Source organism: Streptomyces sp. A2-16 (assembly GCF_018128905.1).
Taxonomy (GTDB): domain Bacteria; phylum Actinomycetota; class Actinomycetes; order Streptomycetales; family Streptomycetaceae; genus Streptomyces.
In genome coordinates this window covers 1,593,437-1,648,707 of record NZ_CP063808.1, presented here as the reverse complement: position 1 = coordinate 1,648,707, position 55,271 = coordinate 1,593,437, and the positions used below count along the sequence as shown (strand labels likewise).

58 protein-coding genes, 1 tRNA gene and 2 pseudogenes (2 of these 61 running past the window's edge) are annotated in these 55,271 nt (G+C 70.2%); 22 read left to right on the top strand and 39 right to left on the bottom strand.

Annotated features, from left to right (window positions below; genetic code table 11):
• Window positions 1–77, top strand: partial view of an LLM class flavin-dependent oxidoreductase gene (locus tag IOD14_RS07735; RefSeq protein WP_123991677.1) — the final stretch only. 952 nt of this gene lie to the left of the window's left edge; 77 of the gene's 1,029 nt are visible here — the last part of the coding sequence; its start codon lies off the left edge, out of view; its stop codon occupies window positions 75–77.
• 115 nt (window positions 78–192) lie between these two features.
• Here the strand turns inward: IOD14_RS07735 and IOD14_RS07730 are convergent, their stop codons facing one another.
• Window positions 193–585, bottom strand: a complete 393-nt coding sequence (locus IOD14_RS07730) for an SCO5389 family protein (protein ID WP_123991676.1) — start codon at window positions 583–585, stop codon at window positions 193–195.
• A gap of 255 nt (window positions 586–840) precedes the next feature.
• On the opposite strand from IOD14_RS07730, the gene nucS reads away from it, so the two are divergent.
• Window positions 841–1,512 carry an endonuclease NucS gene (nucS, locus tag IOD14_RS07725; RefSeq protein ID WP_123991675.1) on the top strand — a complete coding sequence of 224 codons (672 nt, stop codon included), beginning with the start codon at window positions 841–843 and terminating at the stop codon, window positions 1,510–1,512.
• Between the two features lie 75 nt (window positions 1,513–1,587).
• Here nucS and IOD14_RS07720 read toward each other — a convergent pair whose 3' ends face one another.
• The 4 genes and pseudogenes from IOD14_RS07720 to IOD14_RS07705 form a co-directional block, all read right to left on the bottom strand.
• On the bottom strand, window positions 1,588–4,122 hold the full coding sequence (locus tag IOD14_RS07720; protein ID WP_123991674.1) for an ATP-binding protein: 2,535 nt from the start codon (window positions 4,120–4,122) through the stop codon (window positions 1,588–1,590).
• Between the two features lie 230 nt (window positions 4,123–4,352).
• A complete protein-coding gene (locus tag IOD14_RS07715; RefSeq protein WP_020136551.1) occupies window positions 4,353–4,676 on the bottom strand; it encodes an STAS domain-containing protein in 324 nt (107 codons plus the stop codon).
• A 151-nt stretch (window positions 4,677–4,827) separates the two neighbouring features.
• Window positions 4,828–5,676 carry a 3-hydroxyacyl-CoA dehydrogenase family protein gene (locus IOD14_RS07710; RefSeq protein WP_123991672.1) on the bottom strand — a complete coding sequence of 283 codons (849 nt, stop codon included), beginning with the start codon at window positions 5,674–5,676 and terminating at the stop codon, window positions 4,828–4,830.
• A 137-nt stretch (window positions 5,677–5,813) separates the two neighbouring features.
• Window positions 5,814–5,942: pseudogene (locus IOD14_RS07705) on the bottom strand (TetR/AcrR family transcriptional regulator); the annotation flags it as partial.
• Between IOD14_RS07705 and IOD14_RS44205 the strand changes: the two are divergent.
• Window positions 5,938–6,104: pseudogene (locus tag IOD14_RS44205) on the top strand (ABC transporter permease); the annotation flags it as partial. The pseudogenes IOD14_RS07705 and IOD14_RS44205 sit on opposite strands and share 5 nt — an antisense overlap.
• Before the next feature lie 13 nt (window positions 6,105–6,117).
• A complete protein-coding gene (locus tag IOD14_RS07700) occupies window positions 6,118–6,690 on the top strand; it encodes a cob(I)yrinic acid a,c-diamide adenosyltransferase (RefSeq protein WP_123991671.1) in 573 nt (190 codons plus the stop codon).
• Here the strand turns inward: IOD14_RS07700 and IOD14_RS07695 are convergent.
• Window positions 6,687–7,217, bottom strand: a complete 531-nt coding sequence (locus IOD14_RS07695; protein WP_123991670.1) for a hypothetical protein — start codon at window positions 7,215–7,217, stop codon at window positions 6,687–6,689. The two genes, IOD14_RS07700 and IOD14_RS07695, sit on opposite strands and share 4 nt — an antisense overlap.
• A 153-nt stretch (window positions 7,218–7,370) precedes the next feature.
• Between IOD14_RS07695 and IOD14_RS07690 the strand changes: the two genes are divergently transcribed.
• The 3 genes from IOD14_RS07690 (at window position 7,371) to IOD14_RS07680 (ending at window position 11,122) form a co-directional block, all read left to right on the top strand.
• Window positions 7,371–8,534, top strand: a complete 1,164-nt coding sequence (locus IOD14_RS07690) for a histidine kinase (protein WP_123991669.1) — start codon at window positions 7,371–7,373, stop codon at window positions 8,532–8,534.
• The gene (locus IOD14_RS07685) at window positions 8,531–9,181 is read left to right on the top strand and encodes a response regulator transcription factor (protein WP_123991668.1); all 651 of its coding nucleotides are present in this window, start codon (window positions 8,531–8,533) and stop codon (window positions 9,179–9,181) included. The genes IOD14_RS07690 and IOD14_RS07685 overlap by 4 nt, the downstream gene beginning before the upstream one ends.
• A gap of 117 nt (window positions 9,182–9,298) precedes the next feature.
• Window positions 9,299–11,122: a glycoside hydrolase family 18 chitinase gene (locus IOD14_RS07680; protein WP_212669927.1), complete on the top strand. Its 1,824-nt coding sequence runs from the start codon at window positions 9,299–9,301 to the stop codon at window positions 11,120–11,122.
• A 308-nt stretch (window positions 11,123–11,430) separates the two neighbouring features.
• On the opposite strand, the gene IOD14_RS07675 is transcribed toward IOD14_RS07680, so the two are convergent.
• The 26 genes from IOD14_RS07675 to IOD14_RS07550 form a co-directional block, all read right to left on the bottom strand.
• Window positions 11,431–11,877: a DUF2550 domain-containing protein gene (locus IOD14_RS07675; protein ID WP_123991666.1), complete on the bottom strand. Its 447-nt coding sequence runs from the start codon at window positions 11,875–11,877 to the stop codon at window positions 11,431–11,433.
• Between the two features lie 142 nt (window positions 11,878–12,019).
• Window positions 12,020–12,394: a F0F1 ATP synthase subunit epsilon gene (locus IOD14_RS07670; RefSeq protein WP_037721615.1), complete on the bottom strand. Its 375-nt coding sequence runs from the start codon at window positions 12,392–12,394 to the stop codon at window positions 12,020–12,022.
• Between the two features lie 110 nt (window positions 12,395–12,504).
• On the bottom strand, window positions 12,505–13,941 hold the full coding sequence (gene atpD, locus IOD14_RS07665; RefSeq protein ID WP_053850768.1) for a F0F1 ATP synthase subunit beta: 1,437 nt from the start codon (window positions 13,939–13,941) through the stop codon (window positions 12,505–12,507).
• Window positions 13,941–14,858 (bottom strand): F0F1 ATP synthase subunit gamma, encoded by a 918-nt coding sequence (locus tag IOD14_RS07660; RefSeq protein ID WP_123991665.1) that lies wholly within the window; start codon window positions 14,856–14,858, stop codon window positions 13,941–13,943. The genes atpD and IOD14_RS07660 overlap by 1 nt, the downstream gene beginning before the upstream one ends.
• Before the next feature lie 21 nt (window positions 14,859–14,879).
• Window positions 14,880–16,469: a F0F1 ATP synthase subunit alpha gene (gene atpA, locus IOD14_RS07655; protein ID WP_123991664.1), complete on the bottom strand. Its 1,590-nt coding sequence runs from the start codon at window positions 16,467–16,469 to the stop codon at window positions 14,880–14,882.
• A 125-nt stretch (window positions 16,470–16,594) separates the two neighbouring features.
• The gene (locus tag IOD14_RS07650; RefSeq protein WP_123991663.1) at window positions 16,595–17,410 is read right to left on the bottom strand and encodes a F0F1 ATP synthase subunit delta; all 816 of its coding nucleotides are present in this window, start codon (window positions 17,408–17,410) and stop codon (window positions 16,595–16,597) included.
• Entirely contained in the window at window positions 17,407–17,958 is a 552-nt protein-coding gene (locus IOD14_RS07645; RefSeq protein ID WP_174269236.1) for a F0F1 ATP synthase subunit B, read from the bottom strand. Before IOD14_RS07645 ends, IOD14_RS07650 begins: the two co-directional genes overlap by 4 nt.
• Before the next feature lie 42 nt (window positions 17,959–18,000).
• The gene (locus IOD14_RS07640) at window positions 18,001–18,231 is read right to left on the bottom strand and encodes an ATP synthase subunit C (RefSeq protein ID WP_031040683.1); all 231 of its coding nucleotides are present in this window, start codon (window positions 18,229–18,231) and stop codon (window positions 18,001–18,003) included.
• A 76-nt stretch (window positions 18,232–18,307) separates the two neighbouring features.
• The gene (gene atpB / locus IOD14_RS07635; protein ID WP_123991662.1) at window positions 18,308–19,132 is read right to left on the bottom strand and encodes a F0F1 ATP synthase subunit A; all 825 of its coding nucleotides are present in this window, start codon (window positions 19,130–19,132) and stop codon (window positions 18,308–18,310) included.
• Window positions 19,133–19,357: 225 nt separating this feature from the next.
• Window positions 19,358–19,789, bottom strand: coding sequence for a hypothetical protein (locus IOD14_RS07630; protein WP_212669926.1), 432 nt, complete (start codon window positions 19,787–19,789; stop codon window positions 19,358–19,360).
• A gap of 307 nt (window positions 19,790–20,096) precedes the next feature.
• Complete coding sequence (locus IOD14_RS07625; protein ID WP_123991660.1) at window positions 20,097–21,401, bottom strand: MraY family glycosyltransferase; 1,305 nt, start codon at window positions 21,399–21,401, stop codon at window positions 20,097–20,099.
• A gap of 129 nt (window positions 21,402–21,530) precedes the next feature.
• Window positions 21,531–22,772 (bottom strand): serine hydroxymethyltransferase, encoded by a 1,242-nt coding sequence (gene glyA, locus IOD14_RS07620; protein ID WP_212669925.1) that lies wholly within the window; start codon window positions 22,770–22,772, stop codon window positions 21,531–21,533.
• A 69-nt stretch (window positions 22,773–22,841) separates the two neighbouring features.
• The gene (locus IOD14_RS07615; RefSeq protein ID WP_123991659.1) at window positions 22,842–23,513 is read right to left on the bottom strand and encodes a protein-tyrosine-phosphatase; all 672 of its coding nucleotides are present in this window, start codon (window positions 23,511–23,513) and stop codon (window positions 22,842–22,844) included.
• Window positions 23,510–24,157: an L-threonylcarbamoyladenylate synthase gene (locus IOD14_RS07610; RefSeq protein ID WP_123991658.1), complete on the bottom strand. Its 648-nt coding sequence runs from the start codon at window positions 24,155–24,157 to the stop codon at window positions 23,510–23,512. The genes IOD14_RS07615 and IOD14_RS07610 overlap by 4 nt, the downstream gene beginning before the upstream one ends.
• A 52-nt stretch (window positions 24,158–24,209) precedes the next feature.
• Window positions 24,210–25,049, bottom strand: a complete 840-nt coding sequence (gene prmC, locus IOD14_RS07605) for a peptide chain release factor N(5)-glutamine methyltransferase (RefSeq protein ID WP_123992879.1) — start codon at window positions 25,047–25,049, stop codon at window positions 24,210–24,212.
• 94 nt (window positions 25,050–25,143) lie between these two features.
• Entirely contained in the window at window positions 25,144–26,220 is a 1,077-nt protein-coding gene (gene prfA / locus IOD14_RS07600) for a peptide chain release factor 1 (RefSeq protein ID WP_123991657.1), read from the bottom strand.
• Window positions 26,221–26,323: 103 nt separating this feature from the next.
• Window positions 26,324–26,542 (bottom strand): 50S ribosomal protein L31, encoded by a 219-nt coding sequence (gene rpmE / locus IOD14_RS07595; protein WP_007384712.1) that lies wholly within the window; start codon window positions 26,540–26,542, stop codon window positions 26,324–26,326.
• Window positions 26,543–26,692: 150 nt separating this feature from the next.
• On the bottom strand, window positions 26,693–27,799 hold the full coding sequence (locus IOD14_RS07590) for an LCP family protein (protein WP_212669924.1): 1,107 nt from the start codon (window positions 27,797–27,799) through the stop codon (window positions 26,693–26,695).
• A 206-nt stretch (window positions 27,800–28,005) separates the two neighbouring features.
• Complete coding sequence (locus IOD14_RS07585; RefSeq protein WP_212673224.1) at window positions 28,006–29,805, bottom strand: trypsin-like serine protease; 1,800 nt, start codon at window positions 29,803–29,805, stop codon at window positions 28,006–28,008.
• Between the two features lie 144 nt (window positions 29,806–29,949).
• Window positions 29,950–31,983 carry a transcription termination factor Rho gene (rho, locus tag IOD14_RS07580; protein ID WP_123991655.1) on the bottom strand — a complete coding sequence of 678 codons (2,034 nt, stop codon included), beginning with the start codon at window positions 31,981–31,983 and terminating at the stop codon, window positions 29,950–29,952.
• A gap of 409 nt (window positions 31,984–32,392) precedes the next feature.
• A complete protein-coding gene (gene thrB / locus IOD14_RS07575; protein WP_123991654.1) occupies window positions 32,393–33,322 on the bottom strand; it encodes a homoserine kinase in 930 nt (309 codons plus the stop codon).
• Window positions 33,323–33,581: 259 nt separating this feature from the next.
• Window positions 33,582–34,640 carry a threonine synthase gene (thrC, locus tag IOD14_RS07570; protein WP_212669923.1) on the bottom strand — a complete coding sequence of 353 codons (1,059 nt, stop codon included), beginning with the start codon at window positions 34,638–34,640 and terminating at the stop codon, window positions 33,582–33,584.
• Window positions 34,641–34,646: 6 nt separating this feature from the next.
• On the bottom strand, window positions 34,647–35,939 hold the full coding sequence (locus tag IOD14_RS07565; protein WP_123991652.1) for a homoserine dehydrogenase: 1,293 nt from the start codon (window positions 35,937–35,939) through the stop codon (window positions 34,647–34,649).
• A gap of 147 nt (window positions 35,940–36,086) precedes the next feature.
• Window positions 36,087–37,478: a diaminopimelate decarboxylase gene (gene lysA / locus IOD14_RS07560; RefSeq protein ID WP_123991651.1), complete on the bottom strand. Its 1,392-nt coding sequence runs from the start codon at window positions 37,476–37,478 to the stop codon at window positions 36,087–36,089.
• Between the two features lie 22 nt (window positions 37,479–37,500).
• On the bottom strand, window positions 37,501–38,676 hold the full coding sequence (nrtL, locus tag IOD14_RS07555) for an ArgS-related anticodon-binding protein NrtL (RefSeq protein ID WP_212669922.1): 1,176 nt from the start codon (window positions 38,674–38,676) through the stop codon (window positions 37,501–37,503).
• Between the two features lie 110 nt (window positions 38,677–38,786).
• Window positions 38,787–39,305 carry a response regulator gene (locus tag IOD14_RS07550; RefSeq protein ID WP_212669921.1) on the bottom strand — a complete coding sequence of 173 codons (519 nt, stop codon included), beginning with the start codon at window positions 39,303–39,305 and terminating at the stop codon, window positions 38,787–38,789.
• A 121-nt stretch (window positions 39,306–39,426) separates the two neighbouring features.
• Here IOD14_RS07550 and IOD14_RS07545 point away from each other — a divergent pair.
• Window positions 39,427–39,498: transfer RNA gene (locus IOD14_RS07545), tRNA-Arg, on the top strand.
• 114 nt (window positions 39,499–39,612) lie between these two features.
• Here the strand turns inward: IOD14_RS07545 and IOD14_RS44725 are convergent.
• Window positions 39,613–39,735 carry a hypothetical protein gene (locus IOD14_RS44725; protein WP_282959515.1) on the bottom strand — a complete coding sequence of 41 codons (123 nt, stop codon included), beginning with the start codon at window positions 39,733–39,735 and terminating at the stop codon, window positions 39,613–39,615.
• Window positions 39,736–39,797: 62 nt separating this feature from the next.
• On the opposite strand from IOD14_RS44725, the gene IOD14_RS07540 reads away from it, so the two are divergent.
• Window positions 39,798–40,076 carry a hypothetical protein gene (locus IOD14_RS07540; protein ID WP_123991648.1) on the top strand — a complete coding sequence of 93 codons (279 nt, stop codon included), beginning with the start codon at window positions 39,798–39,800 and terminating at the stop codon, window positions 40,074–40,076.
• 146 nt (window positions 40,077–40,222) lie between these two features.
• Here the strand turns inward: IOD14_RS07540 and IOD14_RS07535 are convergent, their stop codons facing one another.
• From IOD14_RS07535 to IOD14_RS07525, 3 genes are all read right to left on the bottom strand, one after another.
• A complete protein-coding gene (locus IOD14_RS07535) occupies window positions 40,223–40,489 on the bottom strand; it encodes a hypothetical protein (protein ID WP_123991647.1) in 267 nt (88 codons plus the stop codon).
• An 86-nt stretch (window positions 40,490–40,575) separates the two neighbouring features.
• Window positions 40,576–41,037 (bottom strand): PH domain-containing protein, encoded by a 462-nt coding sequence (locus tag IOD14_RS07530; protein ID WP_249125862.1) that lies wholly within the window; start codon window positions 41,035–41,037, stop codon window positions 40,576–40,578.
• A 123-nt stretch (window positions 41,038–41,160) separates the two neighbouring features.
• Entirely contained in the window at window positions 41,161–41,583 is a 423-nt protein-coding gene (locus IOD14_RS07525; protein ID WP_123991646.1) for a hypothetical protein, read from the bottom strand.
• 166 nt (window positions 41,584–41,749) lie between these two features.
• Between IOD14_RS07525 and IOD14_RS07520 the strand changes: the two genes are divergently transcribed.
• The 5 genes from IOD14_RS07520 (at window position 41,750) to IOD14_RS07500 (ending at window position 45,169) form a co-directional block, all read left to right on the top strand.
• The gene (locus tag IOD14_RS07520; protein WP_123991645.1) at window positions 41,750–42,823 is read left to right on the top strand and encodes an acyltransferase family protein; all 1,074 of its coding nucleotides are present in this window, start codon (window positions 41,750–41,752) and stop codon (window positions 42,821–42,823) included.
• Between the two features lie 153 nt (window positions 42,824–42,976).
• Window positions 42,977–43,393: a hypothetical protein gene (locus tag IOD14_RS07515; RefSeq protein WP_212669920.1), complete on the top strand. Its 417-nt coding sequence runs from the start codon at window positions 42,977–42,979 to the stop codon at window positions 43,391–43,393.
• Window positions 43,394–43,575: 182 nt separating this feature from the next.
• Entirely contained in the window at window positions 43,576–44,088 is a 513-nt protein-coding gene (locus IOD14_RS07510; RefSeq protein ID WP_123991643.1) for a SigE family RNA polymerase sigma factor, read from the top strand.
• An 8-nt stretch (window positions 44,089–44,096) separates the two neighbouring features.
• A complete protein-coding gene (locus tag IOD14_RS44200) occupies window positions 44,097–44,558 on the top strand; it encodes a hypothetical protein (protein WP_249125861.1) in 462 nt (153 codons plus the stop codon).
• Window positions 44,559–44,662: 104 nt separating this feature from the next.
• Window positions 44,663–45,169, top strand: a complete 507-nt coding sequence (locus tag IOD14_RS07500; RefSeq protein WP_348540900.1) for a peptidylprolyl isomerase — start codon at window positions 44,663–44,665, stop codon at window positions 45,167–45,169.
• Between the two features lie 51 nt (window positions 45,170–45,220).
• Here the strand turns inward: IOD14_RS07500 and IOD14_RS07495 are convergent, their stop codons facing one another.
• A complete protein-coding gene (locus tag IOD14_RS07495; protein WP_249125860.1) occupies window positions 45,221–46,240 on the bottom strand; it encodes a Ku protein in 1,020 nt (339 codons plus the stop codon).
• 60 nt (window positions 46,241–46,300) lie between these two features.
• Here IOD14_RS07495 and ligD point away from each other — a divergent pair, with 60 nt between their 5' ends.
• On the top strand, window positions 46,301–47,182 hold the full coding sequence (ligD, locus tag IOD14_RS07490; RefSeq protein WP_212669919.1) for a non-homologous end-joining DNA ligase: 882 nt from the start codon (window positions 46,301–46,303) through the stop codon (window positions 47,180–47,182).
• A gap of 492 nt (window positions 47,183–47,674) precedes the next feature.
• Here the strand turns inward: ligD and IOD14_RS07485 are convergent, their stop codons facing one another.
• A complete protein-coding gene (locus tag IOD14_RS07485) occupies window positions 47,675–48,478 on the bottom strand; it encodes a nuclease-related domain-containing protein (RefSeq protein ID WP_123991639.1) in 804 nt (267 codons plus the stop codon).
• A gap of 130 nt (window positions 48,479–48,608) precedes the next feature.
• On the opposite strand from IOD14_RS07485, the gene IOD14_RS07480 reads away from it, so the two are divergent.
• From IOD14_RS07480 to IOD14_RS07450, 7 genes are all read left to right on the top strand, one after another.
• The gene (locus IOD14_RS07480) at window positions 48,609–49,115 is read left to right on the top strand and encodes a dual specificity protein phosphatase family protein (RefSeq protein ID WP_123991638.1); all 507 of its coding nucleotides are present in this window, start codon (window positions 48,609–48,611) and stop codon (window positions 49,113–49,115) included.
• Between the two features lie 95 nt (window positions 49,116–49,210).
• Window positions 49,211–49,942: a hypothetical protein gene (locus tag IOD14_RS07475; protein WP_212669918.1), complete on the top strand. Its 732-nt coding sequence runs from the start codon at window positions 49,211–49,213 to the stop codon at window positions 49,940–49,942.
• The gene (locus IOD14_RS07470) at window positions 49,939–51,174 is read left to right on the top strand and encodes a HAMP domain-containing sensor histidine kinase (protein ID WP_123991636.1); all 1,236 of its coding nucleotides are present in this window, start codon (window positions 49,939–49,941) and stop codon (window positions 51,172–51,174) included. Before IOD14_RS07475 ends, IOD14_RS07470 begins: the two co-directional genes overlap by 4 nt.
• A 104-nt stretch (window positions 51,175–51,278) precedes the next feature.
• On the top strand, window positions 51,279–51,650 hold the full coding sequence (locus IOD14_RS07465; protein ID WP_212669917.1) for an SH3 domain-containing protein: 372 nt from the start codon (window positions 51,279–51,281) through the stop codon (window positions 51,648–51,650).
• Between the two features lie 52 nt (window positions 51,651–51,702).
• Complete coding sequence (locus IOD14_RS07460) at window positions 51,703–53,064, top strand: FtsW/RodA/SpoVE family cell cycle protein (protein ID WP_212669916.1); 1,362 nt, start codon at window positions 51,703–51,705, stop codon at window positions 53,062–53,064.
• A gap of 17 nt (window positions 53,065–53,081) precedes the next feature.
• Window positions 53,082–54,545, top strand: coding sequence for a penicillin-binding protein 2 (locus IOD14_RS07455; RefSeq protein ID WP_123992875.1), 1,464 nt, complete (start codon window positions 53,082–53,084; stop codon window positions 54,543–54,545).
• A 45-nt stretch (window positions 54,546–54,590) separates the two neighbouring features.
• Entirely contained in the window at window positions 54,591–55,100 is a 510-nt protein-coding gene (locus IOD14_RS07450; protein ID WP_123991633.1) for a DUF3291 domain-containing protein, read from the top strand.
• Between the two features lie 55 nt (window positions 55,101–55,155).
• Here the strand turns inward: IOD14_RS07450 and IOD14_RS07445 are convergent, their stop codons facing one another.
• Window positions 55,156–55,271, bottom strand: the final stretch of a protein-coding gene (locus tag IOD14_RS07445) for a ferritin-like domain-containing protein (RefSeq protein WP_212669915.1). The gene runs 1,012 nt beyond the window's last position; only the last 116 of its 1,128 coding nucleotides appear in the window; the start codon falls outside the window, past its right edge; the stop codon is at window positions 55,156–55,158.

Here is a 55,271-nt window from a genome sequence, read left to right as displayed (position 1 = left end):
AGGGCTCGGGAGATCTGGCGGCCACCGAGGAGAACGTACGGCGGCTGGGCTCGGAAGTGCTGCCGCACCTCACCTGAAGAGGTGCCGGCACATCTGACCTGAAGTGGAGCAGGAACCCTTGTCCGGCTGGAGCTTGCCGCCCCGGTACTGATGCACCTCCCGCGTACGGAGCGGCAAGCAAGCGGCTACCGCTCAGCAGTCCCTGAACTCGGGGGACTGGTTGAGCAGTTGACTGCGCACCGAGGTGAAGCGGGCCAGCGTCTCGTCGACCGAGACGTCCAGCGGGAACACCGCCACCCGGTGGCAGTTCTGGAAGGCCAGCCGCACTCCGAAGTGCCGCTGCAGCGCGCCGCGTATCGCGTCACTCGCAAGCGCACGCAGCAGCTGACCGCGTGCCTGCTCGTCCGGCGGGGGCGTCTGGTTGTCGGCGAAGTTGCCGCCGTCGACCTTCAGCTGGGCCACCAGGGAGCTGATCATCTCCCATGCGTAGGGCAGGGAGGTCCGGACGCAGTCGACGAATTCGGCTTCGTCGACCTCGCCTCGCTCGGCCTTCTCGAGTAGGGCCGGTGAGACGTCGAGCGACATGGGTTCTCCTCTCGCACCCCCGATTCCTCAGGGGTTGCCGGACAGAAAAGGGAGTTCGCGCAGTCGAACACGCTCAGTACACGCCTCGCGACCTCCCGTTTACTACGGTAGGCAACGGACCGTGACGGCACCAGGAGAATGCGAACAAAGGCCACTCCCAACAGGCCCACAATCGGCCACAAGTGAACAGGGTTTCTCCACAGCCTTACGGGCCGAATCGCGTGGACATGCGCCAGTCGAGTAGCGTTGCCGACCATGCGTCTCGTCATTGCCCGGTGTTCCGTCGACTACGCGGGCCGGCTCACCGCCCACCTGCCCTCGGCCCCCCGTCTGATCCTGGTGAAGGCCGACGGCAGCGTCTCCATCCACGCCGACGACCGGGCCTACAAGCCCCTGAACTGGATGTCGCCGCCCTGCACGTTGAAGGAGGGTTCCGGCGACGACGAAGGCGTCTGGACCGTCATCAACAAGGCGGGCGAGAAGCTCATCATCACGATGGAGGAAGTCCTCCACGACTCCTCGCACGAACTGGGCGTCGATCCGGGCCTGATCAAGGACGGCGTGGAAGCACACCTTCAGGAACTGCTCGCCGACCGCATCGAAACGCTCGGAGACGGTTACACCCTGATCCGCCGCGAGTACATGACGGCCATCGGCCCGGTCGACATCCTGTGCCGGGACGCCGAAGGACAGACCGTCGCGGTGGAGATCAAGCGGCGCGGCGAGATCGACGGCGTCGAGCAACTCACCCGCTACCTCGACCTGTTGAACCGGGACCCCCATCTCGCCCCGGTGCGCGGCATCTTCGCCGCCCAGGAGATCAAGCCCCAGGCCCGCGTCCTGGCCACCGACCGCGGCATCGGCTGCGCGGTCCTGGACTACGACGCGCTGCGGGGCATCGAGGACGACAAGCTGCGGCTGTTCTGACAGCGCGACTTCTTCCACGCCGACGAGGGCCGGGTCCGTGTGACGGACCCGGCCCTCTTGTGTCGCGCGCTGTCTCTAGATGACCGACCCGCTCGGTGAGCTCACGGTGCTGCTCTCCGGGGCGGCGGCCGAACTGCTGGTCTCCACCGGGGCGGTGGAGGCCGGCCCGCTCGCCGAGTTGGAGTTGGTGGGGGTCGTGTCGGTCGGGGAGGACGTGGGCGTCTCCGTCGGCGTGCTCGACGGCCCGGTCGGCGTCGACGACGGCGTACCGGAGTTGCTGGGCCTGCCGGTGGGCGAGGTCGGCGGGTTGGACGGGCTGGACGGCCTCGGTGACGTGGGCCTCGTCGAACTCGGCGAACTGCCACCGCGCGTCCCACTCGGATCGTCGGACGGCCGCGCCGTACCCGTCGGCGTCGGATCGTCCGAAGTCCCGTACGTCCCGTCGGGCCCCGGATCGGTCGGCCGGGACGTGGCCGTGCCCGTGTCGCCCTTGCCGTCGTCGTTCTTCGGGACGTCCGCGCCGAGGTTGCCGTCGTCGATGCCGACGCTGGCCGACGGGTTGACGCCGACCTGGTCGGACGGTGCGTTCGGGTCGTTGTCGGAGGTGGCGCCCAGCGTCACGACCGTGCCGAGCACCGCGACCAGGAGCGCACCCGCGCCGGCCGCGACGAGGTTGCGCTTGGCGAGGCCCTTGAGTCCGCCCCTGGCCTTGCGCGAGGGCGCGGGTGTGGAGGGCGAGCGGTGGACGACGATCGTCTGCGAGTCGGCCGGCGGCTGGAGCGGCGGGAAGGCCGCGGGGACTCCCCCGGGCGGTGAGGCCGACTCGTCGTAGCGGGCGTCGGGCACCTCCTCGCCCGCCATCGCGCCGAGGCCCACCAACCCGGGCGCGGGTGTGGTGCCGTCCCGGTCGGAGACCAGCGCGAGCGCGCGGCGGCCCGCGACCGTGCCCCGCTTGTCGGCGAGGGCGCCGCGCAGGCCGATGGAGGCTTCCAGCTCGGCGCGGGCCCGGTCGAGCTGTCCGCCGCAGAGCGCGAGGATGCCGAGTTCGTGGTGGAAGTAGGCCTGTTCGGACACCTCACCGGCCAGCCGGGAGGCCTCGGAACCGGCCCGCAACGCACGCTCCCAGGCACCCCAGTGGCCGCCGGCGGCGAATGCGGGCGCCGCTGTCCGGGCCAGCTGCACGGTGGTGGTCTCCTCGCCGTCCAGGGGCGCGGTGGTCCCCGGGACCAGGACGGTGAGGGCGGCGAGCAGGGCGTCCGCCTCGGCGCACACCCGCTCGGGGGTGACCGAGGGGTGTCCGGCCCACCAGCCGTAGTGCTGGGCGGCGGTGCGGGCGCGGGTCTCGGTGTCGTCGCCGTATCCGGCGGCCTCCAGCTGGGTGAGGACCCCGGCGGCGAGCCGGTAGCGGGAGCCGACCGGGGAGACCAGGCCCGAGTCCGCGAGCTCGCCGAGGGCGGCGTCCGCGTGGGTGTCCCCGACCAGGGCGGGCAGATGCGCCTGGTGGGGCACCTCGCCGCCGAGGGCGACGGCGAAGCGCAGGGTGGCGCGCGCGGACTCGCTCAGCCGGGACGCGAGCAGCGGGGCCGGTGCCGCGGCCTCACCGAGCGCGGGCAGGGGTATCTCCTCGCCCTCGTCGGGGGTGAGGGGGGCGTCGACCGGGGGCGCGTCCGCGAACACACCGAACTCGTCGACGGCGTTCGCCCCGGCCCGCATCCGGTCGCGCTGCCTGAGCAGGGCGCCGGCCTGGACGAAGCGCAGGGGAAGGCCCTCGGACTCGAACCAGAGGTCGCCCGCCCAGTTCGACTCGTCCTCCGTCAGCACCCGGCCGACGGAACGCTCCAGGAGCTCCAGGCCGTCGGCGCGCTCCAGGCCGCTGAGGAAGACCTCCTCGACTGCGGAGTCGGCCGAGGGCGCGGGCACGTCGGGTGTCGCGCCGATCACGAACGCGCACTCGGGGGTGGCGTCCAGCAGTTCGTCGAGGGCCGCGCCGCCGAACTCGATGTCGTCGAGGACGACGACCGCGCCGATCTCCCGGACGCAGGAGAGCAGCTCGTCCCGGTCGGGGCGGTGCAGGGGCGCGTTGAAGACGGCGTAGAAGAGGTCGTGGAGCAGCTCGCTCGCCGTGCGGTTGAAGCCGCTGAGGCGGACCACGCCGTCGGGGGCGAGGTCCGAGCAGTCCTCGGCGACGATGTCGAGGAGGCTGGTGCGGCCCGAGCCGGCGGGACCGGTCAGGCGTACCGAGCGGCCGCGGGCGAGCAGCCGTACGAGCCGTTCGCGTTCGTCCTGGCGGGCCAGGAGGTGGAGCGCGGTGCGGGTCGGTCCGGGCGGGACGGGCGGGCGGGCCGCGCGGTCCACCTCGGCGCGTTCGGCGGCGCTGTACTTCTCGGGTCGTCCGGGCCGTTCGCCGGGCGGGCAGGCCTCTATCTCGCTGCCGTCGACGGGGTTGACGGTGAGCAGGAAGTCGCCGGTGACGAGCTGCACGGTGCGGGCGAGCGCGGGCGTGTGCTGGCCGAAGTCGGATGTGAGGGAGTCCCTGGGAGGCCTCTGACGCGGCGCTGCGCCGTCGTCGTCATGGCCGTACTCCTCGGGTCCCCGGTTGTTCGGGTCCATAGGTTCAAGCCCCCCAAAAGCGTCTTGTGTGCCGTTTGCGGCCCCTCCCGGCCTGCTGCACACAGCGCTGTCGCTTCTGGTCCGGGCCCGCTCGAAGGGATTGTGGCAGCGGGCGACCGAACCCTAAACCTTCGCACAGTATCTACGACAGCCCGGGGTACCGCGCCGTCCGAGACGTCACAGTCTCGTGAGGATTGCGCGTGACACGCGTCTCGTCGCCGCGGTCCGGGTCAGACGCGGGGCAGGGACTCCACCCCGATGCCGCCCTCGATCGCCAGGATCCGGTGCAGCCGGGTGGCAACCAGGAGGCGCTGCATCTGCGGCGGCACGTCACGCAGCACCAGCCGGCGGCCGCAACGGCCGGCCCTGCGGTGGGCTCCCATGATCACCCCGAGTCCGGTGGCGTCCCAGGAGTCCAGCTCGGACAGGTCGAGCACCAGGTCGCCGGCTCCGTCGTCGACGGCCGAGTGCAGGACCGTACGGGCGTCCGCCGCGCTGCGGACGTCGAGGCGGCCCCCGACGACCAGCTCGGCGTGGTCGCCCCTGATGTACATATGCGCTCCCCGTGAGTGCGTGTAGTACTCCACGAATCTGATGTCCAGTGATGACACCTCTGACTGCGTTGAGCGGTCGGAGGTTGCCGTCTGTAAGCGAACCGATACCGAATTCACCCTCGGGTGTGAAACCTGAGGGGCTTGTGCGGATTCAGTGCTTGTAGAAGCCCTGCCCGCTCTTGCGTCCGATGTCACCGGCGTCCACCATCCGGCGCATCAGCTCCGGCGGCGCGAACTTCTCGTCCTGGGACTCGGTGTAGATGTTGCTCGTGGCGTGCAGCAGGATGTCGACGCCGGTCAGGTCCGCCGTCGCCAGCGGGCCCATGGCGTGGCCGAAGCCCAGCTTGCAGGCGAGGTCGATGTCCTCGGCGGTCGCGACGCCCGACTCGTAGAGCTTGGTCGCCTCGACGACGAGGGCGGAGATGAGACGGGTCGTCACGAACCCGGCCACGTCCCGGTTGACGACGATGCACGTCTTGCCGACGGACTCGGCGAACTCCCGCGCGGTGGCGAGGGTTTCGTCGCTCGTCTTGTAGCCGCGGACCAGCTCGACGAGTTGCATCATCGGCACCGGCGAGAAGAAGTGGACGCCGACGACCCGCTCGGGGCGCTCGGTGGCCGCCGCGATCTTGGTGATCGGGATCGCGGAGGTGTTGGAGGCGAGCACGGTGTCCGGGCGCACGATCCCGTCAAGCGTGCGGAAGATCTCGTGCTTGACTTCCAGCTTCTCGAAGACGGCCTCGACGACGATGTCGGCGTCGGCGGCCGCGTCCAGGTCGGTGGTCGCGGTGATCCGGGCGAGGGCGGCGTCGGCGTCGTGCGCCTCCAGTTTGCCCTTGCTCACGAACTTGTCGTACGAAGCCTTGATGCCATCGGTGCCGCGCTTCAGCGCCTCGTCGGTGACGTCCCGCAGGACCACGTCCCAGCCCGCCTGGGCGGAGACCTGGGCGATGCCGGAACCCATCAAGCCGGCGCCGATGACGGCAAGCTTCCGTGCCACTGTTGCGACTCCCCTTTGAAACGCCTTACGCCCTGTTTACGTTGCCTCTGCGGCGGACACTAGCGCTCGTGAGGGGCTGTGTGACCGGTTAGTAATGCGCGTCACGTCTCATCTGACGGACATCACACCGGTAGCTGTCACGAGTGGTCTCGTACGGCGTAGTTGAGCACCTTATCGCTCAACAACTCCTCCATGTCGTCGAGAAGCGTCGGTGTCTCTCGTGATACTTCGTCCGGTTCGCGCCCCGCGCCCGTCTCGCGTCCGATGCCGCTGGTGCCGGCCTGGCTGGACGTGCTGTCGCACCTCATGCCGCCGCGCTGTCCGGTGGACGCCCGCACATGCCGTACGGCGGCGCCTTGGTCGCCGTCGCTCTCACGGTGCGCGCCGTGACGGTCGGCACACGAGTGTTCCGGACAGCCGGGGCGTAACTACGCTGGACGCATGGTCAATCTGACGCGTATCTACACCAGGACCGGCGACCAGGGCAGCACCGCCCTCGGTGACATGAGCCGGGTCGCCAAGACCGATCTGCGGATCTCCGCGTACGCGGACGCCAACGAGGCGAACGCGGTGATCGGTACGGCGATCGCCCTCGGCCACCTGGAGGAGGAGGTCGTCGAGGTCCTCACCCGGGTGCAGAACGACCTGTTCGACGTCGGCGCCGACCTGTCCACGCCCGTGGTCGAGAACCCCGAGTTCCCGCCCCTGCGTGTCGAGCAGTTCTACGTCGACAAGCTGGAGGCGGACTGCGACCGCTTCAACGAGCGGCTGGAGAAGCTGCGGTCCTTCATCCTGCCGGGCGGCACCCCGGGCGCGGCCCTGCTCCACCAGGCCTGCACGGTCGTACGGCGTGCCGAGCGTTCCACGTGGGCGGCCCTGGAGGTCCACGGCGACCACATGAACCCGCTCACGGCGACCTACCTCAACCGCCTGTCCGACCTGCTGTTCATCCTGGCGCGGACGGCCAACAAGGACGTCGGGGACGTGCTGTGGGTGCCGGGCGGGGAGCGCTAGCGCTGCTGTTTCGGGAACAGCGTGTAGCTGCCGGCGATGACCAGGTTGATGCCGATCACCCACAGCATCCGCTGCTGCCAGGCCCGCAGCGACTCGGTCTGTCCGTCGCCGACGTACCAGACCGCGGCCTGCAGCAGGGCCACCGCGACGACCGCGGCGAGGATCCAGCGGCCCGCGACCTTCCACTCGTGGACGGCGCGGGCCGTGCCGTACTTCGGTGGCTTCACCGGCGCCGGCCCGCCCGCGAACCGGTGCGCGACCCGGGCGTCCGCCCACTTGATCGTCGAGTGGCCGAGACCCACGGTGAAGCCGATGTAGACGGCCGCCAGGCCGTGCTTCCAGTCGGGCTCGGCCCCGTTCTTGAGGTCGATCGCGGTGACCGTGAACAGCACGAGCTCGAGGAGCGGCTCGCACAGCAGCAGGGCCAGCCCCACGCGCGGCATGCGCAGCCCGTAGCGGAAGGCCAGTCCGGCCGCGAGCAGCACCCAGAAGGCCACCTCACAGGCGATGATCAGTCCGACGACCACGACACGCTCCCTTCGCTCACCCTTCCAGGCTCCCGGTGGCCCCGGCCCGTTTCGTCGTCGGCGGTGACGAGACCGCCGTACATCGAAAGATGCAGTCCAGGACCGTTCCCGGGGATCAGGCGCGGGGTGCGGACACCGTGTTGGATGGGGGTCATGGCCCTCCCCCGCCCGCACCGCTTCGACGTGTACATCGCGGCCGGCGGCCTGCTCGGCGGTCTGCTGCTGGTGGGCATCGGCCTCGGGACGCGTCCGTCCAGCGACCCGATGACGCTCTTCGACGGCCCCTGGCCGGTCCTCGTGCCGCTCACCGTGCTGGCCGGCTGCGAGCTGCTGCGCCGCACGGCCCCCCGGGCGGCCCTGCTCACCGGCACCGCCGCGATCTGCGCCGACCTGGTGACCCAGGGCAACCTCGCCACGGTCCTGATGTTCACCGACGTCGTCTACGCGGCCGTCCTCTACGGCCCGCTCGCCTCGGCCCGTCGCATCCAGTGGATCACCGGGCTGCTGACCGTGGCCGCGACGCTGGTGCCGTTCGCGGTCTGGCGGGTGCCGGAGGCGCTGCTGATCGGCGTGGTCGTCGGAGTCGTGGCGTACGCGCCCGCCTCGACCGGCTGGATCGTGCGCAACCACCGTGACGCCGCCGAGGCGGCGAGGCTGCGCGCCGAACAGACCGCGCTGCTCGCGGAGATGGACCGCACCCAGGCCGTCACCGCCGAACGCGCCCGGATGGCACGGGAGTTGCACGACATGGTGGCCAACCACCTCTCCGCGATCGCCATCCACTCCACGGCCGCGCTGTCCATCGACGACCCGGCGACCTCCCGGGAGGCCCTCTCGGTGATCCGGGAGAACAGCGTCGACGGGCTCGCCGAGATGCGCCGTCTGATCGGCATCCTGCGCGACGGCGACCACGAACCCGCTGCCGTCCCCACCCTCGACGGCCTCACCGCCCTCGTCGACGGAGCCCGCGCCAACGGCCTGGACGTCACCCTGGACGCCTGCCACCACGGCACGGTGCCCGCGCCGGTCGAACTCGCCGCCTACCGCATCGTCCAGGAGTCGCTGACCAACGCCCTCAAGCACGCGTGCCCCGGCCCGGTCACGGTGACGCTCGGCCGACGGGACGGTGCGCTGACCGTCGCCGTGCGCAGTCCGTACGGCGACCGGGACGGGCCGCGCGCCCCGGGATCCGGCGCCGGACTGGTCGGGATGGGCGAGCGGGCCGCGCTGCTCGGCGGGACGTTCGACGCCGGTCCCGACGGCCGGTTCTGGACCGTGCGCGCCACCCTGCCCCTGGATGAAGGAGCCCCCGAATGAGCCGCGCAGTCAGGGTTCTCGTCGCCGAGGACCAGTCCGCCGTCCGCGCCGGGCTGGTCCTCATCCTGCGCAGCGCCCCCGGCATCGAGGTGGTCGGTGAGGCGGCGGACGGTGAGCAGGCGGTGGCGCTGGCCCGCGAGCTTCGGCCGGACCTGGTGCTGATGGACATTCAGATGCCGCGTCTGGACGGGGTGTCGGCGACCCGGGAGGTCGTCGGGGAAGGGCTCGCGGACGTCCTCGTGCTGACCACCTTCGACCTGGACGAGTACGTCTTCGGGGCGCTGCGGGCCGGTGCCGCCGGTTTCCTGCTGAAGAACACGGAGGCCAAGGACCTCATCACGGCCGTGCGCACGGTGGCGCGGGGTGAGGGGATCGTCGCCCCGGCCGTCACCCGGCGCCTGATCGCCGAGTTCGCCGCCAGGCCGGTGCGCGGGACGAGCGTCGATCCGGCCGTGCTCGACACCCTCACCCGACGGGAACGCGAGGTGTTCTCCTGTCTCGGGGAGGGCCTGTCCAACGCCGACATCGCCGGCCGCCTCGACATGGCGGAGGCCACGGTGAAGACGCACGTCAGCCGTCTGCTGGGGAAGCTGGAGCTGCGCAGCCGGGTGCAAGCGGCGGTGCTGGCGCAGGAGTTGGGGGTCTAGGAGCCGTATACGAGAGTGGTCCAGACCTATTGACCCGTGGTCCAGACCTTTCTATTCTCGCGGCACCGTGGGCGTGAGGCTCAGTCACGCCCCAACTCCTCCCCTAGGAGGCGCACGATGCGCTTCAGACACAGAGCCGCGGCAGGGTTCGCGACGCTGTTGCTCCCCTTCGCCGGCCTGGTCGGCCTCGCGAGCCCCGCCCAGGCCGCGACCTCCGCCACGGCGACCTACGCCAAGACCCAGGACTGGGGCACCGGCTTCGAAGGCAAGTGGACGGTGAAGAACACCGGCACCACCAGCCTCAGCTCCTGGACCGTCGAGTGGGACTTCCCCTCCGGCACCTCCGTCACCTCCGCCTGGGACGCCGACGTCACCTCCTCCGGCACCCACTGGACCGCCAAGAACAAGTCCTGGAACGGCACCCTCGCCCCCGGCGCCTCCGTCTCCTTCGGCTTCAACGGCGCCGGTGCCGGAGCTCCGGCCAACTGCAAGCTCAACGGCGGCAGTTGCGACGGCGGCTCCACCCCGGGTGACGCGGCCCCGTCCGCCCCCGGCACCCCCACCGCCTCCGACGTCACCAACACCTCGGTGAAGCTGGCCTGGAGCGCCGCCACCGACGACAAGGGCGTCAAGAACTACGACGTGCTGCGCGACGGTGCCAAGGTGGCGACCGTGACGACGACGTCGTACACGGACACCGGTCTGACCGCCGGCACCGACTACTCGTACACCGTGCAGGCCCGTGACACCGCCGACCAGACCGGTCCGGCCAGCGGCGCGGTCGCCGTGCGCACCACCGGCGGCACCACCGACCCGCCGCCCACCGGCTCCAAGGTCAAGCTCGGCTACTTCACCGAGTGGGGCGTCTACGGCCGCAACTACCACGTCAAGAACCTGGTGACCTCGGGCTCCGCCTCGAAGATCACCCACATCAACTACGCGTTCGGCAACGTCAAGAACGGTCAGTGCACCGTCGACGACACCTACGCCGCCTACGACAAGGCCTACGCCGCCGACCAGTCCGTCAGCGGCACCGCCGACACCTGGGACCAGCCGCTGCGCGGCAACTTCAACCAGCTGCGCCAGCTGAAGGCCAAGTACCCGAACATCAAGGTGCTCTACTCCTTCGGCGGCTGGACCTACTCCGGCGGCTTCGGCCAGGCCGCGCAGAACCCGGCCGCCTTCGCCAAGTCCTGCAAGGCGGTCGTGGAGGACCCCCGCTGGGCCGATGTCTTCGACGGCATCGACATCGACTGGGAGTACCCGAACGCCTGCGGTCTGACCTGTGACACCTCCGGCGCGGCCGCCTTCAAGAACCTGATGTCCGCGCTGCGCACCGAGTTCGGCTCGAACTACCTGGTCACCGCGGCCATCACCGCCGACGGCTCCTCCGGCGGCAAGATCGACGCGGCGGACTACGGCGGCGCCTCCCAGTACATCAACTGGTACAACGTGATGACGTACGACTACTTCGGCGCCTTCAACGCACAGGGCCCGACCGCCCCGCACTCGCCGCTGACCTCGTACGCCGGCATCCCGCAGGCGGGCTTCAACTCCGCCGACGCGATCGCCAAGCTGAAGTCGAAGGGCGTGGCCTCGAACAAGCTGCTGCTCGGCATCGGCTTCTACGGGCGCGGCTGGACCGGCGTCACCCAGGCCGCCCCCGGCGGCTCGGCGACCGGCGCGGCACCCGGCACCTACGAGGCGGGCATCGAGGACTACAAGGTCCTCAAGAACTCCTGCCCCGCCACCGGCACCGTCGCGGGCACGGCGTACGCCTACTGCGGCAACAACTGGTGGTCCTACGACACCCCCGCGACGATCGCCGGGAAGATGACCTGGGCCAAGAACCAGGGCCTGGGCGGCGCGTTCTTCTGGGAGTTCAGCGGTGACACCAGCAACGGCGAACTGGTCAGCGCCATCAACAGCGGGCTGAGCTGACATCTGATCCGGACTGAGGGCGCGTGGCCTGTGCCGCGCGCCCTCGGCGTGCTCCCCCCAGGGCCGTTCGGCCCCCACCGAAGGACCATCAGCGGCCGACAGCCTGCCGCCGAGCGGGAACAATCGATATCTCGACCACAAGCGGAATGGTTCATTCGGGGGGAAGAATGAAGCGCAGGCCCAGCAACAGGCGAAACACCGGCACCCCGTCGGCCCGGCTCGGGAGGGGACTGTGGGGGATGTTCACGGGGACGACGATGGCGGCTCTCCTGGCCGTCCTCCCCGTCACCGTCACCGTGACCCTCGACTCAGGCCACGTTGACACGCTGACCGGGGGGAGCTGCCTCCAGCCACGCCAGGAAACCGGTCAGGGCGTCCTCGCTCATGGCTAGTTCGAGACGCGTACCGCGGTGCAGGCAGGTCAGGATCACGGCGTCGGAGAGAAGCGCCAGCTCCTCCTCCCCCTCGGGGTGACGGCGGCCGGCCACCTCGATCGCGGCCCGCTCCAGCACCCGGCGCGGGCGGTAGGCGTAGGAGAAGACGCGGTACCACTCGACGCGGTCGCCGTTGTAGCGGGCGACGCCGTAGCTCCAGCCCTTGCCGCTGGTGTCCGTCTTCTCCGGGACGTCCCAGCGCAGCGAACAGTCGAAGGTGCCGCCGGAGCGCTGGATGAGTCTGCGGCGCAGACCGAAGACGAAAAGCCCCAGTACCACCAGGGCCACGACGATTCCGCACACAGTCAGAGCGAGGACCATCGACACCGACCTCCTCGTCTCCTAGGTACCGTCAATAGGTAACGGAACGGAAAAAACATCCAGATCTGCCTCAGCCGCGACCGGCTCCGGATCGCTCCGGTGCCGGCCGCGGCTGAGTGACGTCATACGGCTCCGCGCTGGTTCAGCGCGACGTCGCCGCGCGCAGTCGTACGTCCGCGCGACGCTCGGCGGCGGCATCGCCCTCCGCCTTCGCGCGCTCCAGCTCCCGCTCCGCGCGCTGGACGTCGATCTCGTCCGACAGCTCGGCGATCTCGGCCAGCAGGGACAGCTTGTTGTCCGCGAACGAGATGAAACCGCCGTGCACCGCGGCGACGACCGTTCCACCGTCACTCGTACGGATGGTCACCGGGCCCGACTCCAGCACACCGAGCAGCGGCTGGTGACCGGGCATGACGCCGATGTCGCCGGACGTGGTGCGCGCGACGACCAGGGTGGCCTCGCCGGACCAGACCTCTCGGTCGGCCGCGACCAGCGCGACGTGCAGCTCAGCAGCCAAGGTGGCTCCTCGGGTCACCACCCGGCGGTTCTGCCGGGTGTTGGTTACAAGTCTAGTAGGCACAAAAGAGGGGGCGGGACGTGCCCCGCCCCCTCAGACGAGCACGATGCTCAGGAGACGCCCAGCTCCTTGGCGTTGGCCTTGAGGTCCTCCAGGCCACCGCACATGAAGAACGCCTGCTCCGGGAAGTGGTCGAACTCGCCGTCACAGATCGCGTTGAACGCGGTGATCGACTCGTCCAGCGGCACGTCCGAACCGTCGACGCCGGTGAACTGCTTGGCGACGTGGGTGTTCTGCGACAGGAAGCGCTCGACGCGGCGGGCACGCTGGACGACCAGCTTGTCCTCCTCGCTGAGCTCGTCGATGCCGAGGATCGCGATGATGTCCTGGAGGTCCTTGTACTTCTGGAGGATCCCCTTGACGCGCATGGCGGTCTCGTAGTGGTCCTGCGCGATGTAGCGCGGGTCCAGGATGCGGGACGTGGAGTCCAGCGGGTCCACGGCCGGGTAGATGCCCTTCTCGGAGATCGGACGGGACAGAACCGTCGTCGCGTCGAGGTGGGCGAAGGTGGTGGCCGGGGCCGGGTCGGTCAGGTCGTCCGCGGGGACGTAGATCGCCTGCATCGAGGTGATCGAGTGACCACGGGTCGAGGTGATGCGCTCCTGGAGGAGACCCATCTCGTCGGCCAGGTTCGGCTGGTAGCCCACCGCGGAGGGCATACGGCCGAGCAGGGTCGAGACCTCGGAACCGGCCTGCGTGAAGCGGAAGATGTTGTCGATGAAGAACAGCACGTCCTGCTTCTGCACATCGCGGAAGTACTCCGCCATGGTCAGACCGGCGAGGGCCACGCGCAGACGGGTGCCCGGGGGCTCGTCCATCTGGCCGAAGACCAGCGCGGTCTTGTCGATGACGCCGGAGTCCGACATCTCCTCGATGAGGTCGTTGCCCTCACGGGTGCGCTCGCCGACACCGGCGAACACGGAGACACCGTCGTGGTTGTTGGCGACGCGGTAGATCATCTCCTGGATGAGCACCGTCTTGCCGACGCCGGCACCACCGAACAGACCGATCTTTCCACCCTTGACGTACGGGGTGAGAAGGTCGATGACCTTGACGCCGGTCTCGAACATCTCGGTCTTCGACTCGAGCTCGTCGAAGTTCGGGGCCTTGCGGTGGATGGACCAGCGCTCGCCCTCGTACTGCTCGTCGACGTTCAGCACCTCACCGAGGGTGTTGAACACCTTGCCCTTGGTGAAGTCGCCGACCGGGACGGTGATGCCCGTGCCGGTGTCGGTGACCGGGGCCTGGCGGACCAGACCGTCGGTGGGCTGCATCGAGATGGTGCGGACCAGACCGTCACCCAGGTGCTGGGCGACCTCCAGGGTCAGCGTCTTCTTGGCGCCGTCCTGGGCCGGGTCGGCCACCTCTACGTGCAGAGCGTTGTAGATCTCCGGCATCGCGTCGACGGGGAACTCCACGTCGACGACCGGGCCGATGACCCGGGCGACGCGGCCCGTGGCAACGGCCGTCTCAACTGTCGTCGTCATTACCTGTCACTCCCCGCGGTCGCGTCGGCCAGGGCTGCGGAGCCACCGACGATCTCGCTGATTTCCTGGGTGATTTCGGCCTGGCGGGCCGCGTTGGCAAGTCGGGAGAGCGTGGTGATGAGCTCTCCCGCGTTGTCGGTGGCCGACTTCATCGCGCGCCGCGTGGCGGCGTGCTTGGAGGCGGCCGACTGGAGCAGCGCGTTGTAGATACGGCTCTCCACGTAGCGCGGCAGCAGGGCGTCGAGGACGTCCTCCGCCGAGGGCTCGAAGTCGTAGAGCGGAAGGATCTCGCCCTGCGGCTTCGCCTCCTTGGCCACCTCTTCGAGGCTGAGCGGCAGCAGACGGTCGTCGAGCGCCGTCTGCGTCATCATCGAGACGAACTCGGTGAAGACGATGTGGAGCTCGTCCACGCCGCCCTCGGCCGTGTCCTTCTCGATGGCCTCGATCAGCGGGCCCGCGACCTTCTTGGCGTCCGCGTACGTCGGCTCGTCGGTGAAGCCGCTCCACGACTCCGCGATCTTGCGCTCACGGAAGTTGTAGTGGGCGACACCACGGCGGCCAACGATGTAGATCTCGACCTCCTGGCCCTCCCGCTCCAGCCGCTCGGTGAGCCGCTCCGCCTGCTTGATGGCGTTGGAGTTGAAGGCGCCCGCGAGACCGCGGTCGCTCGTCAGGAGCAGCACCGCGGACCGCGTGACCGTCTCGGCCTGCGTGGTCAGCGGGTGCTTGGTGTTCGAGCCGGTGCCGACCGCCGTGACCGCGCGGGTGAGCTCGGTCGCGTACGGCGTGGAGGCCGCCACCTTGCGCTGCGCCTTGATGACGCGCGAGGCGGCGATCATCTCCATCGCCTTGGTGATCTTCTTGGTCGCGGTGACGGATCGGATGCGACGCTTGTAGACCCGGAGCTGGGCTCCCATGAGTCAGGTCCCTTCCTTACGTCACTTGGCCGCGGCCGGGGCGTCCTCGCCGAGAAGCTTGCCGTCCGAGGTCTCGAACTGCTTCTTGAAGTCGGCGATCGCGTCGGCAACAGCGGTGAGGGTGTCGTCCGACATCTTGCCGCCCTCCTTGATGGAGGTCATGAGGCCCTGCTCCTTGCGGTGCAGGTACTCGAGCAGCTCCTTCTCGAAGCGGCGGATGTCGTTGACCGGGACGTCGTCCATCTTGCCGGTGGTGCCGGCCCAGACGGAGACGACCTGGTCCTCGGTCGCCATCGGCTGGTACTGGGCCTGCTTCAGCAGCTCGACCATGCGCTGGCCGCGCTCCAGCTGCGCCTTCGACGCGGCGTCCAGGTCGGAACCGAAGGCGGCGAACGCCTCCAGCTCACGGAACTGGGCGAGGTCCACGCGCAGACGACCCGAGACCTGCTTCATCGCCTTGTGCTGCGCGGAACCACCGACTCGGGAGACGGAGATACCGACGTTCAGCGCGGGGCGCTGACCGGCGTTGAACAGGTCCGACTCCAGGAAGCACTGGCCGTCGGTGATGGAGATGACGTTGGTCGGGATGAACGCCGAGACGTCGTTGGCCTTGGTCTCGACGATCGGCAGACCGGTCATCGAGCCGGCGCCCATGTCGTCGGAGAGCTTGGCGCAGCGCTCCAGCAGACGGGAGTGCAGGTAGAAGACGTCACCCGGGTAGGCCTCGCGCCCCGGCGGGCGGCGCAGCAGCAGGGACACGGCGCGGTAGGCGTCGGCCTGCTTCGAGAGGTCGTCGAAGATGATGAGGACGTGCTTGCCCTCGTACATCCACTGCTGGCCGATGGCCGAACCGGTGTACGGCGCCAGGTACTTGAAGCCGGCCGGGTCGGACGCCGGGGCGGCGACGATGGTCGTGTACTCCAGCGCGCCGGCCTCTTCGAGGGCGCCACGCACGGAGGCGATGGTCGAGCCCTTCTGGCCGATGGCGACGTAGACGCAGCGGACCTGCTTCTTCGGGTCGCCGGAACGCCAGTTGTCACGCTGGTTGATGATCGTGTCGACGGCCAGGGCGGTCTTGCCGGTCTGACGGTCACCGATGATCAGCTGACGCTGGCCACGGCCGATCGGGGTCATCGCGTCGACGGCCTTGTAGCCGGTCTCCATCGGCTCGTGCACCGACTTACGGGCCATGACGCCCGGAGCCTGCAGCTCGAGGGCACGACGGCCGCTGGTCTCGATCTCGCCGAGGCCGTCGATCGGGTTGCCGAGCGGGTCGACGACGCGGCCGAGGTAGCCCTCGCCGACGGCCACGGAGAGGACCTCACCGGTACGGGAGACCGGCTGACCCTCCTCGATGCCGCTGAACTCACCGAGGACGATGGCGCCGATCTCGCGCTCTTCCAGGTTGAGCGCGAGGCCGAGGGTGCCGTCCTCGAACTTCAGCAGTTCGTTGGCCATGGCCGAGGGCAGACCCTCGACCTTCGCGATGCCGTCGCCGGCAAGGGTGACCGTACCGACCTCCTCGCGCGAGGCCGCGTCCGGCTTGTACGACTGGACGAAGTTCTCCAGCGCGTCCCGGATCTCCTCCGGCCGGATCGTGAGCTCCGCCATCTGGGTTCCCTGCTCTCCTTGTTGGGCCCGAAGTTTCACTTTGGGGGTCTGGGGGCGACCCCCAGGATTCTTCATGTACGGCCCAACCAGGGCCGTCGTAAGTACGTACTGCTATGAAGTTGCTGCTAGCCCGCCACGCGGCGGCCGGCGTCCTCGATGCGGTCCGCGATCGAGCCGTTGATGACCTCGTCGCCGACCTGCACCCGGATCCCGCCGAGGACCTCGGGGTCCACGTCGAGGTTGAGGTGCATCTGACGGCCGTAGAGCTTCGCCAGGGCATCGCCCAGACGCTGCTTCTGCCGGTCGCTCAGCGGAACCGCCGAGGTGACGACGGCCACCATGCGGTCACGGCGCTCGGCGGCGAGCTTGGACAGGGACTCCAGTCCCGACTCCAGGCTACGTCCCCGGGGCGCGGCCACAAGGCGCGTCACCAGACGCTCGGTCACGGCGTCGGCGCGGCCGCCGAGCAGGCTGCGAAGCAGCTCGCCCTTGGCCGAGGCCGACGCGGCCCGGTTGGTCAGCGCGGCGCGCAGCTCGGTGCTCGAGGCGACGATCCGGCCGAACCGGAACAGCTCGTCCTCGACGTTGTCGAGCTTGCCCCGCCGCTGCGCGGCGGTGAGGTCGGCGAGGTCGGCCAGCTGCTCCAGGGCGTCCACCAGGTCGCGCGACTGCGACCAGCGGGAGCGCACCATGCCGGACACCAGGTCCGCGGCGGCGCCGCCGACCTGCGTGCCGATCAGGCGCTGGGCCAGTTCGGCCTTTGCCTCGCCGGGCTGCGCCGGGTCGGTGAGGACCCGACGCAGCGACACCTCGCGGTCGAGCAGCGCGGTGACGGCGGCCAGCTCGTCGGCGAGCGAGCCGGCGTCCACGGACGTGTTGTCCGTCAGCGCGTCGAGACGCTCACGTGCGGCTGCCAGGGCCTCGCGGCTCGCTCCGTTCATCGAGCCGCCTCGGCCTTCTCCTCGAGGTCCTCGAGGAAGCGGTCGATCACGCGGCTCTGCCGGGCGTGGTCCTCGAGGGACTCGCCGACGAGCTTGCCTGCCAGGTCGGTGGCGAGCTTGCCGACGTCCTGGCGCAGCGCGGACGCGGCGGCCTTGCGGTCGGCCTCGATCTGCGCGTGACCGGCGGCGACGATCTCCTCGCGCTGCCGCTGGCCTTCCGCGCGCATCTCGGCGATGAGCGTGGCGCCCTGCTCCTGCGCCTCCTGGCGCAGACGCGCGGCCTCGTGGCGGGCCTCGGCGAGCTGTGCCTTGTACTGCTCAAGGACGCTCTGGGCCTCGGTCTGCGCGGCCTCGGCCTTCTCGATACCGCCCTCGATGGCCTCGCGACGCTCTTCCAGAACCTTGTTGATGGTCGGGAGGAGCTTCTTGGCGAGGAAGCCGAAGACGATGACGAAGGCGATCAGGCCGATGACGAGCTCCGGCCACGGCGGAATGAGGGGATTCTCCTTCTCCGCCTCGGCCGCCAGCTGAACCAGTGCGTGGTTCACATCAGTGCCTTTCGTCGAATGGGGCTGTCGTCGTGGTTCGTCTTAGTAGACGAACGGCATGACGAGGCCGATGAGGGCCAGCGCCTCACAGAACGCGAAGCCGAGGATCTGGTTACCGCGGATGAGGCCGGCCGCCTCGGGCTGGCGGGCGAGGGCCTGGGTGCCGTTGCCGAAGATGATGCCGACGCCGACGCCCGGGCCGATCGCGGCGAGGCCGTAACCGATGGAGCCGAGGTTGCCTTCGACCGCAGCGAGGGTCTGGAGAGCGGACATGCCGGTTCTTCCTTCTCTTTCAGTGACCGGTGGGGGTTGGCCACCGGATGTCTCTTGGGGTGTGGCGGGGCGGTGCTCAGTGGTGCTCGGCGAGCGCGCCCTGGATGAAGGTGCAGGTCAGGAGGACGAACACATACGCCTGAACCGCCTGGATGAAGAGCTCGAAGGCCGTCATCACGATGACCATCACGAACGAGACGGCGGAGTAGGCGATGCCGATGCCGTTCAGCATGTACCAGCTGGCGATCGTGAAGAGCAGCAGCAGGGTGTGACCGGCGAACATGTTCGCGAACAGTCGCACCGCGTGCGTGAACGGACGCACCAGCAGGTTCGAGGCGAGCTCGATCGTCATCGACAGCGGGAGCACCGCGCCCAGCGACTTGTCGTAGCCGGTGAAGTTCTTGAAGGCGCCGACGAAACCGTGCCGCTTGAAGGTCAGCGAGACCCAGGTGACGTACACGATCGCGGCCAGGATCGCCGGGTAGGCGATGATCGACGTCACCGGGAAGGAGGCGACCGGGACGATCGACCACAGGTTCAGCATCCAGATGAAGAAGAACAGCGAGACGGCGAGCGGTACGTACTTCTCGCCCTCCTTCTTGCCGATCGTCTCGTAGACGACGCCGCGGCGGACGAAGTCGTAGCCGGCCTCGGCGATCATCTGGAGCTTGCCGGGGACGACCTTCGGGCGAGCGAAGGCGGCCCAGAAGAAGCCCACGATGATGACGGAGCCGAGCAGGGCGAGCAGCATCGGCTTGTTGAAGTAGAGGCCGTTGCCGTCCGCGTCGCCCCACAGGGGCTCGAACATGAACGAGTGCAGGCCCGGAGCCGGGAAGCCACACCCGTCGAACAGGTGACAGCTCGTGTCGAAAGCGAGCGTCTGCGTCGGGTCAGCACTCACCGCGGGCTCCTTCGTCGTGGCGCATAGGTACGGCAACCTCGTTGTGTCGGCGCGGCGGTAGGCCGCAGTTCGGCACGGGACTGGTGTAACGGATGTGGGGGCGGCCGGGGGGCATCGAGCCTCGCGTTCGAGCAGGCGTCAGCTCGGATGCCCGCGCCCGCGATGCCGCAGTTGGCACCGGACGATAGCAGGGTCTCTCAGTCGCATTTATCCCGGCCCTACCTCTCACGACGAGTGCCCCGTTTTTTCGGGCTTGGTGCCCGAATCGGGTTCGACGTAGAGGATCTTGGACTTCATGTGGGCGCGTGTCTGTGCGGCGATCCAGGTGAGGGTGCCGACGACGAGCGTGAGAGCGAAAGCCTTGGGGTGGAACAGCGTGGTGTTCTTGAACACCGCGACGAAGACGAACAGCAGCAGGATCTGAGCCGTGTAGAGCATCAGGCCCATCGCCTGGAAGAGGTGCGGAAGCGATTTGGCAGTGCGCTGCAGGACGTAGAGGCCGATTCCCATGAACAGGATCACGACCAGCGTCGCCACCCCCGCGCCGACCGCACCCTTGCCACCGGCGACCACACCACTGACGACGGCTGCGACAGCGCCGACGGCGGCCGTGGGCACGGCGGCCTGAGCCAGGATCCGGACGTCGTTGGACGGCATGGCGGCAACTCCGCTTTCAAAGGGGGGGTGTGTCGTCATGGACGAGCGTAGTCCCGGGCTGAGAGTGACCCTCACGCCAAGGGACCGTCGCACTACGGTCCTTCGGCTCTGTCCCGGGTTCTCGTGAACCGTATCACAAACTATTTGATGCGGTCTTTACCTAGATAGTGTGCCAGCTGTCACACATGAGAGTGAAGGTGCGCGTCTGTGCGGAAACACGGTCGAGTTGTCTGGTATAAGGGCGGTTTGTCGCCCCGGTGAACTCCCACGCGTTGGCAATGCTTTAGTCAGATTCTTACCTTGGGCGTCAGCGCGAGGTCTCCGCCTTACGCCTCTCCGGGACGTGCGAACGGGCGCTCAGCGCGGTCGCGCCGTTGACACCCGCCACCCCCACGCCGACCGGGGTGCGCTGTTCCACCTCCACGGGCTCCGCGGCCACGGGACGGCGACGGCGGTAGCGCGGCGGCACGATGTGCTGGGCCCACATGGGGGCACGCGGGGTGAAGCGCGGCAGGAGCAGCAGGACGAGCCCGATCGCGCTGAGGAACACCACACCGAGCACGATCCACATGGACGCGGAGTTCACCGAGTAGGCGAGCGAGCCGAACGCGATCAGCGCCGACCAGAAGTACATGATCCACACGGCCCGGCTGTGCGAGTGCCCGATCTCCAGGAGCCGGTGGTGCAGATGCCCGCGGTCGGCGGCGAACGGCGACTGACCGCGCCAGGTGCGGCGCACGATCGCCGAGATCAGGTCGGCGGCCGGCACCGCGATGATGGTCAGCGGCAGCAGCAGCGGGATGTAGACGGGGACCGTCTGGTGCACGGCCGCCTTCTCCGACCCGGCGAACAGCTTCAGCGCGTCCGGGTCGATCTGCCCGGTGATGGAGATCGCGCCCGCGGCCAGCACCAGGCCGATGAGCATCGATCCCGAGTCGCCCATGAAGATCCGCGCGGGGTGCATGTTGTGCGGCAGGAAGCCCAGGCACATGCCCATCAGGATCGCCGAGAACAGCGTGGCCGGGGCGGCCGCCTCGATGCCGTACGAGTACCAGATCCGGTAGGCGTACAGGAAGAACGCCGCCGCCGCGATGCAGACCATGCCGGCCGCGAGGCCGTCGAGGCCGTCGACGAAGTTCACCGCGTTGATGGTGATGACGACGAGCGCGACCGTCAGCAGGGTGCCCTGCCACTGGGTCAGCGCGACCGAGCCGACGCTGGGGATGGGCAGCCACAGGATCGTCAGACCCTGCATGACCATCACGCCCGCGGCGATCATCTGGCCGCCCAGCTTGATCAGGGCGTCGATCTCGAACTTGTCGTCCAGGACGCCGATCAGCCAGATCAGCGCCGCTCCGGAGAGCAGGGCGCGCGGTTCGTTCGACTTCTCGAAGACCTCGCTGAGGTTGGTCAGGTGGTCGGCGACCAGCAGGCCCGCGCACAGTCCGAAGAACATGGCGATACCGCCGAGCCGCGGAGTCGGTTCCCGGTGCACGTCACGGGCCCTGATCTCCGGCATCGCTCCGGCCACGATCGCGAACTTCCGTACCGGCCCTGTCAGCAGATACGTCACCGCGGCCGTGATGCAGAGCGTCAGCAGGTATTCACGCACAGGCTTCCCCACAGGTCTCGCTGGCCATCTCAGCCCCACACCCTAGCGACGGACGCATATGGTTGGGGACTTCCGGGTAGAGCCGATGGTTGCACGTGCGGCTGTGCACGCAGGTGCGGATACCCCCGCTCAGGCCGGATACGGCGGAAATCCGCCGAGCAGATCCCGCACTTCTTCACGTGCCCGGGCGCTCTCGACCTCGCCGCGCACGACCCCCGCGAGCAGGGCGGCGATCCTCACCATCTCCGGCTCGCCCATGCCCTGGGTGGTGACGGCGGCCGTCCCGAGGCGCAGTCCGCGGCTGTCGGCGTGAGGCAGCGCACAGCAGTCGAGCACGATCCCGGCGGCCGCGAGCCGTCCCCGGGCCGTCCGTCCGTCGACGCCGAGCGGCGCCGGATCGGCCGTCACGAGGTGGGTGTCGGTCCCGCCTGTGGTGACGACGAGCCCCTGGCCGGCCAGCCCGGCCGCGAGAACCCGCGCGTTGGCGACCACCTGATGGGCGTACACGGCGAAGGCCGGTGTTGCCGCCTCGCCGAACGCGACCGCCTTCGCGGCGATGGTGTGCATCTGGGCGCCGCCCTGGGTGAACGGGAAGACGGCCCGGTCGACCCGCTCGGCCAGTTCGCTCCCGCAGAGGAGCATTCCGCCGCGGGGACCGCGCAGCACCTTGTGCGTGGTGGCGCAGACGACATCGGCGTACGGCACCGGACTGGGCGCCGCTCCCCCGGCGACGAGCCCGATCGGGTGGGCGGCGTCGGCGATCAAGTACGCGCCCACCTCGTCGGCGACCTCGCGGAAGAAGGCGTAGTCGATGTGCCGGGGATAGGCGATGGAACCGCACACGATGGCCTTCGGCCGGTGGTTCAGGGCCAGTGTGCGCACCTGGTCGTGGTCGATGAGCCCGGTCTCGGCGTCGACGCCGTAGCCGACGAAGTCGAACCAGCGGCCGGAGAAGTTGGCGGGCGAGCCGTGGGTGAGGTGGCCGCCGTAGGGCAGGCCGAGGGCGAGGACGGTGTCGCCGGGGCGCAGCAGGGCGGCGTAGGCGGCGAGGACCGCCGAGGAGCCGGAGTGGGACTGCACGTTGGCGTGTTCGGCGCCGAACAGGGACTTCGCCCGGTCCACCGCGAGCCGCTCGGCGACGTCGACGATCTCGCAGCCGCCGTGGTGCCGGGCGCCGGGATAGCCCTCGGCGTACTTGTTGGCCAGCGGCGAGCCGAGCGCGGCCAGTACGGCGGGCGAGGTGAAGTTCTCGGCGGCGACCAACTGGAGCGAGGTCGACTGGCGGTCGAGCTCCGCGAGCAGGATCTCGGCCAGCTCGGGGTCCTGCCGCGCGAGGACATCGGCGGTCTGGGGCGCATGGATGACCGACATGGTGGGCTCCGGGGCGTCGACGATGACGTACCCCCAATGTAGGCCCGGGGCCGGTGGGGTGCTCGGTCGTTACGCCCTTGCAGGTACACCCGTGAGAGCGGTGACCACCGGATCCAGCGCCTCGTTTATCTCGTCCCCGATCGAGCGGAAGAAGGTCAGGGGGGCGCCGTAGGGGTCGAAGACCTCGTCGGCCTCGGCGGTGGGGGCCAGGAGCCACCCGCGTAGAGCCGCTGCCGCGCGGACCAGGGCCCTGGCGCGGATGACCAGGCCCTCCTCCAGGGGCGGCAGGGTCGCCGGGTCTATCGCCTTCACCAGGCGGGTGAACTCCTTCAGGGTGAAGGTGCGCAGGCCCGCCGAGTGGCCCATGGAGATCACCTGCTGGCGGTGGTCGCGGGTGGCGGTCAGGACCAGGTCCGCCATGATCACGTGTTCGTCCAGCAGCTCCCGTCCCATGAAGCCGGTGGGGTCCGCGCCGAACTCGGCAAGGACGGTCTCCGCGTTGGCCTCCATGGGCGCGCCCTCATGGCCCCAGGTCCCCGCGCTCTCCACGACGAGCCCGCCCCACAGCGGGTCGCCGAGCCGGTCCGCCAGGGCATGCCGGGTCAGCCGCTCGGTGATCGGCGAGCGGCACACGTTGCCGGTGCTGACGTGGAGGATGCGGAAGCTGTCGCGCGGGAGCCCTGTGAAGGTCCGCGTCTCTTCCCCGTCCCATATGCCACGCCCCGCGTCAGGGGCCGTCAATTCGCCACCTCGAGGTCGGGTACGACCTTCCTGAGCTCTTCCGCGGAGATCGCGCCCGCGCGCAGCAGCAGGGGCACCTCGCGGGTGACGTCGACGATCGAGGAGGGGACGTTGCCCGGGGTGGGCCCGCCGTCGAGGTAGACGGAGACCGAGTCGCCGAGCATCTCCTGCGCGGCGTCGCAGTCCTCCGGCGACGGGTGACCGGTCAGGTTGGCGGAGGACACCGCCATGGGACCGACCTCGGTCAGCAGCTCGATGGCGACGGGGTGCAGCGGCATCCGGACGGCCACCGTGCCCCTCGTGTCCCCCAGGTCCCACTGCAGGGACGGCTGGTGCTTGGCGACGAGCGTGAGCGCTCCCGGCCAGAAGGCGTCGACGAGCTCCCAGGCCAGCTCGGAGAAGTCGGTGACGAGACCGTGGAGGGTGTTCGGGGAGCCGATCAGCACGGGGGTCGGCATGTTGCGGCCGCGGCCCTTGGCCTCCAGGAGGTCGGAGACGGCCTCGGAGGAGAACGCGTCGGCGCCGATGCCGTACACCGTGTCGGTCGGGAGGACCACGAGCTCGCCACGGCGGACGGCGGACGCGGCTTCGCGCAGACCGGTCGTGCGGTCGGTCGCGTCGTTGGTGTCGTATCGCCGTGCCATATCTAGCGGGCCTCCTCGTACACGTACTGCTCTGAAGTCTTGAGGGTGCGGCTCACGGCATCGCCCTGCGGGCCGTCGCGAACCTGGGGCGGTTGTTGAGGTCGGGGTGGTCGGCCGCGTCGGCCCAGCCCCGCTCCTCGGTGAAGATCCACGGCACCTGGCCGCCCTGGGTGTCGGCGTGCTCGATCACGACGACGCCGCCGGGGCGCAGGAGCCGGTGTGCGGTGCGTTCCAGACCGCGGATGAGGTCGAGGCCGTCCTCGCCGGAGAACAGGGCGAGTTCGGGATCGTAGTCCCGCGCTTCGGGAGCGACGTACTCCCACTCGGTGAGCGGGATGTAGGGCGGGTTGGAGATGACCAGGTCGACATGGCCGTCGAGCTCGGGGAAGGCGTCCAGGGCGTTGCCCTGGCGCAGGTCGACCCGGGAGCCCTCGACGTTCTTGCGGGTCCACCGGAGGGCTTCCTCGGACAGCTCCACGGCGTGCACGCGGGAGCGCGGGACCTCCTGGGCGAGGGCGAGCGCGATGGCGCCGGAGCCGGTGCACAGGTCGACGATGCGGGGCTCGACGACGTCCATCGCGCGCACGGCGTCTATGGCCCAGCCGACCACGGACTCGGTCTCGGGCCGGGGCACGAACACCCCGGGGCCCACCTGGAGTTCGAGGTAGCGGAAGTAGGCGAGGCCGGTGATGTGCTGGAGCGGCTCGCGCTGCTCACGGCGCGCGATGGTCTCCCAGTAGCGGGCGTCGAAGTCCGCGTCCTTCACGGAGTGCAGCTCGCCCCGCTTCACGCCGTGCACGAACGCGGCGAGCTCCTCCGCGTCGTTGCGCGGCGAGGGCACGCCGGCGTCGGCCAGCCGCTGGGTGGCCTGGGCCACCTCTGCGAGCAGCAGGCCGCGGGGGTTTGGGGGTCGTCCCCCAAATGATGGCTGCACGCAAGTCCTCCGTGTCGTACTCGGTCGTGCGTAGGTACCTCTTTCGCGGCCTTTACGCGGCCGCCAGCTTCGCTGCCGAGTCCGCGTCGACGCAGGCCTGGATCACCGCGTCGAGGTCGCCGTCCAGGACCTGGTCCAGGTTGTACGACTTGAAGCCGACCCGGTGGTCCGAGATGCGGTTCTCCGGGAAGTTGTAGGTGCGGATCTTCTCGGAGCGGTCGACGGTGCGGACCTGGCTGCGCCGGGCGTCGGCGGCATTGCGCTCCGCCTCCTCCTGCGCCGCCGCGAGCAGCCTGGAGCGCAGGATACGCAAGGCCTGCTCCTTGTTCTGCAGCTGGCTCTTCTCGTTCTGGCAGGAAGCGACGACTCCGGTGGGAATGTGCGTGATGCGCACCGCGGAGTCGGTGGTGTTGACGGACTGCCCGCCGGGTCCGGAGGAGCGGTAGACGTCGATGCGGAGGTCGTTCGGGTTGATCTCGACGTCGACCTCCTCCGCCTCGGGGGTGACCAGCACGCCGGCCGCGGAGGTGTGGATACGGCCCTGGGACTCCGTCGCCGGGACGCGCTGCACGCGGTGCACTCCGCCCTCGTACTTGAGCCGGGCCCACACGCCCTGGCCGGGCTCGGTCGCGCCCTGGCCGCCCTTGGTCTTCACGGCCACCTGGACGTCCTTGTAGCCGCCCAGCTCCGACTCGGTGGCGTCGATGATCTCGGTCTTCCAGCCGACCCGCTCGGCGTACCGGAGGTACATGCGCAGCAGGTCGCCGGCGAACAGGGCGGACTCGTCGCCGCCCGCGCCCGCCTTGATCTCGAGGATGACGTCCTTGTCGTCGCTGGGGTCGCGCGGGACCAGCAGCAGCCGCAGCTTCTCCGTCAGCGTCTCGCGCTGCTCGGAGAGCTCCTTGACCTCGGCCGCGAAGTCGGGGTCGTCGGCGGCGAGTTCCTTCGCCGTCTCGATGTCGTCGCCGGTCTGCTTCCAGGAGCGGTACGTGGCGACGATCGGGGTGAGCTCGGCGTAGCGCTTGTTCAGCTTGCGCGCGTTGGCCTGGTCGGAGTGGACCGACGGGTCGGCGAGCTTCGTCTCCAGGTCGGCGTGCTCACCGACGAGTTCCTCGACGGCCTCGAACATCTCAGGGCTCCTGTACTGCGGATGAAGGGGGAAGGCGGGCGACCAAAAACGCCGGTCCCGGCGCACTCCGAGGAGTGCGGCGTGGACCGGCGCTGGTGGCTCGCTACTTCTTGGCAGCAGCCTTGCCGAAGCGGGCCTCGAAGCGGGCCACGCGGCCACCGGTGTCGAGGATCTTCTGCTTGCCCGTGTAGAACGGGTGGCACTCGGAGCAGACCTCGGCGCGGATGGTGCCGCTGGAGATCGTGCTGCGGGTGGTGAACGACGCGCCGCAGGTGCAGCTGACCTGCGTCTCGACGTACTCGGGGTGGATGTCGCGCTTCAAGGTGTCTCCTAGTTTCGGGAGGGCGCCGGGTCGCCGCCGCGGGCTGCGGGAGCGTGAACCGGGGCCGACGTACCAGTCTGCCAGGACTGGCCGCATCCCCCAAAACGAGGGGTCGCAGCGATCTATTCCCAGCCCCCGGCGAGCGGTCCCCTACGACGTGACGACGCCCTTGGCCTGGCCCGTCGCGTTGCCCTCGGTGGCCGACCTCGGGATCGCCCGGTCGTTCTCCAGGGCCGTCCAGATCTGCTGGGCCTTGGTCTTTTGGACGATGACGCGGTTGGGGTTGGCCGGGTCGTACTGCACGGGCAGGGTGACCATGGTCATGTCCGCCGGGCTGATGCCCTTGAGGCCGCCGGCGAAGGAGACCAGGGAGTTGACCGAGCCGAGGTCGGAGTCGGTGGTGACGGCCTTGGTGGCGGTGTCGGCGAGGTCGTACAGCTTCTTGGGGCTGGTCAGCACGCCGACGCTCTTGACCTGCTTGACCAGCGCCTTGATGAAGGCCTGCTGGAGCTGGATCCGGCCGAGGTCGGAGCCGTCGCCGACGCCGTGCCGGGTGCGGACGAGACCGAGGGCCTGGGCGCCGGTGAGCTCGTGCGTGCCGGCCTTGAGGTCCAGGTGGCTGTCGTCGTCCTTGATGGCCCTGGTCGTGGTCACCGTGACCCCGCCGAGCTCGTCGACCAGCTTCTCGAAGCCGCTGAAGTCGACCTCCAGATAGTGGTCCATGCGGATGCCGCTCATGGACTCGACGGTCTTGACGGCACAGGCCGCGCCGCCTGTGGTGTAGGCGGAGTTGAACATGACGTCGGACGCGGCGTCGTGCTCCTTGCCGTCGGTGTCGGTGCACTCCGGGCGGTCGATCAGGGTGTCGCGCGGGATGGAGACCACGGTGGCCTTCTTGTGGCCCTCGTACACGTGGATGACCATCGCGGTGTCGGAGCGGGCGCTGCCGTCGTCGGTGCCGCCGCCGAGCTTCTTGTTGGAGCCGGAGCGGGTGTCCGAGCCCAGGACGAGGATGTTCTCGGAGCCGTTGTCGACCTTGGTGGGCCGCTCGCTGCCGAGGGCCTGGTCGATGTCGACGCTCTTGATGTTGCCGTTGAGCTTGAAGTACACGTAGCCGGCCCCGGTGCCGCCCAGCACGACGATCCCCGCTGCGACCCAGGCCGTGATCAGCAGGCCCTTGCGGCCCTTGCCGCGGGGTTTGCGGCGGCGTCCCTTGCCCCCCGGTATTCGGGGATTCGGCGTGCTCTCGGCTGACATGTGCTCCTCGAATCTCGTCCGGTCGGTTACCCCCTGCTGTCAGGGTCAGACGTGGTCGTGGAAGACCCGTACCGCACCATCGTCGCTCCGCCTGGTCAGACGGCGAAACTCGAGAAAGGGTTGCACAACGTGCTGTGACCACCACGTGAAGCAGTGGTCACAGCACGTCACGGGAGAAGCAGGACAAGCCCTGCTCACCAGCGGTTTCAGCCAAAGATGTCGTACTGCTGGAAACCGGTACCAACAGTGACCCTTGTGGCAAAGATCTCGCTGGTCGCCTTGCCGGTGCCCTTGTACAGGTAGAGCGTGCCGCCGGCGGTGCGGGCCACGAGGTCGGCCCTGCCGTCGCCGGTGATGTCGCCGACGGCGTCGAAGGCGTTGTAGCCGCTCCAGTTCGTGCGCACCTTGACCCGGGCCGCGAAGACGCCCGTGCCGGACTTGCCGGTGCCCTTGTACAGGTAGAGGTCTCCGGTGCTCTTGTTGCGGGCGAGCACGTCCGCCCTGCCGTCGCCGGTGAAGTCGCCGTGACCGAGGAGCTGGTTGTACTGGCTCCAGCCGCCGCCGACCCGGACGCGGGCCGCGAAGCTGCCGTCGCCCTTGCCCGGGTAGATCCACAGGACGCCCGCGGAGTCCACGGAGAGCAGGTCGGGCTTGTAGTCGCCGGTGACGTCGCCGGGGGTGACGATCCGGGCGCGGGTGCGCCAGTCGGTGAAGACCTTCTTGGGGGCGGCCCAGGCACCGCCGGTCGACGACGGGACGAACCGCAGCCAGTAGACGTCACCGGTGGCGGAGACGCGGTACATGAGGTCCTGGTAGCCGTCCCGGTTCAGGTCGGTCTGCCGGACCAGGTTCACGCCGTTCCAGTCGCCCCAGGACTGCGGGGTGCCGAGGGTGGTGCCCTTGGAGTCCAGCTCGTAGCCGACCTTGGTGGACGACTTGCGCACCCACAGGTCGGCCTTGTGGTCCAGGCTCAGGTTGGTGTCGTCGACGCGCGGGTAGGCGGCGCCGACGTACTTGCTGACCTTGGTGAAGACGCTGTAGGCGCCCTTGGCGACGCAGTCCGTGACGTTCCAGGAGACGACGCCGACGATCCGCCCGTTCACGACGAGGGGGCCGCCGGAGTCACCGCTGCAGATGGCCGTCGTACCGGAGTCACGGCCGCTGGCGGGCGGCCCTGCGCAGACCATGTGCCCCTTGATGAACCAGGAGCCGTAGGCCCCGGCGCAGGTCGTGTCCGACTTGATGGGCAGCGTGGCCGTCTTCAGCGTCTCGGAGATGTCGTCGCTGGTGGAGCTGGTGCGGCCCCAGCCGTACACCTTGGCGGTCTTGGCGCCGGTGGTGGCGGGGTCGTAGGAGGCGGTGTCCGTGGACGTCGTCATCCGGATCGGGGTGGCCTTGACGGGCGTCGCCAGGGTGAGCACCGCGATGTCGTTGTCGATGGTGTCCGGGTTGTACAACGGGTGGTACCACTGCCGCAGTACGGCCGTGGCGGTGCCGCCGTGCAGGTCGCCGTCCTCGGAGGGCAGCTGGGTGGCCCCGGTGACCACCGCGCCGCCCTTGGCCCAGTTGGCGTCCTTGACGCAGTGCGCGGCGGTGAGGATCTTCGTCGGCGCGACGACCGCCCCGCCGCAGAAGAAGCCGGTGTCGTCGCCGGTGTCCGAGGTGCCGTGGTCGTCGGTGTACCAGAGCTGGGCCATCCACGGGGCGGAGCTGATGGTGGTGGTCGTCCCGCCGATGACCATCGGGGACACGGTGGAGTCGACCTTGCCACCGCTCATCGGCGACCGGGTCACCGTGCCGGAGGTGTCCTCCGCCGCGATCGCACCGGCGATCCGCTGCTCCAGCTCGGCCTGCGACGGCGCGGACGCGGCGGCGGCCTCGACCGGCGCGTGCGGCCGGGGTCCGGCGGTGGCTGCGTTCGCCGACGTGGCCAGCAGCGCGGCGGCCACGGCGACGGGCAGAGCGATCCGGACGCGGCGTCTGTGACGCCCGGCGCCTCCGGACATGGGTATGCCCATGCGAGTCCCCCCTAGGGATCAGAAGCTCAGAGATCGAAAACTCGACCGAAGAGCGTGATCGTAACCCGCCAGGACACACCAAAAAGGGCCGCCCCCTGGAACAGGGAGCGGCCCTTTCTCGAAGGCTCGGCCTCAGTCGCCGTTGCCCGGCGTGGGCGTCGTCTTCTGGATCTGCATCAGGAACTCGGCGTTCGACTTCGTCTGCTTCATCTTGTCGAGAAGCAGCTCCACCGCCTGCTGCTGGTCGAGGGCGTGCAGCACCCGGCGCAGCTTCCAGACGATGCCGAGCTCGTCGGGGGCGAGCAGGATCTCTTCCTTACGGGTACCGGACGCGTCCACGTCCACCGCCGGGAAGATCCTCTTGTCGGCGAGCTTGCGGTCGAGCTTGAGCTCGGCGTTGCCGGTGCCCTTGAACTCCTCGAAGATCACCTCGTCCATGCGGGACCCGGTGTCCACCAGCGCGGTGGCGAGGATGGTCAGCGAGCCGCCGTCCTCGATGTTGCGGGCCGCACCGAAGAAGCGCTTCGGGGGGTACAGGGCGGTCGAGTCGACACCACCGGACAGGATGCGGCCGGAGGCGGGCGCGGCGAGGTTGTAGGCACGGCCCAGTCGCGTGATCGAGTCGAGCAGCACGACGACGTCGTGGCCCAGCTCCACCAGACGCTTGGCGCGCTCGATGGCGAGCTCGGCGACCGTGGTGTGGTCCTCGGCGGGGCGGTCGAAGGTCGAGGAGATGACCTCGCCCTTGACCGACCGCTGCATGTCGGTGACCTCTTCCGGACGCTCGTCGACCAGGACGACCATCAGGTGGCACTCGGGGTTGTTGTGCGTGATCGCGTTGGCGATCGCCTGCATGATCATGGTCTTGCCGGTCTTCGGCGGGGCCACGATCAGACCGCGCTGGCCCTTACCGATCGGCGCGACGAGGTCGATGATGCGGGTGGTGAGGACACCGGGGTCCGTCTCCAGGCGGAGGCGGTCCTGCGGGTACAGCGGCGTCAGCTTGTTGAACTCCGGGCGGCCGCGGCCGTGTTCGGGCGCCATGCCGTTGACGGAGTCCAGGCGGACCAGCGCGTTGAACTTCTCGCGGCGCTCGCCTTCCTTGGGCTGACGAACCGCGCCGGTGATGTGGTCGCCCTTGCGCAGGCCGTTCTTGCGGACCTGGGCGAGGGAGACGTACACGTCGTTCGGCCCGGGCAGGTAGCCCGAGGTCCGGATGAACGCGTAGTTGTCGAGGATGTCCAGGATGCCCGCGACCGGGATCAGGACGTCGTCCTCGTTGATCTGCGGCTCGCCCGCGCCACCGATCTCGTCACGGCCGCGACGGCCACGACGGTCCCGGTAACGGCCCCGACGGCCGCGGCGGCCGCCCTCGAAGTCGTCGTCGTCCTGCGGGCCGTTGTCGCGCTGCTGACGGTCCTGGCGGCCGCCGCCCTGCTGCTGGCCCTGCTGGCGCTGACCGCCCTGGCCCTGCTGGTCGTCGCTCTTGCGGCGGTCGCCGCGCTCCCCGCGCTCCGCGCGGTCGCCACGCTCTCCGCGGTCACGGCCGCGGTCACGGCGGTCGCGACGGCCACGGCCCTCGCCGTCACCGGCGTCGCCCTGCGGCTGCTGCTGCACGGGCGTCTCGGCCTTGGGCTCGCTCTTCGCCTCGGCCACGATCGTCTCGGTGCCGCCCGCGGGGGCGCCGGCCTCGGCGGTCGCACGGCGACGACGGCGCTCGGCGGGAGCGTCGTCGCCCCCGCGCTCGGCGGCCGGCTGGCCGGGGATCTCGATCTGCTGCTGGGCCACGGCCTTCTCGGCGGGGGCCTCGGCCTTCGCCTCCGCCTTCTTCTCGGCGGCGTCGCCCGTACGGGCCTTGGAGGTGGCGCGGCGCTTCGGCTTGGCCTCGGTGTCACCCGCGGCGGCGGCAGCCTTGGGAGCCGCGGCGCCTCCCCCGGCCTGCGCCTCCTTGATGACCTCGATCAGCTGGCTCTTGCGCATGCGCGCGGTGCCCTTGATACCGAGGCCGGATGCGACCTGCTGCAGCTCGGCCAGCACCATGCCGTCGAGGCCGGTACCGCGGCGCCGCCGGGAGCCGGCACCGGTGGCAGGCGCGGAGGCGTCCGTGGAGGGCGCGGCAGCGGTCTCCTCGACACGTGCGCCCATCAGATCGGTGGTGTCGCTCACGAAGGGTCCTTCCCTGGAGCGGACGTCGGCCTGTCTGGCTCGGCGACCGTTTGTGCTGTCCGACGGCGGTCCCATCCTTGTGGACCGTGCCGGGGCGGTGGTCCGCCTGAACGGCGGAGGAATGTGGTGACGGCGCTCCCGAGAGCCGTGGCACTGAGTGTCCGTGTCACGTTGGCTTGGTCGCACCGGTTCCGGAGCGTGCCCGGCAAGTCGCTCAGTGCTCGCGTACGATGTACTGCCCATGTACGTCGTACGGAACGCAGTGCGGCTTGGGAGGCTCCCGGAAGAATGTCTGTCCCGGACGGGGACGTGAAGCACCTCGCCATGGTGGGGTCGGGTGCAGACTTGAGATTAACACTACCGGATCCAACAAACATTCCCCCTCTCGAAATCCGGCACACGCCGGATCTCAGATGTCACTGGCGGCCGCGAGCGGGAGCACACAGGCCCCCTGGGCGTCGAGTTCCAGCCGGTTGGCGGCCCAGCCCTCGCCCGCCAGATGCGCCACCTTGTCGGCGCTGTCCGCGTCGACCAGCGCGAGCACGGTGGGCCCGGCCCCCGAGATGACTGCCGGGACTCCGTCGGCCCGCAGCCGCTCCACCAGTGCGGCGCTCTCCGGCATGGCGGGAGCGCGGTACTCCTGGTGGAGACGGTCCTCGGTGGCCGGCAGCAGCAGCTCGGGGCGCCTGGTGAGGGCCTCGACGAGCAGCGCGGCACGACCCGCGTTGGCGGCGGCGTCGACGTGCGGCACGGTGCGCGGGAGCAGTCCGCGCGCGGTCTCGGTCAGGACGGGCTTTCCGGGCACGAAAACCACCGGAACGATGGAATCGTGGGGTTCCAGCCTGATCGCCCGGGCGGCACCGGCCTCCATCCAGGCGATCGTGAAGCCGCCGAGCAGACACGGGGCCACGTTGTCGGGGTGGCCCTCGATCTCGGTGGCGAGCTCCAGCAGCGCGGTGTCGTCGAGCCGGGCCTCGCCGCCTATGGTCACGGCACGCGCGGCGACGATTCCGGCGCAGATGGCGGCCGAGGAGGAGCCGAGGCCCCGGCCGTGCGGGATGCGGTTGGCGCAGACGATCTCCAGGCCGCGCGGCTGGCCGCCCAGCAGATCGAAGGCGGTGCGCAGGGAACGTACGAGAAGGTGGTTTTCGTCACGCGGGAGCGTCTCGCTCCCCTCTCCCGCGATGTCGATGTGCAGCCCGGAGTCGGCCACCCGGACGACGACGTCGTCGTACAGCCCCAGCGAAAGACCCAGGGCGTCGAAGCCCGGGCCGAGGTTGGCGCTGGTGGCGGGGACGCGCACCCGGACGGCGGCGGCACGGAAGGCGGGACCGGCCATCTCTCGATGACTCTCCTTGAGCTGCGTGATTGTCGAATGACATTCGATGACGTACGAGGACCCTGCCGACCGCGGAGACGACGCGGCACCCCGCTGTACGCGAGGGCATATGCAGCGGGCGGGTTCGGTACAGCCTATCGAAGGAAGCTTCTGTGGCGACATAGGGCGCACAGGAGGCGCACGATGCGTGTCGTAAGCCCCCTGTGCACCCCCGGTAGGGAAGGCCCGGGTGTACGCCGGTTACCGCTGTCGCGCGCTGTTACGCGAGCCCGAGGCGCTCGGCCGCCGTCGCCGCGTCGACCGGGACGGTGACGGGCTGCGGGGCGCCCGCGACGGCCCAGTCGGGGTCCTTGAGGCCGTTGCCGGTGACCGTGCACACGATCTTCTGGCCAGCGTCGACCTTGCCCTGCTCGGCGGCCTTCAGCAGACCGGCGACGGAGGCGGCGGAGGCGGGCTCCACGAAGACACCCTCCTGAGCGGCCAACAGCCGGTAGGCGCGCAGGATCTCACGGTCCGTCACCTCGTCGATGAAGCCGCCGGACTCCTCCTTCGCCGCGAGGGCGTACTGCCAGGAGGCGGGGTTGCCGATGCGGATCGCGGTGGCGATGGTCGAGGGGTCCTTGACGACCTCGCCGCGCACGATCGGGGCGCTGCCGGAGGCCTGGAAGCCCCACATCCGGGGCGTCCTGGCGGCGATGCCGTCGGCGGCGTACTCCTTGTAGCCCTTCCAGTACGCCGTGATGTTGCCGGCGTTGCCGACCGGAAGGACGTGGATGTCGGGCGCGTCGCCGAGCATGTCGACGATCTCGAAGGCGCCCGTCTTCTGGCCCTCGATGCGCACCGGGTTGACCGAATTGACCAGCGCCACCGGGTAGTTGTCGCTCAGCGAGCGGGCCAGGGTGAGGCAGTCGTCGAAGTTGCCGTCGACCTGGAGGATCTTCGCGCCGTGCACGAGGGCCTGGCCCATCTTGCCGAGCGCGATCTTGCCGCGCGGCACCAGCACGGCGCAGACCATGCCCGCGCGCACGGCGTAGGCGGCGGCGCTCGCCGAGGTGTTGCCGGTGGAGGCGCAGATGACCGCCCTCGCGCCCTCCTCCTTGGCCCGCGTGATCGCCATGGTCATGCCGCGGTCCTTGAAGGACCCGGTGGGGTTGGCGCCCTCCACCTTGAGGTGGACCTCGCACCCGGTGCGCTCGGAGAGCACCTGCGCGGGCACGAGGGGCGTGCCGCCCTCGCGGAGCGTCACGACCGGCGTGCTGTCGGAGACGGGCAGCCGGTCCCGGTACTCCTCGATGATTCCGCGCCACTGGTGGGTCATTGCTGGTTACTCTCCTTCAACCCGCATGATGCTGGCGACACCCCGCACGGTGTCGAGCTTGCGCAGCGCCTCGACGGTGCCGCCCAGGGCGGCGTCGGACGCGCGGTGCGTGACGACGACGAGGGACGCCTCGCCGTCCTTCCCCTGCTGCCGAACGGTATCGATGGACACCCCGTGCTCGGCGAACACGGTGGCCACCTGGGCGAGAACACCCGGTTTGTCGGCCACGTCCAGGCTGATGTGGTAGCGCGTGACGACCTCGCCCATGCCCGAGACGGGCAGGGCGGCGTACGCGGACTCACCGGGCCCGGTCGTGCCGCTGAGCCGGTTGCGGCAGACGGCGACGAGATCGCCGAGGACGGCGGAGGCGGTGGGGGCGCCGCCCGCGCCCGGGCCGTAGAACATCAGCTGGCCGGAGGCGTCGGACTCGACGAACACGGCGTTGTACGCGCCGCGCACGGAGGCGAGCGGGTGGCTGAGCGGGATCATCGCGGGGTGCACGCGCGCGGTGACGGACCGGCCGTCCTCGGCGCGCTCGCAGATGGCGAGCAGCTTGATGGTGCAGCCCATGTTCCTCGCGGAGGCGAAGTCGGCCGCGGTCACCTCGGTCATGCCCTCGCGGTAGACGTCGTCGAGGCGCACGCGCGTGTGGAAGGCGATCCCGGCGAGGATGGCGGCCTTGGCGGCGGCGTCGAAGCCCTCGACGTCGGCGGTCGGGTCGGCCTCGGCGTACCCGAGGGCGGTGGCCTCGTCGAGGGCCTCCTGGTAACCGGCGCCGGTGCTGTCCATCTTGTCGAGGATGAAGTTGGTCGTGCCGTTGACGATCCCGAGCACCCGGTTGACCTTGTCGCCGGCGAGGGACTCGCGCAGCGGACGGATCAGCGGGATGGCACCGGCGACGGCGGCCTCGTAATAGAGGTCCTTGCCGTGCCGACCGGCGGCGGCGTGGAGAGCGGCACCGTCCTGGGCGAGGAGGGCCTTGTTGGCGGAGACGACCGACGCGCCGTGCTCGAAGGCGGTGGTGATGAGGGAACGCGCGGGCTCGATCCCCCCGATCACCTCCACGACCACGTCGATGTCCCCGCGTTTGACGAGGGCGGTGGCGTCGGTGGTGACGAGTTCCTGCGGAATGCCTTCGCGCACCTTGGAGGGCCGCCGCACCGCGACCCCCGCGAGCTCCACGGGGGCGCCGATCCGGGCGGCGAGGTCGTCAGCGTGCGTCGTCATGATGCGCGCCACCTCTGAGCCGACCACTCCACAGCCCAGCAGCGCCACCTTCAGCGGACGCGTACGCATCATCCGACCTCGTTTCCTCATACCGTCTACGGTGGGACCAGTCTCACTCACCGGACGGGAGTTTCTGCCCCTCGTCCGGATTATGAGACATCTATTTCATTTGTACGGGGGTGGAAGACCGTAGATCTTCCGTTCCTGGTCTGCGGGGGTTTATCCGACGTCGAGCCGCAGAAGGTCCTCCTCCGTCTCCCGGCGGACGATGACCCTGGACTCGCCGTCGTGCACGGCGACGACCGGCGGGCGCAGCACGTGGTTGTAGTTGCTCGCCATGGACCGGCAGTAGGCGCCCGTCGCCGGTACGGCGATGAGGTCACCCGGTGCCAGGTCGGCCGGCAGGAACGCGTCCTTGACCACGATGTCCCCGCTCTCGCAGTGCTTGCCGACGACCCGGGCGAGCATGGGCGCGGCGTCGCTGGTCCTGGACACCAGGGCGACGGTGTACTCGGCGTCGTACAGCGCGGTGCGGATGTTGTCCGACATCCCGCCGTCGACGGAGACGTAGGTGCGCAGCCCGTCGAGGGGCTTGACGGTGCCGACCTCGTACAGCGTGAACGCGGTGGGCCCGACGATGGCGCGCCCGGGCTCGACGGAGATGCGGGGGGTGCGCAGCTTGGCGGCCTCGCACTCACGGGTGACGATCTCGGTGAGCGCCTTGGCGATCTCGTGGGGTTCGCGCGGGTCGTCGTCCGAGGTGTACGCGATCCCCAGCCCGCCGCCGAGGTCGATCTCGGGAAGCTCGACGCCGTGCTCGTCACGGACGTCCTTGAGCAGCCCGACCACGCGGTGCGCGGCGACCTCGAAGCCGGACATGTCGAAGATCTGCGACCCGATGTGGGAGTGGATGCCGATGAGCTCCAGCCCGTCGAGCTGCAGCGCCCGCCGCACGGCCTCGGCGGCCTGTCCGCCGGCCAGCGGGATGCCGAACTTCTGGTCCTCGTGGGCGGTGGCGATGAACTCGTGAGTGTGGGCCTCGACGCCGACGGTGATCCGGATCTGGACGCGCTGCCGCCTGCCCAGTTCCTGTGCGATGTGCGCGACGCGGACGATCTCCTGGAAGGAGTCGAGGACGATCCGCCCGACCCCTTCGGTGATCGCGCGGCGGATCTCCTCGGTGGACTTGTTGTTGCCGTGGAAGGCGATGCGGTCGGCGGGCATGCCGGCGGAGAGGGCGGTGGCGAGTTCACCGCCGGAGCAGACGTCGAGGTTGAGCCCCTCTTCGTGCAGCCAGCGCACGACGGCCCGGGACAGGAACGCCTTGCCGGCGTAGAAGACGTCGGCGTCGGCCCCGAAGGCACCGCGCCACGCCCGCGCCCGCGCCCGGAAGTCGGCTTCGTCGAGGATGTACGCGGGGGTGCCGTGCTGTTCGGCGAGCGTCCTGACGTCGATGCCGCCGACGGTGGCGACCCCGTCCGCGGTGCGGCCGACGGTCTGGGACCAGACCTTGGGGTCGAGGGTGTTGAGGTCGGCGGGCGGGGCGGAGTAGTGGCCCTCGGGGAGAACGTCGGCGTGGCGGGGCCCGGCGGGGTGTGCGGAACGGCTCATCTTCTTGACTGGCTCTCTGTTCTCAGAGGTGTTCGGGTGCGTCGATGCCGAGCAGGGTCAGGCCACCGGCCAGCACCGCCCCGGCGGCTTCGGCGAGCGCGAGCCGGGCACGGTGGGCGGCCGAGGGTTTCTCCGCGCCCCGCGGAAGCACGGTCACGAGAAAGGGGAGAACGGCATCGGCGACGGTGACGAGGTGCCGGGCCAGACGGTCGGGAGCGTGGTGCGCTGCGGCGGTCTGGAGGATGCGGGGGTGATCGGCGAGGGCGTGACGCAGGGCCGTCGTGTCGTGTACGGCGGTTTCCTGTACGGCGGTTTCCTGTACGGCGGCTTGCTGTACGGCGGCTTGCTGTACGCCGGTGTGCTGAACGGCTGCGGCGGTGCCCCGTGAGTGTGGTTGTGGGCGCGGGTGTGGGTCTCCGGGCTCGGCGTGGAAGCCCAGGTCGGCGGCGTTACGGGTGAGGGCCCGGGTGCGGGCGTGGGCGTAACGGACCCGGAAGAGAGGATTGCTCTCCCGCTGGACCAGGTGATCGGCGGTGAGGCGGGGCCGGTCGTGCGGGGCCGGGTGGAGAAGGGCCCAGCGGGTGGCGTCCCGGCCGAGGGGGGTGGGGTCGGTGGGGGGCGCCGCGGGGACCGGGGGTGCCGGGGGGGCGGGTACGGGGCGTGCGTCGGCGTCGGGGGTGCCGTGGGCATCGACCTGGACGCCGAGGATGTCGGTCCAGGCGGGCTCGGGGCGGCCGGCGCAGCTGGTGCGGACGAGGGCGCCCTGAGAGCGGAGGATGCGGGCGACGGCGTCCATCACGACGACGGCGCGAAGCTCGTGGGGCGCGTGCAGCTGCACGAGCTGCCCGGTGGGCCGGTCGGCGTGGCCGTACCGCGGACCGCACCGCAGGATCTCCCGCACGAGGGCGGCCTCGGTCCCCAGCAGGCAGATGTTGAGGAACCCGGGTCCGGTGACCACGACGTCGCTGATGCCGTCCGTCCGCACGAGGTACTGCCGGAGGATCTCGGCGACCCGCAGCGGCGGCTGCCCGGCCGGCCGGGCGAGCCGGAGAGCGACGTTGCTGGCGTAGTCACCACAGCCACCGGGCCCCGGCGGCCCGACGTCGGCCCGTCCCGGCACGACCACGTCCAGCTCCCCGTCGTCGACAGCACGACGCACCGCGCGCAGCACGGTACGGGAGAGCTCGACGGGGGTCACGGGACAAGCGTATGGGAGGAGGGGGGTGGGAAAGCGAGCGGGTTTGGGCGGGGTCCGGCATGTGGGACAGGCGGATCACCGTGGTCACCGCGCCCCGGTGTTCGCGGGGCTCAGCCGCCGGCGCGTCCGGCCCGCTCGGTCTCGCCGCCCCCGAGCACACCCCCGACCAGCGGGCTGTCGCCATCCCCCGCACGCCGCCGCTCTCCGCTCTGCTCCACCAACTGACGTACCAGGCGTACGAGTTCGGCGGGTTCGAAGGGCTTGGCGAGGAAGGCGTCGACACCGACGTCGAGACCGCTGTCCACCTCGTGCTGCGTACAGGCACTGACGATGGCGAGGGGAAGGTGGGCGGTACGGGGGTCGGAACGCAGCTGGGCGGCGGTCCGCAGCCCGTCCAGGCGGGGCATGACCACATCGAGGGTCACGACATCGGGCCGCACCTGATGAACGACATCCAGACACTCGACACCATCGGCCGCGGTCACGACCTCGAGACCCTCCAGCTCGAGATTGACCCTGATCAACTGCCGGATGACCTTGTTGTCGTCCACAACAAGCACCCGACCCGACGCGCCTGGCACAACTCGAGAGTAGGTGCGGACCGGCCACCGCGTCCGGGTTTTCCCCACTTCCACCCCGTGCGGGGGCCGGACACCGGGCGGATGCCACCACGAAACCCGTTCCTGATCACCCCGACGAAGCTGGTAGTGTTCTACCCGTCGCCAGGAGCCACCAGCTCCCCACCGACACGCCCCCGTAGCTCAGGGGATAGAGCAACGGCCTCCGGAGCCGTGTGCGCAGGTTCGAATCCTGCCGGGGGCACCTTGCATGAGGTGCCCAAAGACCCCGTCACCAGCGGAAACGCTGAGGCCGGGGTCTTCGCGTATGTGCGGACGTAGGGCGCCCCAGGATGAATCTAGGTCCACTGCCGTGAGGTCACCCTGTGCGGGAGCGGGCGGCGGAGCTGGACGCGGTCCGGGCCCGCTCGGTGCGCTCGGTGCGCTCGGTGCGCTCGGTGCGCTCGGTGCGCTCGGTGCGCTCGGTGCGCTCGGAACACACGTGTATTGGAGGAGCGGTGCCCGAGTACGTCCTGGGTCAGAACAGGGACCTACACTCTGCCCGTGATCTCCGTCGCCAGCGGCCAGTCGGTCTATCAGCTCAGCAAGTGGTTCGGTAATTCTGACCTGGTTGTGTGGATCGTCCTGCTCGCGATCTGGTCAGTGACAGCCAAGTGGAGGCAGCCGGCTGCGGCACAGGGCGAGCACGAGGGTCAGCTGCAGCAGCTCGGCCGCAAACGGTCGCGCTGGATGGCGGTCTGCCTTGTCGCGGTTGCGATCTTGTGGCCCGTTCTTGGCTTCTTCTTCCTCCTCAACTTCGGTTGCGACTTCGCCTCGTGCTAGCTCCGCAGCAGGCAACGTGAGCTCGTCGAGGAGTGGTGTCCGACTCGGCGGGACATGCGGGCGCTGTGGGTCGCCCGAGAGGGAGGAGGACCGCGCGTCAGTCGGCTGCCGCTGTCGAATGTGGACGCCGTTTTGGTGATCCAGTTCTAGTCGTCGGCGTAGGTCCATTCCTCAATGACCCAGGTGTCGGACGCAGTTGATCGCCACGCGACGTGTCCCGGTGGCATGGTGGCCAGCTGCGCCAGCGATGGGTCCAGGTCCACGACGTGGTGGAGGTGGAGGACCGACGAGGCACCGGCACCGTTGGGATCGTGGACGCCGTCGCTCACGAGCCAGTCGTCCTCGTCGTCGTGGATCACGGTCAGGGCCGGGAACTCGCCGGCTGAGACGGTCCTTTGGATGATCGCGAGCAAGTCATGAGGGAAGGCGTCCCCTTCGAAGGCCCAGCCCCGGCAACCGCCGCTGCTCGTCGCAAGTCTGTGGGGCGCGGGTCGGGCTCCTAGAGCGGGTGGCCGCTGCGGGCCTTGGCGTCGATGATCCGCTGCAGATCGGCGTAGCGCTCGTCCTGTCGTGTTCCAGCCGCCAGGTCGCTCAGGGCGTACGCCGTGTAGATGAAGCCGTCCGTGGTGTGGAACTGGGCGCCCCAGTTGCCGAGGCTCACCGCGCTCACCCGCGACCACGGCAGACGTTGAGTGCCCCAGGGATTGACCATGACAATGGTGTCGGCCGTGAGTTCCAGGCGTACACGGAGGAGCGTCCACCAGGCGAAGAGTGCGAAGCCCAGCGCAACGGCTGTGGCGATCCCCGCGGATTCCACGGAATGCACGTCGGGATGGGAGAGCGCGCCCACCCAGAAGGACAGCGCCGCGGCCGCCGGGCCGGCTGCCAACACGTAGCCCATGAACCGGCCGGACCAGTCGACCCGCCATATACCGATGACACCGTCTCGCTCATCGTCCACGGTTCGCATGATCCTCGCCCGTGCCTCCCGGTGGAAGCGTGCCGGCGGCCCGTCCCACCCGGCATGCGAACGAGACGTGGTCGTCCTGCAGCAGTTCCACCGGCAGCCCGTCCGGGCGTGCGCTCATCTGTCCTCTTCCAGGTCTGGGGCATTGCGCTCGCGGAGCCCCCACAGTTCTCTGTTGTTCGGCCCGTAGAAGCGCACGGCTCCGGCGCGGACCAGCAATTGGCGGAGCTCGTTGCCGTCGAAGCCGCCCACTCGGCGTTCGATCACCTCGAACGACCGCTTGGGCTGGGCGCTGCGCAGGAGCTCGCGGATCGCTTCCTCGGCCATGAACTGGGTGCGCAACTCGGTGCGCAAACGCTCTTCCTGGAGTTTCAGATCTGCGGCGATCTTGCGCTCGCCTTGATCGATTTCATGCCGGAGACGGTCGGTCTGCGCCGATACGTCCGACTGGATCTTGAGCCTCGCCGCCAGATAGGAGATGCACGCGGTGATCAGGGCGGCCGCCGCAGCAATGACGGCGGCGAAGAGCTTGTCGTCCATGCGCAGGCCTTCCGCGTCGGTGTACCTGACACGTGCAGCACCTCATCGGGCTGCGCGTCCAGTGTCGCCGGGAACGGCGGAACTGTCCCCGGGCCGACCCTCGCGGGGGACAGGCAGCACACAGGTGCGGAGTTTGGGGTGGTGGTGGAGTGGTGAGGCGCCCCGGATGCACGATGAACTTCTTGCGGTTGCCCCTCGGGAGAGGGCTGCGGCGCGGCGGCCTGTGGAGCGGGACGCATTCTTCGACAACGTCAAGTACCTGGCGATCGTGCTGGTCGCCGTCGGGCATGCGTGGGAGCCCTTGCGGGACGGGAGCCGGACGGTTTCCGCGCTGTATCTGGTCGTGTACGCGTTCCACATGCCGGCGTTCATCGTCGTGTCCGGGTACTTCTCCCGGAACTTCGACGCCAGTCCGGGGCGGGTGCGGCGGCTGGTCACCGGGCTCGTCGTGCCGTACGTCGTGTTCGAGACGGCGTACACGTTCTTCACCCGGTGGACCGATCAGGAACCGGACCGCGCGGTCAGTCTGCTGGATCCGCTGTATCTGACGTGGTTCCTGATCGCGTTGTTCGTGTGGCGGCTGAGCACTCCCCTGTGGCAGCGGGTGCGTCATCCGGTGCCGGTCGCGCTCGTCGTGGCGATGCTCGCGAGTCTGACGCCCTCCATCGGTGACGACCTCGATCTTCAGCGTGTTCTGCAGTTCCTCCCCTACTTCGTGCTGGGGCTCTGTCTCCGGCCGGAGCACTTCCGGCTGGTTCGTCGGCGGGCCGTCCGGATGGTCGCCGGGCCCGTCTTCGTGCTTGCGCTCGCCCTGGCCTACTGGGCCGTGCCGCGGATGAGCGGAGCCTGGTTCTACCACCGGGACAGCGCCCAGGAGTTGGGCGCGGCCGCCTGGGTGGGACCGGTGATGACGCTGGTCGCCTTCGGGTGTTCGCTGGTCCTGGTGGGCTCGTTCCTCGCGCTGGTGCCCGGGCGGCGGACCTGGTTCACCGTGCTGGGCGCGGGCACGCTGTACGGCTATCTGCTGCACGGGTTCCTCGTCCAGGGCGCCCGGTTCTGGGGCTGGTACGGGCCCGCCTGGGTGCATGGGCCGCTCGGTGCGGGTGCGGTCGCCCTCGTCGCCGCCGCCGTCGTGACCGTGCTGTGCACGCCGCCCGTGCGACGCGCCCTGCGGTGCGTGGTGGAACCGGAGCTGCGGTGGGCCTTCCGGCGGGACGCCGGTCAACCGGTGCGCGGGTGAGGTGGGCGGGCGAGGTGAGGTGGGCGGGCGGGCGAGGTGGCCTGGTGAGGTGAGGTGGTCGGGTGACGGGACGGCGGGGACGGCGGCTCCCCTCCGCCACCACCGCCGCCTCGTTCCTGCCCGTCTCCCGGGACCCGCCGCGCCTACTTCCCGATGACCGACGGCACCGGGCTCGGCACGGTCGTCGGTTCCGCCGGACGGGGGCTCGGCACGGTCGAGGGCCGCTCACCCGGCACGGTCGCCGGCACCGGACGCGGCTCGGTAACCGGAGCCGAAGGAACCGGGCTCGGCCCGCCCCCCGGAACCGAAGGAACCGTGCTCGGCTCACCCCCCGGCACCGAGGGCACCGGACTCGCCTCGGACGGCCCTCCGGACGGCACGGCCGACGGCACTGTAGACGGCACCGCAGACGGCACTGTCGACGGCGCCTTCGAAGGCACCGACGTCGCCGCCGGCTTGGGCGTGTCGGAGCCCGTCGCCGCGCCCGCGACGGCGGCCCAGCCCCCCACGGCCACCACGCCTCCCGTGAGGACGCCGATCAGCAGACGGCGGCTGGGTCGGATGCGATGACGTTTCGTCAAGACTGCTCCCTGATGGTCGGGTCGGTTGCGTGAGAGGAGTACGGGGCACCGGCCCGGGCGGGTTGCACGCAGCGGACGGGAACTTTTCTTCCGTGGGCGTGCAACCTCGCGGGGCGTCCCGCCGTACCTCTGAAGGACAGGTGTGTTCGGTGCGGCGGAGGGTCGGGGCGGGTGCGGGAAGCAGTCCGGGAGCGGGAGTTCCGGGAGTTCGCCGAGGCCCGGCAGGGGCAGCTCAGACGCAGCGCGTACCTGTTGTGCGGGGACTGGCACCAGGCGCAGGACCTCACCCAGACGACGTTGATGAAGCTGTACGCCTCCTGGGGCCGGGTCCGCCGCGACGGCAACGTCGAGGCGTACGCCCGTACGATCCTCACCCGCGTCTTCATCGACCAGTACCGCAAACGGACTTGGCGGGAGGAGCCGACGGAGGACCTGCCCGAACCGGCGTCCGCCGAACCGCCGGTCACACCCGAGTTGCGGCTGGTGATGCAGGCCGCGCTGATGGAGCTGCCGCCCCGCTACCGGGCGGTGCTGGTACTGCGGTTCTGGGAGGACTGGAGTGTGGAGCAGACCGCCGAGGCGCTGCGCGTGACCCCGGGCACGGTCAAGAGCCAGAGCGCTCGCGGGCTCGTACGGCTGCGCGGGCTCGTCGAGGGTCTCGCGGGCGAGACGAGCGGGAGGTGAGAGAGGAGGTGGGACACGACGTGCACGACTCGGACGAGCACGTGGAGGGCGGTGCCGCGCGGGGCGCCTTCGAGGTCATCCTCGACGGCTCGCGGGAGCCCGCCTTCCCCAGTCTGACCGACGCGGCCGTCGTCGGCGGCCGACGGATCCGACGCCGTCGTACGGCCGTCTCGGGCGCCGTGGGAGCGCTGGTGACGGCCGTCCTCGCGGCCGGGGCCGTGGCCGCGCTGCCGGGGGCGGACCCGGGCCGTTCCTCGGTGCCGCTGGCCCCGGCGAGCAGTCCCCCGGCCGGCCCCGACGGCGGCCCGGCTCCGGGACGGCCGTCGCCGGTTCCCTCCGAGCCGGAGGCCGTTCCGACGCCGAGGAGCACGACGTCGACGAGCACGACGTCGACGAGCACGACGTCGACGAGCACCGCCCCGACGGGTGCTCCCGGGAACACCACTCCGCGGGCCTCGCCCGGGGCCTGAGGGGCGTCGGGCGCGGAAGGGATCGGAAGGGATCGGAAGGGATCGGAAGGGATCGGGAGGCCGTGTGACAAGATGCTTCGGTCATGCCCCACCAGAAAGGGACGATTCCCATGTCCAGGGTCGAGCTGACCACTAATTTCGGCCGTATCGTCCTCGAGCTCGCCGACGCCGAGGCTCCCAAGACCGTCGAGAACTTCCTGAAGTACGTCGGCAACGGGCACTACGACGGCACGATCTTCCACCGGGTGATCAACGGCTTCATGGTCCAGGGCGGTGGCTTCACCCCGGACATGGTGCAGAAGCCCACGCTCGCGCCGGTCCCGAACGAGGCCGACAACGGTCTCAAGAACACCGCGTACACCGTGGCGATGGCGCGCACCAGCGACCCGCACTCGGCGACCGCGCAGTTCTTCGTGAACGTCTCGGACAACGAGTTCCTCAACTTCACGGCCAAGAGCCCGAACGGCTGGGGTTACACCGTGTTCGGCAAGGTCGTCGAGGGCAAGGACGTCGTCGACCAGATCAAGGGCGTGCGCACCGGCAGCAGCCGTGGTCACGGTGACGTGCCCACGCAGCCGGTGATCATCGAGTCCGCGAAGGTCGTCGACTGACCTCTGCGGGAGACGTGCGCGACCTGCGCGGTGCCCACGGCGGTGCGCAGGTCACGCGGACCGTTTGCGGGCCGTCGTCTTCTTGGCCGGCGTCTTCTTCGCGGTCGTCGCCTTCTTGGCCGAGGCCGAGGCGGTCTTCTTCGCCCCCTGTGAGGACTTCGCCGTCGTCTTCTTCGAGGCCGCCGTCTTCTTCGCCGTGGTGCTCTTGGCGGTGGACTTCTTCCCGCCCGTCTGCTTGGGCGCCGCTCGCGCCGACTTGCGCTGGGGCAGCGTTCTGACCTGCGCCGGCTCCTCGCCCCGCGACTCCTTCGCCTCCCGCACGCTCTTCTCCAGCGCTGCCATCAGATCGAGGACCTTGCCGCTGGGGGCCTGTTCCGGCGCCTGTGGGGGTGCCTCGCCCGCGGCCTTGGCGGCGACGACCTCCTCCAGGGCCTCGCGGTACTCGTCGTGCAGTTCCTCGAGGTCGATCTCGCCGAGGGTGTCCATCAGGGCGTCGGCGAGGTCGAGTTCCTTGGCGCTGACGGTGACCTGGGTGTCGGGGGCGACGCCCTCGGGCGCGCGGACCTCGTCCGGCCACAGCAACCCGTGCAGGGCGATGGCGTCCTCGACCACCCGGAGCATGCCGAGGCGTTCGCGGCCGCGCAGCGCGTACTTGGCGATGGCCACCTTGTTGCTGCGCTTCAGTGCCTCCCTGAGCAGGGTGTACGGCTTGGCTGCGGGGGCACCGCCCGCCTGGAGGTAGTACGCGGCGTCCATCTGGAGCGGGTCGATCCGGTCGCCCGGCACGAAGGCCACGATCTCGATCGTCCTCGCCGTCGGGAGCGGCAGGTGGGACAGGTCCTCGTCGGTGATCGGGATGATCGTGCCGTCCGCGTCCTCGTAGCCCTTCCCGATCTCCGACTGGGTGACCTCGCGGTCCTCCAGTTCGCAGACCTTGCGGTAGCGGATGCGGCCGCCGTCCTCCGTGTGGATCTGGCGGAACGAGATCGAGTGGCTCTCGGTGGCGTTGACCAGCTTGATCGGGATGCTGACCAGGCCGAACGAGATGGCGCCGTTCCATATGGATCTCACCAGCAGCACCCTTTCTGGGGTATTACGCCTTTTGTCAGGTATGCGTGAGATTCTCATCGTATGACGCCGATCACAGAGGTGGAGGGGCGACGGCTCGCGCTCAGCAATCTGGAGAAGGTGCTGTATCCGGCCACCGGCTTCACCAAGGGCGAGGTGCTGCACTACTACGCCACGGCGGCCGAGGTGCTGCTCCCCCATCTGCGTGACCGCCCCGTCTCCTTCCTGCGCTATCCGGACGGCCCCGAGGGGCAGGTGTTCTTCACCAAGAACGTCCCGCCGGGTACGCCCGACTGGGTCACCACCGCCGAGGTGCCGCGGTCGGAGGGGCCGGCCCGGATGGTGCTGGTGCAGGACCTCGCGTCCTTGATGTGGGCGGCGAACCTGGTCACGGAGTTTCACACCCACCAGTGGCGGATCGGCACGCCCGACGAGGCCGACCGGCTGGTCCTCGACCTCGATCCGGGGCCGCCCGCGACGATCGTCGAATGCTGCGAGGTCGCGTTGTGGCTCAGGGAGCGGCTGGCGGCTGACGGCATCGAGGCGTATCCGAAGACCGCCGGGTCGAAGGGGTTGCATCTGCTGGCGGCCGTGCGGGGAGCGTCGTCCGAGCAGGTGTCGGAGTACGCGAAGGAGCTCGCCGTGGAGGCGGAGCGGGCGATGCCGCGGCTGGCCCTGCACCGGATGACCCGGAATCTGCGGCCCGGGAAGGTCTTCGTCGACTGGAGTCAGAACGCTGCTCGGAAGACCACGGCCGCGCCGTACACGCTGCGGGCGCGGGCGCTGCCGCTGGTGTCGGCGCCGGTGACGTGGGGCGAGGTGGAGGAGTGCACGGTGCCTGGCCAACTGGCCTTCCAGGCGGGGGACATGGGGCCTCGGCTGCAGGATTACGGCGATCTGTTGGGGCCGTTGCTGGATGGTGGGCGGGCGTCACGGTTGCCGTAGGGGCGCGATGGGGGTGCCGGGTCGGGTTGTGGGGCGGCTGCGGGGCGGTGGGGGCTTGTCGCGCAGTTCCCCGCGCCCCTGAGTGGGCTGCGGCGGACGGGGGTCAGACCTTGCCGCCGCCCCCGCGGCCCTGGGTGGGCTACGGCGGACGGAGTCCAGCCCCGCCGCTCCCGCCCTTGGGTGGGCTACGGCGGAGGGAGTCTTGACCCTGCCACCCCCGCGCCCCTGGGTGGGCTACGGCGGAGGGAGTCCAGCCCCGCCGCTCCCGCGCCCCTGGGTGAACTGCCACGGACGAAGTCCAGACCCTGCCACCCCCGCGCCCCTGGGTGAACTGCCACGGACGAAGTCCAGACCCTGCCGCCCCGCACCCCTGGGTGAACCGCCGCGGCCGGGGGTCAGCCCCTGCCACCCCGCACCCCAGGCAAGCCCCAGCCCACCACCGTCAGACCCTGCCGCCCCTCGCCTCCACGCGAGCCGCACCCAAGTCGGCCCTCAGACCTTGGCCCAGGTGTGGCGGTCGCGGGCCATTGCGTGGAGGGCCTCCACGTCTGCCGGTTTGAGGACGCCGCCCAGCCGGGCGAGGGCTTCGAGGTCCGTGTCGGCGAGGACGCGGACCTCTCGGGGCGGGAGGGTGACCGTGATGTCGGACGGGCCGACGAGGGCGAGGACCGGGTGGACCTCGGCCGTCAGGGCGTAGGAGGCGCGGTCGGCGTCGGCGCGCACGCGGCGCAGCAGCGGCCGTGGGTCGCGGCGGCCGAAGGCGACCGTCGGGTCGGCGACCGTGACCCGCTGCCTGCGGGCGTACAGCGCGTGCACGGCGAAGAGCCCGCCGGGGCCGATCGCCAGATGGTGGACGCGGTCGCCGCCGGGCAGCGGGACGGAGTGCAGGGTGTGCCAGCCCGCGCCGTCGAGACGGTCCAGCGCCTCGCCCACGGTCTGCTCGGCCTCCAGCGCGCGCAGGCGCGGGTCGCGGCGGATCCGGTGCGGGGGCCCGGGGTCCCGGTCCAGGGCGATCTGGAGGGCCTCGCCGGGACGGTTGGGCGCGAGGTCGTCGTCCGGGTGGAGGGAGAGACGGGCCAGTTCGGCGGGCGTCGGCACCGGGGGCGGGCCCACGGCCGGCTGGCCGGTCAGGAAGGGCCCGAGGACGTCCAGCACATCCTGTCTGCGGTCCTCGCTCAGCAGATTGATCCGGGACGCCTCACGGTCGTACCAGGCGATGTTCCTGCCGTCCGTGAGGCAGACGTACAGCCGTTCCTGACCATGGCGCCAGGTCGGTACGACGCGTAGTCCGCTCATGCACCATCACCCCATGGACCATGGGAACAGGCGGGGTGCTGCGCAGGCAAGAAGCCGGATACCTTTGGGGTGAGTTGCAGCGAGTTGCAGCGAGTTGCAGGGCTTGGCGCAGGGGCTTGGGGAGGCGCTGTTGCGAACCCGCAGGAAGCAACCCGACGTACCGGCTCCGGACCGGGCGTGGGACGAGATCGTGCCCGGGCTGTGGATGGGCGGACACGAGTTCCGGGGCCTTTCCGGGCAACGGGAGTTCGCCGTCGTACGGGACGAGTTCGAGCTCGTGCAGACGCTGCTGCGGCTGCCGGGCCACGGCCCCGATCCGGGTGTCGAGCACCATGTGTGGCCGATTCCGGACGGCCCGCTGGACGGGACCCAGCTCGCGGGCGTGATCCGCCTGGCGCAGGCCGCGAGCGACGCACTGGACGAGGGCCGCAAGGTCCTCGTCCGCTGTTACCACGGCTACAACCGCTCGGGCCTGGTCGTGGCGCACGCCCTGGTCCGCAGGGGGCACACGGCCGACGCGGCGATCCGGCTGATCCGGGGCCGGCGCTCGCCGTGGGCGCTGCACAACGACCTGTTCGTCGAGTACCTCCAGGCCGGACTGCCGACGGCCCGGCTGCTGGAGGAGCTGACCGAGTAGGGCCGCCCGGGCCCACCGGACGGCAAGAAGGACTTCCGTCCGAATAATGTGTACGGGGCCGACACCACCGAACTGCCCCGGACCCCAGGAGCACAGTGCCACCCGCCCGCCGCGCACCCCGTACGCCTCGTGCCGTCGCCGCCGTCGCCCTGCTGGTCGCGGCCGCGGCGGGCTGCGGCGACGCGGGCGGCCTGGTGGGCGCGGGCTCGACGCCGACCGCGATCAGCCCCGACCGGCTGTGGCCGCAGCTGACGCCCGCCTCCAGCCCGGCCTTCGAGATCGGCGAGGTGGACTCGGAGGTCGTGGCGGGCGTCTCCGTGCCCGGCGACGACATCCGCGCAGTGGCCCCGGTCGCGCTGGTCCGCGCGGAGATCAAGGAGGACCCCGGCAGCTACACCGGCTCGGGTTACGTCGAGACGGCCCGCCGGATGGCGGACTGCGGGAAGAAGGGGGCGGCCGGCAGGAGGTGCCCGGTTCTGCCGCCGTACTACCGGGACCTGACCGGTGACGGGCACAAGGACCTGACGCTGGGCTTTCGGCAGCTGCCCGGCAACGTCACCGCCGTACGCGTCTACACCGTCGAGAAGCACCGTCTCGTGCGGGTCATGCACTGGGAGGACGCGGTCAGCGGGGTCGAGCTGGCCGGGCGGTCCGTGATCATCCGTTCGCCGTCCGAGGTGGCCGGATACGAGTACCGGCTCCAGTGGACCTGGGACCCGCAGCAGAAGTCGATGCTGCTGACCCATGACGAGATGCTGCGCACCGGCAGCCGTGCCCTCGGGAACGCGCCCAGCCCGGCGCCCGAACCCTCCGCGAGCTCGCGATGAGACTCGCGCTGCCCCGCTGGTCCGGCACGCTCGCCGTCAAGGCGGCCGTCTTCATCACCGTGATGTGCTGCGCCCTCGCCGCGCTGCTCGGTGTCCTCGTGCATGTGTCGGTGACGAACCAGACCGTCGGCGAGGCCCGTGACCTGGCGCTGAGCCGGCTGAAGGAGGCGACCGCGGACTACGAGGCCGGGGACACGCTGATGTGGGACGCGGGCGTGGACCCGCCGGACCTGCCGGGCTCGCTGCGGACGCTGGCGGTCGCCGGGGACCGCGGCACGATGGTCGGCGAGCACCGCGGGCGCCCCGCGATGTGGGCGGCGGGGCCGGTGGACGGGGACCGGGCGCTGGCCGTGGAGGTCGACTACTCGCAGGGCGCGCGGACGATCGCCGGCCTCGACCGGGCGATCCTGTGGTCCTCGGCGCTGGCGATCACAGCGACGCTGCTGGTGGGGGCGTTCGCGGTGACCCGGGTGACCAAGCGGCTGCACGCGACCGCGCGGGTGGCCCGCCGGATCAGCGCGGGCGACCTGGACGCGCGGGTCGGCGATCCTCGTACGAAGGATCCGTCGCGGCCGCAGGACGAGGTGGCCGCGGTGGCCGCCGCGCTGGACACCATGGCGGGGTCGTTGCAGGGCAAGCTGCTGAGCGAGCAGCGGTTCACCGCGGATGTGGCCCACGAGCTGCGGACGCCGCTGACGGGGCTGCACGCGGCGGCCGAGCTGCTGCCGCCGGGGCGGCCCACCGAACTGGTGCGGGACCGGGTGGGGGCGTTGCGGACGCTGACCGAGGATCTGCTGGAGATCTCCCGGCTGGACACCGGGCGCGAGACGGTCGAGCTGGACACGGAACGGCTGGGTGCCGTGGCGGAACGGGTGGTGCGGGCGTCCGGGACCGACACCGAGGTCGTCGTCGTGCGGGATCTCGCCGTGGAGACGGATCGGCGGCGGCTGGAGCGGGTGCTGGGGAATCTGGTGGCCAACGCCCATCGGCACGGCCGGGGTCCGGTGTCACTGACGGTCGAGGGGCCCGTGGTGACCGTGCGGGATCACGGGGACGGGTTTCCGGAGTACCTGGTCTCGCACGGGCCGCAGCGGTTCCGTACGGAGGGCGGGGCGCGGGGGCATGGGCTGGGGCTGACCATCGCGATGGGGCAGGCGGAAGTGCTGGGGGCGCGGCTTTCGTTCTCGAACGCGGATGACGGTGGCGCGATCGCGACGCTGTCGCTGCGGTAGCCGCCGGGCGCTTCTCCTATGGCCCACTTGAAAGGGCGACCTGTGAGCACGCCTCCTAACGTGGCGAATAGTCAGGTTTGCACCCCCCTCACGGAGGTCTCCCCATGTCCCTGCGCTCCCGTTCCTCCATAGCCGTGACCGCCGCCGCCCTCGCCGTCACCGCCCTCGCGGCGCCCGCCGTCGCCGACGACGGGCCGAGCGCCGCCCGCAACGACGCGGGGCACACCCAGAGCCACAACGCGCGCCTGTACAAGGGCGTCGTGACGGCCAGTTCGCTCGCGCTGCGCGCCGCGCCGAACCGGGGCGGGCAGATCATCCGGTGGGCCGGCAAGGGCGAGGTCGTCACGATCTTCTGCAAGACCAACGGCCAGAACATCCTGGGCAACCGGCAGTGGTACCTCCTCACGGACGGCACCTGGGCCTGGGGTTCGGCCCGGTACATCAAGGATCTCGGGACCTCGCCACGCTGGTGCTGACACCCCGCGCAGGCTAGGCAGACATCACGCCCTATTTGGGTAAGTTCCGGACATGACCAAGGCCGGAACCGTCGTGGCCCCCGCGGACGCCCCCGTTTCCGCGGTACGCCTGCCCCGCCGCCGTGGCATCGAACTGGCCCTCATCGTCCTCGCCGTCCTGCTGTGCGTGTACGGCTACTGCGCTGTCGGCCTCGCCAGGAACGGCACCGTCCCGCCCGGCGCCGCCGGTTACGGCGCCGGGCTCGGCGTGCTCGCGCTCGTCGCCCATCTGGCGGTGCGATGGCGGGCACCGGACGCCGATCCGCTGCTGCTGCCCATCGGTGTGCTGCTCAACGGCCTGGGCCTGGTGCTGATCTACCGGCTCGACCTGGAGACGCCCGGCGACCGCGCGGCCCCGACCCAGCTCGTGTGGTCCACGGTCGGGGTAGCCCTGTTCATCGTGGTCGTACTGATGCTGCGCGACCACCGCGTGCTCCAGCGCTACGCGTACGTCTGCGTCGCCGCCGCGCTCGTCCTGCTCATCCTCCCGATCCTCTTCCCCTCCGTGAACGGGGCCCGCATCTGGATCCGGATCGCCGGGTTCTCCATCCAGCCGGGCGAGTTCGCGAAAGTGCTCCTGGCGGTGTTCTTCGCCGCGTACCTCGCGGCCAACCGCAACGCGCTGGCCTTCGCAGGGCGCCGGTTCTGGGGACTGCAGCTGCCCACCGGCCGGGTGCTGGGCCCACTGCTCGCCATCTGGCTGATCAGCGTCGGGGTCCTGGTCCTGGAACGCGACCTCGGCACCTCGCTGCTGTTCTTCGGGCTGTTCGTCGTGCTGCTGTACGTCGCCACGGGCCTCACCGGCTGGATCGCGCTGGGCCTGCTGCTGGCCGCCGTCGGCGCCTTCGCCGTGGGCTGGCTGGAACCGCATGTGCACAGCAGGGTGGAGGACTGGCTGCATCCGTTCGCGTCGATCGAGGCGGGCCGGGGGCCGAACCAGCTCGCGCAGTCCCTGTTCGCCTTCGCGGCGGGCGGGATCCTCGGCACCGGGCTCGGGCTCGGCCACTCCGTCCTGATCGGCTTCGCCGCGAAGTCGGACTTCATCCTGGCGACGGCGGGCGAGGAACTGGGCCTGGCGGGCCTGTGCGCCATCTTCCTGCTGTACGCCCTCCTCGTGGAGCGCGGCTACCGGGCGGGCCTCGCCCTGCGCGACCCGTTCGGGCGGCTCCTGGCGATCGGCCTCGCCTCGATCGTGGCCCTCCAGGTGTTCGTGATCGCGGGCGGGGTCGGCGGCCTGATCCCGCTCACCGGCATGGCGATGCCGTTCCTCGCGCAGGGCGGCTCGTCGGTCGTCACCAACTGGGCGATCGTCGCCCTGCTGATCCGGGTGAGCGACTCGGCCCGCGGCCAGTACGACGGCAAGGAGACCCCGTGACGACCCGAGGCCCCGGCATGACCCGCTACATGCGGCACGCGGCCTGCTTCTGTGCCCTGCTGTTCATGGCGCTCCTCGTCAACGCCACCCGCGTCCAGGTCTTCCAGGCCCGCGCGCACGACGAGAACCCGGCCAACCGCCGCGAGACCATCGCCCGCTACGGCCGGGAGCGCGGCGACATCCTGGTCGGCGGGCGGCCGGTCACCGGCTCCCGGGACACCGGGGAGCAGCTCCGCTTCGAACGGACGTACGCAGACGGGCCGTTGTACGCGCCGGTGACCGGCTTCGCCTCGCAGGAGTACGGCACGACCTTCCTGGAGCACACCGAGGACGCGGTCCTGTCGGGCTCGGACCCGCTGCTGACGCCGTTCCCGCTGTGGAACGAGTTCACCAGGAGACGGAACCCCGGCGGAAACGTCGTCACGACGCTCGACGGGGCCGCGCAGAAGGCGGCCTTCCACGGGCTCGGCGGGCGCAAGGGCGCGGTGGCGGCCCTGGAGCCGGCGACGGGACGCGTCCTCGCGCTGGTGTCCTCGCCGTCGTACGACCCGGGGGTGCTGTCCGGCAACGACCCCGGGGTGGGCCGGTCCTGGGCGCGGCTCAACGGCGACGCGGACAAGCCGATGCTCAACCGGGCGGTTCGGCAGACCTATCCGCCGGGTTCCACGTTCAAGGTGGTCACCGCGGCGGCCGCACTGGACGCGGGGGTGGTCACGGACGTGGACGCGCCGACCGACTCGCCGGCGCCGTACACGCTGCCGGGCACCACCACCTCGCTCACCAACGAGTCGGACGGCTGCGAGGACCTGTCCCTGCGGGAGGCGTTCCGGTGGTCGTGCAACACGGTGTTCGCGAAGCTCGGGGTGGAGGTGGGGGTGGGTGACATGACCGCCACCGCGCACGCCTTCGGCTTCAACGACTACGCGCTGCGGATCCCCTTCTCGGTGGCCCGCAGCACGTTCGACCCGACCGTGGACAAGGCACAGCTGGCGCTGTCGTCGATCGGCCAGTACAACACCCGTGCGACCCCGCTGCAGATGGCGATGGTCTCGGCGGCCGTCGCCAACGGCGGGCAGATCCGCCCGCCCTATCTGGTGGAGCGGACGACCACGGACGGCGGCGCCACGGTGGCCACGGCGGGCTCGCGTCCGGTGCGGCAGGCGATGCATCCGGCGACGGCCGCACGGCTGAAGGAGCTCATGACCCAGGTGGTGACCGAGGGCACCGGCACCAATGCCGCCATCCCCGGCGCGGTCGTCGGCGGCAAGACCGGCACGGCCCAGCACGGCATCGGCAACTCCGGGACGCCGTACGCCTGGTTCGTGGCGTGGGCGCAGGGCGAGCGGGACATGGAGCCCAGCGTCGCGGTGGCCGTGGTGGTGGAGGACGGGTCGGCGGACCGGGGGGAGATCACCGGGGGCGGGGTGGCGGCGCCGATCGCGCGTTCGGTGATGGAGGCGGTGCTGAACTCCAAGGAGTGAGACGGGGATTGAGCGCCGCCCGAGGACCGACCTACCGTTCGGTCCATGACTGAAGCCAACGCGTACCGACTCGCCCAGGTGAACATCGGCCGTCTCAAGGCCCCGCTGGACTCCGCGCAGTTGAAGGACTTCGTCGACAACCTCGATCCCGTGAACGCCGACGCGGACGCCGCCGACGGTTTCGTCTGGCGGCTGGAGGGCGACGCCGGCGACGCGACGGACATCGCCGTGTTCGGCGACGAGTGGCTGATCATCAACATGTCGGTGTGGCGGGACGCCGAGGCGCTGACGGCGTACATGTACCAGGGCCGGCACCGCGCGATGCTGGCCCGCCGCAGGGAGTTCTTCGAGCGGGTCCAGGAGGCGATGGTGGCCCTGTGGTGGGTCCCGGCCGGTCACCGCCCCACGGTCGCCGAGGCGGAGTCCCGCCTGCTGCACCTGCGCACCAACGGCCCGACCCCGTACGCCTTCACCTTGCGGAACCTCTTCCCGGCGCAGGGCGCGGAGCCGGTCACGGCGCTGGAGATCCCCGACGACCTCGGCTGCTCCGTGTGACACCGGCCGACCGCGCCCGCGGACCGGTCACGGCTCATGGATCCGCACGCCGGGCCTAAGGGGTGCCGCCCGCCTCGATCGCCGACGTGACCTCGGCGACGCGCTCCCGCTCCTCCGCCGCGAACCGCTCGGCGCCCAGTTTCTCGGCGATCTCCTCGTCCTGGGCCATCA

Bases quoted from the DNA above. Each gene is read 5' to 3' on its own strand.
- IOD14_RS07730 (WP_123991676.1), bottom strand. From the start codon at position 585: ATGTCGCTCGACGTCTCACCGGCCCTACTCGAGAAGGCCGAGCGAGGC.
- nucS (WP_123991675.1), top strand. From the start codon at position 841: ATGCGTCTCGTCATTGCCCGGTGTTCCGTCGACTACGCGGGCCGGCTC.
- IOD14_RS07720 (WP_123991674.1), bottom strand. From the start codon at position 4,122: ATGGACCCGAACAACCGGGGACCCGAGGAGTACGGCCATGACGACGAC.
- IOD14_RS07715 (WP_020136551.1), bottom strand. From the start codon at position 4,676: ATGTACATCAGGGGCGACCACGCCGAGCTGGTCGTCGGGGGCCGCCTC.
- IOD14_RS07700 (WP_123991671.1), top strand. From the start codon at position 6,118: ATGGTCAATCTGACGCGTATCTACACCAGGACCGGCGACCAGGGCAGC.
- IOD14_RS07690 (WP_123991669.1), top strand. From the start codon at position 7,371: ATGGCCCTCCCCCGCCCGCACCGCTTCGACGTGTACATCGCGGCCGGC.
- IOD14_RS07685 (WP_123991668.1), top strand. From the start codon at position 8,531: ATGAGCCGCGCAGTCAGGGTTCTCGTCGCCGAGGACCAGTCCGCCGTC.
- IOD14_RS07680 (WP_212669927.1), top strand. From the start codon at position 9,299: ATGCGCTTCAGACACAGAGCCGCGGCAGGGTTCGCGACGCTGTTGCTC.
- IOD14_RS07675 (WP_123991666.1), bottom strand. From the start codon at position 11,877: ATGGTCCTCGCTCTGACTGTGTGCGGAATCGTCGTGGCCCTGGTGGTA.
- atpD (WP_053850768.1), bottom strand. From the start codon at position 13,941: ATGACGACGACAGTTGAGACGGCCGTTGCCACGGGCCGCGTCGCCCGG.
- IOD14_RS07660 (WP_123991665.1), bottom strand. From the start codon at position 14,858: ATGGGAGCCCAGCTCCGGGTCTACAAGCGTCGCATCCGATCCGTCACC.
- atpA (WP_123991664.1), bottom strand. From the start codon at position 16,469: ATGGCGGAGCTCACGATCCGGCCGGAGGAGATCCGGGACGCGCTGGAG.
- IOD14_RS07650 (WP_123991663.1), bottom strand. From the start codon at position 17,410: ATGAACGGAGCGAGCCGCGAGGCCCTGGCAGCCGCACGTGAGCGTCTC.
- IOD14_RS07640 (WP_031040683.1), bottom strand. From the start codon at position 18,231: ATGTCCGCTCTCCAGACCCTCGCTGCGGTCGAAGGCAACCTCGGCTCC.
- IOD14_RS07630 (WP_212669926.1), bottom strand. From the start codon at position 19,789: ATGCCGTCCAACGACGTCCGGATCCTGGCTCAGGCCGCCGTGCCCACG.
- glyA (WP_212669925.1), bottom strand. From the start codon at position 22,772: ATGTCGGTCATCCATGCGCCCCAGACCGCCGATGTCCTCGCGCGGCAG.
- IOD14_RS07610 (WP_123991658.1), bottom strand. From the start codon at position 24,157: ATGGCACGGCGATACGACACCAACGACGCGACCGACCGCACGACCGGT.
- prfA (WP_123991657.1), bottom strand. From the start codon at position 26,220: ATGTTCGAGGCCGTCGAGGAACTCGTCGGTGAGCACGCCGACCTGGAG.
- IOD14_RS07590 (WP_212669924.1), bottom strand. From the start codon at position 27,799: ATGTCAGCCGAGAGCACGCCGAATCCCCGAATACCGGGGGGCAAGGGA.
- IOD14_RS07585 (WP_212673224.1), bottom strand. From the start codon at position 29,805: ATGTCCGGAGGCGCCGGGCGTCACAGACGCCGCGTCCGGATCGCTCTG.
- thrB (WP_123991654.1), bottom strand. From the start codon at position 33,322: ATGGCCGGTCCCGCCTTCCGTGCCGCCGCCGTCCGGGTGCGCGTCCCC.
- thrC (WP_212669923.1), bottom strand. From the start codon at position 34,640: ATGACCCACCAGTGGCGCGGAATCATCGAGGAGTACCGGGACCGGCTG.
- IOD14_RS07565 (WP_123991652.1), bottom strand. From the start codon at position 35,939: ATGATGCGTACGCGTCCGCTGAAGGTGGCGCTGCTGGGCTGTGGAGTG.
- lysA (WP_123991651.1), bottom strand. From the start codon at position 37,478: ATGAGCCGTTCCGCACACCCCGCCGGGCCCCGCCACGCCGACGTTCTC.
- IOD14_RS07525 (WP_123991646.1), bottom strand. From the start codon at position 41,583: ATGGACGACAAGCTCTTCGCCGCCGTCATTGCTGCGGCGGCCGCCCTG.
- IOD14_RS07520 (WP_123991645.1), top strand. From the start codon at position 41,750: ATGCACGATGAACTTCTTGCGGTTGCCCCTCGGGAGAGGGCTGCGGCG.
- IOD14_RS07515 (WP_212669920.1), top strand. From the start codon at position 42,977: ATGACCGACGGCACCGGGCTCGGCACGGTCGTCGGTTCCGCCGGACGG.
- ligD (WP_212669919.1), top strand. From the start codon at position 46,301: ATGACGCCGATCACAGAGGTGGAGGGGCGACGGCTCGCGCTCAGCAAT.
- IOD14_RS07485 (WP_123991639.1), bottom strand. From the start codon at position 48,478: ATGAGCGGACTACGCGTCGTACCGACCTGGCGCCATGGTCAGGAACGG.
- IOD14_RS07470 (WP_123991636.1), top strand. From the start codon at position 49,939: ATGAGACTCGCGCTGCCCCGCTGGTCCGGCACGCTCGCCGTCAAGGCG.
- IOD14_RS07465 (WP_212669917.1), top strand. From the start codon at position 51,279: ATGTCCCTGCGCTCCCGTTCCTCCATAGCCGTGACCGCCGCCGCCCTC.
- IOD14_RS07460 (WP_212669916.1), top strand. From the start codon at position 51,703: ATGACCAAGGCCGGAACCGTCGTGGCCCCCGCGGACGCCCCCGTTTCC.
- IOD14_RS07455 (WP_123992875.1), top strand. From the start codon at position 53,082: ATGACCCGCTACATGCGGCACGCGGCCTGCTTCTGTGCCCTGCTGTTC.
- IOD14_RS07450 (WP_123991633.1), top strand. From the start codon at position 54,591: ATGACTGAAGCCAACGCGTACCGACTCGCCCAGGTGAACATCGGCCGT.